Raw genomic sequence first — 41,029 nt, forward strand, 5'->3', positions numbered from 1 at the left:
TCCGTCATCAACCCGCGAACCAAGACCGCCTCCCAAAAGCCAGTCTTGAATCACGCTTCGACCGCCTTGGGAATCCACTTCGTCAACAGGACCTATTGACGATCAACCCAGCCGCTCGACCGGCTACCGCGGGCGACACCGGCGCCATGTCTCGCTCGACCTGCAAAGGGCCGATGATCCGGACCGATCGGAGAAGGCTCGGGCGGGGATTGCTGGCGGGCCTCTGGACCTGAGCCGGGTCTGCACGGGACTTGGGGTCGAACCCGGGCTGGACAGGGGCTGGACGGGGCTGAACTGGGGCTCGGGGCTGGACCTGACCGGGACGCGACACGCCAAGCGCGCGGGTCGGGCAACGCACCGGCCGCCCGGGCGGCGGCTCTGTCGGGTCGATGGGGCTGGGGGGCGCGGGTTGTGCACGCCCAGCGGGCGCGAAGCAGAACCGGACGCGAACGGCCTGAAAAGGACGACGTCGACAGCCGGGGTGCTGCCCGGCCAAAGGTGGCGGCCCGCGATCGCAGCGGGGCGGCGAAAGCGATGGAGTTCGGGATGGCGGCGCCGGCCAGGATCGTCTGGGGCTGGACCCTCGCGAACCAGGCGGCCGGCGGCCCATCGGGGCCGGGGCGGGCCGGCGAGCGGCCCACCCGGCAGGCGGGGCCGCCTTAGCCGAACAGGCTGAGGATGATCTGCGGCGTCTGGTTGGCGATCGACAGCGCCTGGGTGCCCAACTGCTGCTGCACCTGCAAGGCCTGCAACCGGGCGCTTTCCCGCGCCATATTGGCGTCCACCAGGTTACCGATGCCGACTTCGATGGTGTCCTGGATTTCCTGGGTGAGCTGGTTCTGCCGCTCGATGGTCGACGCGGTGGAGCCGAACTCGGTCAGCACTTCCGACAGATTCTCGATCGACGCGTCGACCGCGCTGATCAGCCCCTGGGCTTCGGTGGCGGTGGCGAAACTGGCGCCGGCGGTGAAGCGGATCTGGTCGCTGGTCGACAGCGTCGCGCTCGGGTTCAACGCCAGGGTCTGGTGCGACACCTGGATCGTGTCCTGGGCGTCGGTCGAGACGATGGCGGAGATGAAATCCGTGCCATTGTCGATCAGGTTGGTGCCGTTGAACTCGGCATTGCGGACGATGGTGGTGATCTGATCGCGCAGCTTCTCGAAGTCGAGCGCGATCGACGTCCGGCTTTGGCTGTCGAGCCCCTGGTCCGAGGCCGCAACGACCTTTTCCTTCATGTCGATCAGGATGTCCTGGATCGATTCGGCGGAGGTGATCGCCACATCGAGCGCCGACGTGGCCCGGTCGAGGCTCTGCCCCACCGCATTGAAGCTCTGGAAATCCGCCTTCAGGTTTCGCGAGATCGCGAACGTGGCTGCATTATCTTCGGCGCTGCGAACGATCTTCCCCGAGCTGATCCGCTCCTGGGTTTCCTGCAGGTTCTGGTTGGTCCCCGAGAGTTGGCGCAACGCTTCCAATGCCGGCACATTCGTATTCAACGACAACGGCAAAGCCATGATGTTTCTCCTCTGGCTCTCATGTGCTGAGCGCAATTCAAACGCTCGCCGACCTTTATGCAGATGCCGTGCCAGTTTTTATTGTGCCGTAACCTACTGAAAATTATGATGTTTTCTTTGTCCGCGAATGAAATGCGGCGCGCACGGGCCGGAATCCGCCGGCTTCGGTGCAACCGATTCCGAGTCCGCAGCGGCAGTTTTTGCACGCTGCGGCGCGGGGCGGATGGGGAGAAGACGGCTTAGGGGGGAAGCGACGGACCGAGCGGCCGACACCGGCCTCGGTCCGATGACAGCCGACGCAACCATTGTTGGGACCGGAGCGGCCGGTACCTAAAGCAGCGACAGGATCGAGCGCTGGGCGGTATTGGCAAGCCCCTGGGCGGACTCGCTGAGATCCTGTTGCAAGCGCAGGGCGCGCAGATTGGCCCGCTCGCGCTCCAGGTCGGGCCCGGCGGCGCCGCTCAGCCCGGTGGACAGCGACCGCAACAATCCGGCGATGAAATCGACTTGTCCCGAAACCTGGTCTTCGAGCCGGCCAAGATCGGCCACGACCGTATCGACGCGCGCGCGTGCTGCGGCCACCTGGGCCAGCGCGCGCTCGGCGGCATCCCGGTCGGCGAACGCGGTCGGCGCGAGCGCCAGGTCGTTGTCGGGCAAACCGGCGCGCAGGTCGACGCTGGTGAATGCCGGCAGCGCGTGGGTCGACCCGGTCAGGCCGACGCGCTGGTTGAGCGTCAGCCCGGCGATCTCGATGAGACCCGGTCCATCAAGAGCGGCGAGTTTGATGGCGCCGTTGATGCGGTCGGCCAGATCGCCGAAGATGTGCGAGAGCGTTGCCCGCCGCGGCGCCTCGACCGCGGGGTCGGCAGCCTCGGCCGCGCACGCCGCTGCGTCTTCCAACAACAGTGCCACGGTCTCGGCCGCCGTCAACGCCGCGCTGACCAACCGATCGGCCCGGGTCAGCTTGTCCAGCAGGTCGGCCGGCAGACCCGATGCCGAGGGGCCGGCGGCCGTCAGGCTCGCCGCAGCAGCGCCGCGGGCGCCGGATACGGCGGGCTCGGTCTCCCCCGGGGGCGGCACAGCGCCGGCGCCGGCCGGGTCGGCGGCGTCCTGGTCCTCAACTGTGCTGCGCGGCGCGGTCATGATCTGTCTCTTCGCCTTTATGGCCTGGATCTGGTTTGTGGCCTGTATCTGGGATCGATCGTCCCGGCTCGATGTCCTGGGCGATCGTCCGGCGGCACCCAACCCGACCATTTAGCCGCGACGGCGAGCCGCTGGCAAGCCGGGCGCCGTCCGGTGACGGCAAAACCCGGACAGCCCTGTTGCGCCCCAGACGACAGCAATGGGCTCCGGGCGCCGCGCTCCTTACCCGATCCCGTACCGGCTTGTCCGGCCCAAGGGTGCGGGCGGGTCGGCCTGGCGCTCAGGCGTCCTGATCGACCAGCAAGCCCTCGAATTCGCGGATCGCGCGCACCGCTTTCAGGATCGCTTCGGGCGGGAACTGGCGGATCACTTCGCCGGTCTGCTCGTCCACCGCGCGGTAGATGAACCGCTTACTCTCCTCGTCGACCACCACCTCGAAGCGGCCCTCGCCGCGCAGGCCGACGGTCATTTCGGCAATCATCGCCTCGGCTTCGGCAAGGCGGTCGTCCAGATTGGGGTTGTCCTGTCCCGGTGACGGCTCCCCACCCTGGGCGGTGGCTCGCGCATCCCGGCCGGCGGCGTTTGGAGCGGTATCGCTCGGTCTGGTGTCACCCTGCCCCTGGGGGCGGCCGGGCTGCGGTTGACCCGCGGGACGGCCGAAATCCGGAGACGGGGCGTTCGACACCGCTGCTGTTGGAATTGTGTCAACCATTGCCCTCATCACGCCCGGAAGGTGCCTCGATTGTCAGGGGTGCCCGTCCTTGCCGCCCACGCACCTCATCCGTGGCTGTGCCTCTTTTGTTCCGTTAGGCCAAGGGAAGGGTGGGCCCGGAGCCCACCCCTCGAAGGATCCAATCTTAGAAGAGCGACAGGATCGACTGCGGCTGCTGGTTGGCGATCGCCAGGGCGCTCAGGCCAAGCTGCTGCTGGGTCTGCAGCGCGGTCAGGCGGGCGCTTTCTTCAGCCAGGTTGGCGTCGACCAGGTTGCCGATACCGACTTCAAGCGAGTCTTGCAGACCGCTGACGAAGGTGGATTGCAGTTCCACCTGGTTGGCGGCCGCGCCCAGATCGGCGAGCACCGTATTGACCGTGCTGAGCGCATTGGTGATCTCGGTGATCGCCGCTTGCGCCGCCGACGCGGTCGTCTCGGAGCCTTCGAGCTGGGAGATGTTCAGACCCGACGAGCCACCGGTGGTCAGGTTGGTGCCCGTGAAGTCGATGGTGGTGCCGGCCCCGCCGCTGAGCGAGGTCAGGGCGTTCAGGTTGTCGCCGTTGCCGGTCGAGCCGTCGGACAGCACGTTCACGCCGTTGAACTCGGCCGAGTTCGCGGTGTTGGTGATCTGCGTCAGGATCGAGTCGAAGTCCTTGGACAGCGCGGCGCGGTCAGCCGTGGTCAGACCGCCGTCGGAGGCCGCCGTGGCCAGTTCGCGCGCCTCGACCAACAGGTCGGAGATCGTCTCACTGGCGTTAAGCGCGACGTCGAGCGTCGACGAGGCCCGGCTCAGGCTGTCGGAAACGGCGTTCAGGCCGCCCACCTGCGAGCGAATGCGCTGCGCGATGGTGAAGCTGGCGGAATCGTCTTCGGCGCCGGCGACTTCCAGACCGGTGGCAATCCGGTTCTGCGTGGTCGCCAAGCTCCGCGAAGTTTCGGCGTTGTTCTGAAGGGCGACGAAAGCTTGCGGGTTCGTATTGATCGAAAAGGCCATTTTGGCGCTCCTAGTCTCTGGTTCTCAGATATGTCCGAACATTTTGTTCGGGCGGGCATTTTGCCCGACGCCACATAAGCAGGTCGCGTGCCAAACTTGCCGGGCGACCCGGCAAATTTTTCTAACCCGCTATGAAATCAGCGAAAAAGCAAGCACCGGGCGCGCGACGCTCGGCCCCGGTCGCCGGGAAAAATCTGCCGATCCGGCAGCTTTTGCCGTGCAATCGCCTTTCTGGATAGGCATTTTTTGCCGACCCGGCAAGAAATGCCGACCCGCAAAACTCACCCCTGAAAACGAAAAAACCGGCCGCTGGCAAACGGCCGGTCGACGAGCAAGAGCGCAACGGCGCAGAACAGCCAAGGCGCCGATCACCGGGCCTCAGCCCGAGAGTTGGCAAGCCCCCGGCCTTTGGCCTGGGGGCGGGGCTGCGTTCAGGCCTGGAACGACCCGCCGCCATAGCCGCCGCCATACCCACCGGGACGCGGCGGGGTCTGACCAGCGCCGGCGGGCGCGGCCGCCGGGGCGCCGGCCTGGCTCTTCTTGCGGTTGATCTGGGCTTCGAGCCCGGCCATGACCCGGCGGTTGACCTCGATCAGGTCGTCGATGGAGGCTTCGCCGCGGAACACCTTGCGCGAATGCTTGCGCACGAAGATCGACAGCGAAATGACGCCGGCGCGGGTCTCATTGGGCAGGCCATTGCCGTCGGACGCGCAGTCCATGGCCAGCGCGCTCCACATCCGGCGGTTCCAGTCGAGCGTCTTCATCAACGCCGGACCGGAGATTTCCTGGTCCCGGGCGTCCTTGAGCGCACCGGTCACGCGGGCGAAGAGACGGTATTCCGTCTCGGTGGGAGACTCCCCATGCAACTGAGCCTTGGCATAGGCATTAAGGGACATACTCCAACCGCTCCTTCTCATAAGGGAAGAGCTTCTTACAGACCATCAGGGCCTTGTAATAATTGCCCTTCATGACCTCATTGCTGATCTGCACGCACTTCTGCTTGGCGTCGGGATCTTCGACCACCTGCATCAGCTCCGACAGGCGCAGCATGAACTCTTTCAAATAGGGGTCCTTGTTCTGCGGGTCGAGATAACACAGCATGATCGGGAAGTAGATGCGCTTGACCGGCGTATCCACCTCCTCTTCCTTCAGGATATCGCGTTCCCGCAGGATCGACACCTTGTTCTGGATCACCAGACTGGTCCGTCGATCCCCATTGGCGATCACCGCGCCGTTGACGACGAACTTTTCACCCGGTTTCAGCGACAGCTTCAGCGCCATGCACCCTCCTTCGGGCGATCACCGCCCTATCTTTATGCCCTAAAGTCTTACTCTCTTGTTAAATTCCGTGGGCGGCGCGTCAAGCGGGCGTGTCGACCCCCGGTCCGAAAGCACAGCCCATGCCAACCCTCGACGGCGCACTGGGTGGGGCGCTCTGGGAGACACTGGGGGACACTATGACGACCTGGGGCGCACTGAGGCGTCCTCGGCACCGCTGGCCTTGCCAGCGACCGGGCCGCCCCTTACCGTCCTGTGCCAGAACCTGTTGAGGGACCAAGCGGGAGAGGCCGGTGAAACGCTTCGAAAGCACGCAAAGCTATGTGGCGACCGAGGATCTGGAGGTGGCGGTCAACGCCGCCGTGACGCTGCGCCGACCCTTGTTGATCAAGGGCGAGCCCGGCACCGGCAAGACCGTGCTGGCCGAGGAGATCGCCCAAAGCCTGGGCGCGCCGCTGATCGAATGGCATGTCAAGTCGACCACCAAGGCACAGCAGGGCCTCTATGAATATGACGCGGTCAGCCGCCTGCGCGACAGCCAGTTGGGCGACCCCAAGGTCCAGGACATCGCCAACTATATCCGCAAGGGCAAGCTGTGGGAGGCGTTCGAGAGCGAGCAGGTGCCGGTGCTGCTGATCGACGAGATCGACAAGGCGGATATCGAGTTTCCCAACGACCTGCTGCTCGAACTCGATCGCATGCGGTTCCACGTCTATGAGACCGGCGAGACGGTGGCCGCGACACAACGACCGATCGTGGTCATCACCTCGAACAACGAGAAGGAATTGCCCGACGCGTTCCTGCGCCGCTGTTTCTTCCACTACATCAAGTTCCCCGACGCCGAGACCATGGAACGGATCGTCACCGTGCACTTCCCCGACATCAAGGGCCGGCTGGTGCGCGAGGCGTTGCAGGTGTTCTACGACCTGCGCGAGGTGCCGGGACTGAAGAAAAAGCCGTCCACGTCCGAGTTGCTCGACTGGCTCAAGCTGGTGATGGCCGAGGATCTGCCGCCCGAGGCGCTGAAGGCCAAAGACAAGAAGTCGCTGATCCCGCCGCTGCACGGCGCGCTGCTCAAGAACGAACAGGACGTGGCGCTGTTCGAGCGCCTGGCGTTCATGCACCGGCGCGACCAGCCTTAAAAAAGACAGCCCCTCCCCCCGGGCACCTGACCGCCGCAGCGCCCCCTCAGCGCCCGACCGACAGGTCGGCCAGCGACAGGGTGCGCCGCACCGGCTCGGCCCCATCGCCGTCGAGCGGGTCGAGCGTCAGCGTGACCTGACCGGCCGGCCAGTCCACCGTCACCAGCCCCAATTGGGCGCCGGTCAGCGCCGGCGAGCGGCGCAGCGGCCCGGCCGGCGGGGCACCGGGGGCGGTGTTTTCGGCCCGCGCCCGAGGGTCGGTCGCCCGGTGGTCGGAAGCTTGGCGCATCGGCCCGATCATCATCTCGACCAGGGGATAGCCCAGCGCGCCGTCATGGCCGTAGAACGCGCCGAACCCGGGCCCGGCGGAGACCAGCACCACGCCCTGGGCCCCGCTGGCGCGCAAGCTGTGGGCCAGGCGCAGGCGCGCGGCCGGCATGGCGGCCCAGCGCGCCCCGGCCAGGTCGCGCGGCAGCACCGGCAGCGTCGAGACCAGCAAGCGCACTTGCGCCGGCTCGGCCAGCCGCCGGTCGAGCCACGCCCATTGCAGATCGCCCAGCAAGCGCCGCTCGGCGCCCGGGTCGGCCGCCACCCGGCCATCGGCGGCGACCGCCCAGGGGTCGCGAAACCATTGGGTGTCGAGCATCAGGATCTGCACCCGCCGGCCCGGGGCGCCCAAGGTGGCCGCGTAGAACAGCCCCGGGCGCGCGCGCAGGGTGTCGTCCGGCAGATGGGCGTGGAAGTCCAGGAACAGGCGCTTGGCCTCGGCGCGGAACGGCAGCGCCCGGCCCAGATCGGCGGCGCCATACTCGCGCCCGCCCCACATGGCCAGCATGGGCACCTGTGCCACCAGGCGGCGAAAGTCGCGCGTTCGGCCCAGTCGGTCATAGGCTTGCGCCACCGCCGCCACCGGGTCGTCGCGCCCGCCCGCAGACGGCGGGGAGATCAGGTCGCCGAGGGTCAACACCAGGTCGGGCGCACGGTCGGCCAGGGCGCGCCAATCGATCCGGCCCTGCCCCGGCCCGCCCGCCGCGACCGCCACGGTCACCCGGTCGGCGCCCGCCCCGGCCCCCGCCCCGGTAGCGGCCTCCGTCGCGGCCGGCTGCGCCCCGGCGGCGGCGGCACCAACCACCACGCCCCCCATCGCCAGCAGGGTCGCCCGAGCCCAGGCACCGGCCCAGGCCCAAGCTCCGGCAGAGGCCCGGGCCCTTGCCCGAGCCCGCGCACGGGCGCCGGCCCGGGCCTGTGGGATGTGGTTGGCGGTGGTCATGGCCCTCCCCTAGGGATCGCCCCGAACGCGCAGCACCGGCGTCGAGCCTAGCGCCCGGCGGTCAGATCGGCCAGCGGTACGGTCAGGCCGCGCACCCGGCGGCCATGGCCGGCGTCGTGCAGGTCGAGCGACACGACGCCCGCCGCCCAATCGACGGTGATCAGGCCGAAATTCTCCGGCCCATAAAGCCGGGTCATCTGGTGCGGCCCGAACTCGTCGTCGGGGTCGGCGGCGCGGCCGCGGTTGAGCGACGAACTGGTCAACTCATAGAGCGGGTAGGCCGCCGCCCCATCGAGCCGATAGAGCCCGCCGGCGTGGCGGTCGCCCGAGACCAGCACCACATTCTCGGCCCCGCTTCGATCGATCAGGTCGTAGAGCCGCTGGCGCGCGGCGGGCAGATTGCCCCAGCGCTCGAAATGGTGACCCTCGGCGATCACCTGGATCGACGAGGCGATCACCCGCAGGTCGGCCGGGCGCGCCAGTTGCTCGGCCAGCCACGCCTCCTGCTGGGCGCCGAGCACGGTCTTGGCCGGGTCGGGGTCGGCCACATAGGCGCCGAGCCGGCCTTCGATCCAGCCCTCGGTGCGGGCGAGCGCGCTGCGATTCCAGCGGGTGTCGAGCATCAGGATCTGCACGCGGTGGGCGCCGTGTTGGCGCTCGATGGCGTAATAGACGCCGTCGCGGTCGGCCAGCTGCGCGGCCTCGGCGAAGTCGAAGAAGTCGAGGAAGATCTGCTTCGCCTGATCCTTGAACGGATGGTCGGCGCCGGCGTCGTTGACGCCATAGTCGTGGTCGTCCCAGACCGGATAGACCGGCACCGACCGGCTGAACCGGGCATAGGGCTCGGACTGGGCGAAGCGGTCATAGGCCGAGCGCAGCAGGTCGGGCGACGACTGGCGCTCGCCGTCGACCACCCGGTCGCCATAGACATTGTCGCCCAGGAACAAGAACAGGTCCGGCGCCGTCTCGGCGATCACGTCCCAATAGCCCTGGTCCTGCTCCTGGCCGTTACACGACCCGAGCGCGATCACCAGCGGCGGCTGAGCGGCGGCGTCGGACAGCGCCTCGGACGCCGGTTGGGCCACGGCCGGCGTGGCGGGAAGGACGAACAGGGCGGACGCCAGGAACGCCCGGATACGAACACGGACACGCGACATCATCGTCGAAAAGCCTTTCAAAGCCAAAGCGGGATAGCGGCGAAGACGAGCGCGTTCAGGCCACCCCGCCCGAGCGGTCCGGGCCGGCGAGCCCAAGACGGGCGCAGTCGGCCTCGAACGCGTCGAGGATGCGGGCCACGAACGGTCGGCGGCTGCCATACGCCTCGGCCGCCTCGGCGCCGAGACGGCGATAGGTTTCGCGCACCTCGGCGTCGTCGACGAGGCTTCGGCCGGCCGCCGCCATGGCATCATAGTCGGCCAATGGTGGAAGATTTTTGACAGCCACGCCGGCATCGCCGCGGGCCAGGCTCAAGGCCGGCAGGCCGGCGGCCATGGCGTAGACGATGGCGCTGCCGCCGCCGGCGCGGTCGGGGTTGATATAGCCGTCGCAGACGCTGAAAAAGCGCATGATATCGCGCTGAAAGCCGACGAAATGGCTGCGCGCGGCAAACTCTGGGTGGGCCGCACACAGCGCCTCATAGGTATTGAAATGGCCGGCGAAGGCGATCCGGGCACGCGGGTGCTCGAACAGGCGCCGGGCCATGGCGACGAAGGCGTCGTCGATCTCGAAATGCAGGCGCATGCCGACCACCGCGAACACGAACGCCTCCTCGGGCAGGCCATAGTCGGCGCGCAAAGCGCCCTCGGCGCGCGGCAACAGGTCGAAGCCCGGATGCTGGGCGAACAAGAAGCGCGTATCGATGCCCTCGCGGACCATGCGCGCGCGCTGGTCGTCGCCGGGCTCGTCCCACAGGCTGAAATCGTGCACGTCGGTCAACGGCAGGCCGCCGGTGGTGGGATACATCATCAGATAGGTGTGCTCGGCCAACACCTCGGCCACCAGGTTGCGGCCGCCGAGCGACAGGATCATCTCGGGCTGGTAGTCGAACAATTGACCAAGACAGGCGCGCACCGCCCCGGCGTCGAAGCGGTTGCCGGGCGGCTGGAAGAAATCATACGCCCGGCCCTCGAAGCTGACGGTGGTGCGGCCGCTGATCTGGCCCAACACATTGGCGCGGAACAGCGGCACGATGCAGCCGGCCGGGGCGTCGAAATATTCCTTGGTGCACAGGATCAACACCTGCTTGCCGAAATCGTCGGCCAGCGTGCGCGCGAAGCTGAGCGCGCTGCGGGTCGGCGCGTGGCTGGGGTCGATGAACTGCTGGGTCATCACCACCACCCGGCCGGTCCGGGCGCGCGGCCACGCGCGCGGCGCGAACTCGGCGTCATAGAGGCCGGCGATGCGGCGCACCACGCGCGCGAACAGGGCGCGCAGATGGTCGCGGTCGACCGCCTGGGTGACCAGATCGCGCGGCAGATTGGTGCTGCCGAAGAACAGCCGGGCAAGCGCATTGAGCGTGCCCACCTCCTCGGCCAGGGTCAGGTCGGCGAGCAACGCCGCCTCGACCGCGCGGCGCAGGTCGGCCGGGTCGCGCCCGCGCAGACACAACAGAGAATTGGCCAGCGCGCGCAGGAACGGCACGCGCACCCGGCGCCCCTGGGCCAGGATCGCGCTCAACTGCTCCACCTGCTCCGAGGTCTGGTCGCCAAGGGCGGTGAACGCCCCGGCCAGGGTATCGGCGCCGTCGGTCAGCGCATACCGGTTTTCCGGGCTCGCCGGCGTCTGGCCCGCGATCAGTTGCTGAAGAAACGGGGTCACGGACGACACAGGGGCCAAGCCTTTCTCTGGATCGGGCGTCGGGGTACCCGGTGACGCTGACAAGTCAAGGTTAACGCAACCCTAAGGCGATCCAAAGCCGTTTGACACGGTGGCCAAGGCGCCTAGGCTGGGGCGGCCAGAAACACGGGAGGATGGCGGTGCTGATCGGGTTCGTCGACACGCTGCGCCGGCACGGATTGCCGGTGTCGCTGAAGGAATATCTGACGCTGTTGGAGGCGCTGAACGCCGGCTGCGCCGAATTGTCGGTGGATCGCTTCTATTATCTGGCGCGCACCATCCTGGTGACCGACGAATCCCAACTGGACAAGTTCGACCGCCTGTTCGGCCATCACTTCTCGGGGCTGGAGCTGGGCGCGGACGCCGATGGCGCCGAGATCCCCGAGGATTGGCTGAAGAAACTGGCCGAATTGCACCTGAGCCAAGAGGAGATGGACAAGATCGCCGCGCTCGGCTCGTGGGAAGAGATCATGGAGACGCTGAAGCAGCGGCTCGAAGAGCAGCGCGAGCGCCACCAGGGCGGCAACAAGTGGATCGGCACCGCCGGCACCTCGCCCTATGGCGCCTATGGCTACAACCCCGAGGGCGTGCGCATCGGCCAGAAGGAAAGCCGGCACCGCCGCGCGATCAAGGTGTGGGACCAGCGCGAGTTCCGAAATCTCGACGGCGACGTGGCGCTCGGCACTCGCAACATCAAGGTGGCACTGCGCCGGTTGCGCCAGTTCGCGCGCGACGGCGAGGCCAACGAATTGGACCTGGACGGCACCATCCGCTCGACCGCGCACCAGGGCTTTCTGGATATCAAGATGCGCCCCGAACGGCACAACGCCGTCAAGGTGCTATTGTTCTTCGACGTCGGCGGGTCGATGGACGACCATATCCAGGTCTGCGAGGAATTGTTTTCGGCCGCGCGCGCCGAGTTCAAGCATATGGAGTTCTTTTACTTCCATAACTGCTTGTACGAAAGCGTCTGGCAAGACAATAGCCGGCGCCATAGCGAGCGGATCCCGACGCTCGACGTGCTGCACACCTACCCCGCCGACTATAAGGTGATCATCGTCGGCGACGCGTCCATGAGCCCCTATGAGATCGTCTATCCCGGCGGCTCGGTGGAGCATTGGAACGAGGAGCCGGGCGAGGCGTGGCTGCGCCGCCTGCTCGGCGTCTATCACAAGGCGGTGTGGCTGAACCCGGTGCCCGAACGGCACTGGCCCTATGGCCAGTCGATCCAGATGATCCGCCAGATCATGGACGACCGCATGTACCCCATGACCCTCGACGGGCTCGACGCCGCCATGCGCGCGGTCGGCCGGTAACGCCAGCCGACCGCGGCGCCGTCAGGTCTCAGCGCCTCTAGCGCTCGTCGCCCGGCGCGGTGTCGGTGTCGTCGCCGGCGCCGTCGGGCGTCGCCCCGTCGGACGTCGCCCCGTCGGACAGCGTGGCGTCGTCGGCCGGCTGGTCGGGCGTTTCGGCCTCGTCCTCGTCGCCATTGCCGTCCACATCGTCGATCTTGGCGGCGCTGACCACGCGTTCGTCGTCGCCGACGCGGAACACCCGCACGCCCAGGGTGGCGCGTCCGGCGATGCGGATCTCGTCGACGCCGGTGCGGATCACCTGGCCCTGGTCGGTCATCAGCATGATCTGGCTGCCGTCATGGACCGGACCCACGGCCACCACCGGGCCGATGCGCTGGCGCTTGGTCTCGTCGCTGTCCACGTTCCACAGCCCCTGACCGCCGCGCCCGGTGCGGCGATATTCGAACGCGCTGGTGCGCTTGCCGAAGCCCTGGCCGGTGAGCGTCAGGATGAATTGTTCGCGCGCCGCCAGTTCGGCCATGCGCTCGGGCGACAGCTCGGGCTCGGCGTCGCTCTGCTTCCACGGCGCGGCGCGCAGATACTGGTCGCGTTCCTCGCGCGGCAGGTCGCCATGGCTGTCCAGGATCGACAGGGTGATCACCTCGTCGCCCTCGGCAAGGCGCATGCCGCGCACGCCGGTGGACGTGCGGCCCTTGAACACGCGCACCTCTTCCACGGGGAAGCGGATGCACTTGCCCTGCGCGGTGGCCAACAACACGTCCTGGTCGGGGGTGGTCATCATCACGCCCACCAGCCGGTCGTCGGTGCCGTCCTCGAAGCGGATGGCGATCTTGCCGTTGGACGGCACATTGGCGAAGTCGCTCATCAGGTTGCGCCGCACATTGCCGCGTGCGGTGGCGAACATGACGTTGAGCGTCTCCCACTCGGCCTCGTCCTGGGGCAGCGCCAGCACGGTGGTGACGATCTCGCCCTTGTCGAGCGGCAGCAGATTGACCAGCGCCTTGCCGCGCGCCTGCGGCGTGCTGAGCGGCAGACGCCACACCTTGAGCCGATAGACGCGCCCCAGATCGGTGAAGAACAGCAAGGGCTGGTGGGTGTTGGCGACGAACAGGGTGGTGACGAAATCCTCGTCCTTGGTCGCCATGCCCGACCGGCCGCGCCCGCCGCGCTTCTGGGCGCGGTAGGTGGACAGCGGCACGCGCTTGATATAGCCCGCATGGGTGACGGTGACGACCATATCCTCTTGCTGGATCAGGTCTTCTTCGTCGAAGTCGCCGCCGGCGACCAGGTCGATCTCGGTCCGGCGCGGGGTCGCGAATTCGTCGCGCACCGCCACCATCTCGGCGCGCAGAACCTCGTAGAGCTTGGCGCGGCTGCGCAGGATTTCCAGATACTCGCGGATGCGCCCGGCGAGTTCTTCCAATTCCTTGCCGATCTCGTCGCGGCCCAGGGCGGTCAGCCGGTGCAGGCGCAGCTCCAGGATCGCGCGCACCTGGGTCTCGCTCAGCCGGTAGGTGGCCGGCGCCGGCGCATCCTCGGCGATCTCGCCGGTCAGGCGCAGATAGGGCACGATCTCGGCGGCGTCCCAGTCGCGCGCCATCAAGGTCGCGCGCGCCTCGGCCGGGCTCGACGAGCCGCGGATGGTCGCCACCACCTCGTCGATATTGGCCACTGCGGTGACCAGGCCGACCATCACATGCGCCCGGTCGCGCGCCTTGCCGAGTTCGAACTTGGTGCGCCGGGTGATTACCTCCTCGCGGAAGCTCACGAACGCCTTCAAGACGTCGCGCAACGACATCTGCTCGGGCCGGCCGCCATTGAGCGCCAGCATGTTGATGCCGAAGCTGGTCTGCACCGGCGTGAACCGATAGAGCTGGTTCAACACCACGTCGACCATGGCCTCGCGCTTGAGCTCGATCACCACGCGCACGCCGTCGCGGTCGGATTCGTCGCGCAGGTCGGCGATGCCCTCGATCTTCTTGAGCTTCACCTGTTCGGCGATCTTCTCGACCATCGCCGCCTTGTTGACCTGATAGGGCACCTCGGTGATGACGATGGCCTCGCGGCCCGACCGCACGGTCTCGGTGTGCGACTTGGAGCGCAGGGTGATCGAGCCGCGGCCGGTCTCATAGGCCTGGGCGATGCCCGACGCGCCCAGGATCACCGCGCCGGTGGGGAAGTCCGGCCCCTTGACATACTCCATCAGGTCGCGATTGGTCAGCGCCGGGTCGTCGATCAGCGCCAGGGTGGCGTCGACCACCTCGCCCAGATTGTGCGGCGGGATATTGGTCGCCATGCCGACCGCGATGCCGCCGGCGCCATTGACCAGCAGATTGGGGAAGCGCGCCGGCAACACCGTGGGCTCGCGCTCGGCGCCGTCGTAATTGTCCTGATAATCGACCGTGTTCTTGTCGATGTCGGTCAGGATGGCGGTGGACACCTTGGCCAGCCGGGCTTCGGTGTAGCGCATGGCCGCCGGGCTGTCGCCGTCCATGCTGCCGAAATTGCCCTGGCCGTCGATCACCGGCAGGCGCATGGAGAAATCCTGCGCCATGCGCACCAGCGCGTCGTAGATCGAACTGTCGCCGTGCGGGTGATATTTACCCATCACGTCACCGACGATCCGCGCCGACTTGCGGTACGGCTTGTCGTGGGTATAGCCGTTTTCGTTCATCGAATAGAGGATGCGCCGGTGCACCGGCTTCAGGCCGTCGCGCACGTCGGGCAGCGCCCGGCTGACGATCACGCTCATGGCGTAATCGAGGTAGGACGCCTGCATCTCGTCTTCGATGTCGATCGGGCGAATGTCTTGATCGTCGGGCGGTGTCATGAAGAATCTTTATTTTGTGGCTATGGACGACCGGCGGTGGCGCTCGACGCGCGGCGAAGGCTCAGGGCCGAGCGCTTGGCGGGTGAGCGGTGGGCGCGCCGCCCGGCGTTCCGGGACGGACCACCGGCTCCGCGCCGGCGAAAAAGCGGTCGAAATCGGTCACTTGAGAATCCCAAGACAGGGGCCGATGAGGCGTCCGCCGGCCGTCCGCAGGGTCGCGCGGCATCGGCCTGGCGCGCCGGGCGCCGGTTCAACCCCTGAATAGCAACCCACCCCCGGCTCGGCAAGCACGCTGTCCCCGGGCGCTGCGCCCCTGGCCCGAACCCAGGGCGGGCCTTATGTCACGCGGCCCGGTGCCCCCCCGGTGACAGCCCGGCCGCCCGTGACGGATCGGCCCCTGTGACAGACCGGCCCGGATCGTGTACCCTGGCGTCCCTACCGCAGAGAAACCAAGGAGCCGCCGCCATGAGCACGACGGGCGACAGCACCGTCTTGAACGGGTCCGACACCGGGTCGCTGGCCGGCACGCGCGCCGCCAAACCCCTCAGCCCACGGCGGACCCGCACCGCCGACGGCCACGAATACACCATTCTCGAAGAGGTACTGCACGCCCTGACCCACGGAGTGGGCGCGGCACTGGGCATCGCCGGCCTGGTGTTCCTGGTGCTCAAGGCCATGGGCGGCGGCGCCACGGCGGTGGCCGCGGTGACCATCTATTCCGCCGGCCTGATCCTGGCGTTCCTGGCCTCGACGCTCTACCACTCGCTGTCGCGGACCCGCGCCGGCCATGTGCTGGAGATGATCGACCATGCGATGATCTTCGTGTTCATCGCCGGGTCCTACACCCCCTTCGCCCTGCTGACCCTGCCGCCGAGCCCGGGCATCTGGCTGTTGGTGGGCATCTGGACCATCGCGATCGCCGGCATCGGCTTCAAGCTGGTCACTTACCTGACCCATTCGCACGAAAAGCTGCACTGGGTGTCGCTGGGGTTGTATCTGGCCATGGGCTGGACCGTGCTGCTGGTGGCTCAGACGCTTTACGAACTGTTGCCGGCGGGCGGCTTCGCGTGGCTGCTGGCCGGCGGGCTGTGCTACACGGTGGGCGCCGGGGTCTATGCCATCAAGGGGGTGCCGTTCGCACACACGGTCTGGCACCTGTTCGTGCTGGCCGGCGCCGCCTGCCACTTCGTCACCGTCTATGACTATGTGCTCGGCTGACCCCGCTTTGTCCTCGGCCAAGCCCGCTAGGGGCTCAACCGGCCCCGGCGGTCTCGGCTAAGCCCGCCGCACCAACCGACCCAGCCGACCGGCACGGAGCGCGCACATTTCCGGCGCCAGTCTGGCCCCGGGCCGGCCGGCCCGGGCGGCGGGTCAGCGGCGCATCTTGATCTTCATGGCCCGGCGCAGCTTGGCTCCATAGGGCGGCGCGGCACCCAGCAGCCCCAGCACGTCCACCTTGGGCTGGTGATAGACCGCGCGGGCGTGGGCGAAGGTGCGGAACCCGTCGATACCGTGATAGACGCCCATGCCCGACGGCCCGATGCCGCCGGACGGCAGGCTTTCCTGCGCCACGTGGAAGATCACGTCATTGACCGTCACGCCGCCCGAGCGGGTATGGTCGAGCACCCGGCGCGTCTCGGCCGGATCGGTGCCGAAATGATAGAGCGCCAGCGGCCGCGGCCGGGCGTTGATATAGGCGATGGCGTCGTCGAGCCGGTCATAGGGCACCAGCGGCAGCACCGGGCCGAAGATCTCCTCGCGCATCACCGCCATCGGGTCTTGCCCGCCCTGAACCAGGGTCAACGGCAGCGCCGTGGCGTTCTGTCCGCCGCCACGCGCCGAGCCGCCGCCGGCCACCCGCAGCCGCGCGCCCGCCGCCTCGGCGTCGTCGAGATAGCCGACGATGCGGTCGCGGTGCCGGGCGTTGACGATCGACGTATAGTCGGGGTTGGCCGCGGCGTCGCCATAGAGCGCCTCGGCCGCGTCGATGAGCGCGTCGGCCAGCGCCGCTTCGCGCGCGCGCGGCACCAGCACATAGTCGGGCGCCAGGCAGATCTGGCCGGCATTGAGCATCTTGCCCGCCACCACCCGGCGCGCCGTCAGCGCCAGATCGGCGCTGTCGGTGACCAGCACCGGCGACTTGCCGCCCAGTTCCAGCGTCACCGGCACCAGATTGTCGGCCGCCGCGCGCATCACGTGGCGGCCCACCTCGGTGGCGCCGGTGAACAACAGATGGTCGAAGGCAAGGTGCGAGAACGCCTTGCCCACCTCCGGCCCGCCGGTGAACAGGTCGATCTCGTCGGCGTCGAAAAACTCGGCCACGGCGGCGGCCATGGCCTCGGACGTGGCCGGGGTGATCTCGCTCGGCTTGATCATCACCCGGTTACCGGCGGCGAGGATGCCGGCCAATGGCCCGAAGGTCAGATTGACCGGAAAATTCCACGGGCTGATCACGCCGACCACCCCCTTGGGCTGGTATTCGACCCGGGCGCGGGCGCCCAACAGGCCCAAGGGAAACTCCACCGGCCGGCGCTCGGGCCGCATCCAGGCCCTCAGGTGCGCCTTGGCAAACCGCAGTGCCGACATGGGTGTGGCCAGGTCGGTGAACAGCGACATCAGCTTAGGCCGGCCCTGAAAATCCTCAGCCATGGCGTCGACGAAGCGGTCCTGGTGCCGGTCGAGCAGCGCCATGGCGCGGTCGAGCCGGTCACGCCGCACCGCTTCGGGCACCGCCCCGTCGGTGAGGAACGCCGCGCGCTGGCTGTCCAGCCGGGCGACCATGGCGGCCGCGCTGGCCTCGCCCGCACTCACATTGCCGGTGTCCATTGCACGCCTCCCATCGGTTGCATTTTCAAACAAGTGTAACCGATCCGGCAGCCATTGCCCATGGTCAAGCCGGTCACGCCTCGGCGGCGGCGGGCCTGGCCAACAACCAGTCTTCCATCAAGGCGCGAAAGTCGTCGGGCAGCGCGACGCCGGTGCGCGCCTGCGGGTCGGCATAGACATAGACCATCCGACCGGTGGTCAGCAGGTCGTCACCGCGCCAGATGCCCAACCCCATGGTGACGCTCGACCGGCCGAGACGTTCGGCGCCGACGCCGATGTCCAGCGGATCGTCGAACCGGGCCGGGGCGTGGAAGCTCGCCGTGCTGGCGGCGGTGAACATCTCGCCGCGCCCACCCTGCCCGCTCATGTCCGGGGGCAGGCCCAGATGGCGAAAAAACTCGGTCATGGCCACGTCGAACAGGAAATAGTACTGAGCGTTGAACACGATGCCCTGGGCGTCCACCTCCGCCCAGCGCACCCTCAAGCGGTGGAAGAAGCGAAACGCACGCCGTTCGGCGGGCACCAGCCGGGTCGGCCCATCCGGGCCCGTCGCTCGATCGGTCATCCAAACCTCCCTTGGTCGTGATTGTTATTGTTTCGCGCAGGATGGCAGCCCGCAGCCCGGCCTGCCAAGTTGAAACCGTGTTAAGGCTTTTGCGCCTAGACGAGAGGATACCCCCAGGACGCGCCCCGGGACGCACCCCCGGGACACCACAACGCCCGCCGCCCCAGGAGACCGACGCCGATGACCGATACCCCGGCCGCCCCCGAGCCATCCGCCCCCGCGCCATCCGTCACTGCGCCGATCGCCGCCGTGACCATCGCCGGGCGCCCGGTGGGGCCGGGCCATCCGCCGTTCCTGATCGCCGAGATGTCGGCCAATCACGGCCGCGACCTGGGCCGCGCGCTGGCGATGATCGACGCCTTTGCCGAGGCCGGCGCCGACGCGGTCAAGCTGCAGACCTTCACCCCCGACACCATGACCCTGGACCATCGCGGACCGGGGTTCGTGGTCGAGGGCGGGCTGTGGCACGGCCGCACGCTCTACGACCTTTATGGCGAGGGCAGCCTGCCCTGGGACTGGCACGCAGCGCTGTTCGAGCGCGCCGCCGCGCGCGGGGTGATCCTGTTCTCCGCGCCCTTCGACGCCTCGGCGGTGGCGCTGCTGGCCGACCTCGACGCCCCGGCCTACAAGATCGCCTCGTTCGAACTGGTCGACACGCCGCTGATCGAAGCGGCGGCGGCCCAGGGCAAGCCGCTGATCCTGTCGACCGGCCACGCCTCGGCCGACGATATCGACCGCGCGCTGGCCGCAGCAAGGCGCACCGGCAGCGGCGAGATCGTGCTGCTGCACTGCGTCAGCGGCTACCCGACCCCGGTCGACCAGGCCAATGTGTCGACGATCCCCCATCTGGCGCGCACCTATGGGGTGCCGGCGGGCCTGTCCGACCACACGCTGGGCCTGGGCGCTGCGGTGGCGGCGGTGGCCTTGGGCGCGGTGGCGGTCGAAAAGCACGTCACCCTGTCGCGCGACCTCGACACGCTCGACGCCGCCTTCTCGCTGGAGCCGGCGGAATTTGCCCAGTTGGCGCAAGCCTGCCGGGACGCCCATGCCGCGCTCGGCCAGCCAACGCTGAGCCCGCAGGCGAGCGAGGCGGCAAGCGCGGCCCACCGCCGCTCGCTCTATGTCACCACCGAGGTGGCCAAGGGCACGGTGCTCGGCCCGGACCATGTGCGCTCGATCCGGCCGGGCCACGGGCTCGCCCCCCGCCATCTGGCCCGGGTGCTCGGCCAGAAAGCGGCGCGAAACTTGCATAAGGGAGAGCCCATGCGCTGGGACATGCTGGCCCCGGACGCGGACTAAGACCCTCCAACGCGTGCAGAAGGACAAGACCCATGGCCGACCGTTTGGTGTGCATCATCCAGGCCCGGCTCAATTCCAGCCGGCTGCCGGGCAAGGTGCTCAAGCCGCTCGGCGGCCAGCCGGTGCTCGCCCATGTGATCAACCGGTGCCGGGCGATCGGCGGCGTCCAGTCGGTGGTGGTCGCCGCGGTCGACGCCGCCGACGAGCAACCGGTGGCCGACCTGGCGCAGACCCTGGGCGTGCCGGTGGTGCGCGGGCCCGAGCACGATGTGCTGAGCCGCTATCACATGGCCGCCGAGGCGCAGAGCGCCGACCATGTGATGCGGGTGACCGCCGACTGTCCGGTGCTCGACCCCGCACTGGTCACCGAACTGGTCGCCCACTATCACGACCGCCGGCCGGACCATGCCTGCCTGGCCCACTGGCCGCACGGCATGAACGCCGAGATCTTCTCGCGCGCGCTGCTCGACACCATGCACGCCACCGCCACCGCGCCCGGCGACCGGGAGCATGTGACCTTGTGGGTGACCCGCCAGGGCGACCGCCGGCGCCTGGTCCTGTGCCCGGCGACCGAGGCGCGGCTCGACCACCGCTACCGGCTGACGCTGGATTATGAGGACGATTATCGGGTGCTGACCCGGCTCGCCAGCCTCATGGGGCCGTCCTTCACCACCGCCACCTGCGCCGAGTTCATGGCCATGCTGGACGCCGACCCGGCACTCACGGCGATCAACCAGGCCGCCGGCGACGATTGGCGCGCGCGCGACCGGGTGATCCGCCGCGCCCCCGAGGGCGACCCCGCGTCGCCGCCCCCGGCCAGCGTCGAGGTGGTGCGCACGTCCAGCGGCCTGCCGCGCGCGACCCCGGAAAGCCCGCTGTCGGCGGTACGTTAGCCCGAGCCCGCCGGGCGCGTCCCGCCAGCCCCGCCGGTCCCGGTGTCGTGCGTCGGCGCCTGGGGCCCGGGATGCGCCGGCGCCACCTCGCCCGCCAACTGGTCGACGAAGACGCGCAGGAACGCCGCCCGCGTCTCGGCCTCGGCGCGGGCGGTGGCGGTGTTCATCTGGTCGGGCAGGCGCAGCAATTTCGTAAAGACATGGTCGATGGTCTGGCGGCGCTGGTCGAGCGGGCGGTCGTGGGCGAACGGGTCGGCGGGGTCGTAAAACCGCCGCGCCATGCGCGCGCCCGTGGACACCGCGCGCATCAGCCCGACCGCGCCGAGTGCGTCGAGCCGGTCGGCGTCCTGCAGGATCGCCGCTTCCAGGCTCGACGGCGGGCGGCCGAGCGAATAGCTGTGCTCGACGATCGCCGCCTGGATCGCCGGGATCAGCGCCGGGTCATAGCCCGCCTGGCGCAGCAGCGGGGCGGCGGCGGCGGCGCACATCTGGCTGGCTTGCAGGCGCTGCGGGTGATCCTTCGGCAGATTGACCAGATCGTGCAACACCACGGCCGCGCGCAGGACCGCCACCTGCGCGCCCTCGGCCCGACCGATCCGCTCGGCCCAGGCCAGAACCCGCTCGATATGCGGCCAATCGTGCGCGGGGTCGTCATGGGTGTAGTGCGGCCGGGCCAGTCGGCAGAGGTGTGCGAAATCGCCCTCGGCCCGCGCCGAACGCGGGAAAACATCATGTGCCATGACGATCAAGGTAAGCCATCGCCGGCAAAAAGAAAGCCCCGGGCGGCGATGCGCCCGGGGCCCTGTTGTCGCTGCGCAGCGGCTTAGTAGCGCGCGGTCAGATTGACCCCGAAGGTGCGCGGCTCGTTGAGATAGCCGGTCAGCGCGGTGAAGTCGATCGCCCCCTGGATGTTCACCTTGTCGGTGATGTTGCGGGCGAACAACGACACCTCGTAGCGGCCGCCGTCATACGAATAGCCGGCGCGCGCACCGCCCTCGAAATTGCCGTTGGTGCGGAATTCCGGCGCGTTGTAGAGGAAGAAGTTGGTTTCGCCCTGGACGTACCAGTCGGTCGAGACGAACACCAACCCGGCCTCGCCCACCGGCCGCTCATAGCGCGCGGTCAGGTAAAGCGTGTACTCGGGCGCCTGCGGGAACGGGTTGCCGTCCACCAGCGCATTGCCATTGGGGTCGAGCGGGTCGACCACCTGGCACAGCCCCGACCCGCACGGCGGCACCGCCAGGGTCTCGTCCTGCAACTCGGTCTTGGTCCAGGCGAAGGCGGCGGTCGCCGACAGCCCTTCCAGGATCTGCACCCGGGCATCGGCCTCGAAGCCATAGCCCACGCCGCGGTCGGCATTGACCAGCCGGATCAGATTGTCGCCGCCGCCGACCGCGGTCAGCTGCTGGCCGTTGATCTCGTACCAATAGCCGGCGGCATTGACCGACAAGCGGTTGTCGAACAGCACCGACTTGAAGCCGCCCTCGAACGACTTGATGGTCTCGGACTGGGCGATCGACGGCGCACCGTCGAAGGCCACGTCGCGGCCCTGGATGGTCGGCGCGCGGAAGCCGCGGGCGTGGCGGGCATAAAGCGTGATCTGGTCGGTCAGCGCATAGTTGACCGCGAAGTCCCAGCTTAGCTTGTCGTCCTGCACATTGCGCGGCGTCGGCCCGAAGAACGGCGACGACAGCACTTCGAAATCCTTGTCGTCGTCGGTGTAGCGCAGACCCGCGGTCACGGTCAGCCGCGGCGTGATCTTATAGTCGGCATGACCGAACAGCGCCCAGGCGGTGTTCTCGTGCAGCACCGTGCTCGGGTCGACGAAGAACCGATCGGTGGTGATCTTCAGGTCGGAATTGAAGAAGAAGGCGCCGAACTGCCAGTTGAAGCGGTCGTCGCCGGGGCTCGCGAAGCGGATTTCCTGGGTGTACTGGTCCAGATCGTCGATGCCGTCCTGGGTTTCCGACGGAAACGCGATGGTGTCGGGGGTGAACGGCGGCTGCGGCGGGTTGGCCGGGTTGAAGAAGCTGTTGGGCCCGGTGAAGCCGCCGTCGATATCGCCACGGCTGAAGCCGTCGGTGGTCTCGAAGGCGGAGATGGTGGTGACGGTGAAGGCGTCGAAATCGTAACCGAGCCGCAGGCTGGCGCCCCAGCTATTGTATTTCTGCGGGTTGTTCACTTCCGAGTCGTGGAAGATGGTCTCGCGGTCGAAGCGGTCGACCACGCCGCCGCCGGGCGCGATCACATTGGCGCGGAACAGGGCTGCGGTGGAATCCAGGTCGCGCACATGGAACTTGGCCAGCGCCGAAAACCGGTCGGTGGGCGTGAAGTCCAGTTGGATGCGCCCGGCCATGTCGCGAAAGCCGCCGACGGCGTTCTTCTCGTCGACCACCACCTTGTCGATATAGTCGTCGCGGCGCTGGATCAGCCCCGACACCCGCGCCTTGAGCACGCCCGGGATCAGCGCCCCGCCGACCGCCCCCTCGGCGTTGACGGTGTTGCGGTTGCCATAGGTCAGGCTGGCATAGGCGTCGAGCTCTTCGGTGGGCTTGCGGGTCTCGAACTTGACGATACCGGCCGGCGTGTTGCGCCCGAACAGCGTGCCTTGCGGGCCTTTCAGCACCTCGACCCCCTGCATGTCGAAGATCGGGCTGCTTTTGAGGATGACGTTTTCCATCACCACTTCGTCGATGACCACCAAGACCGGCTGCGAGGCCGCCAGGTCGAAGTCGGTGTTGCCGAGGCCGCGGATGTAGAAGCGCGGCGCCACCCGGCCGTTGGACGATTCCGCGTTCAGCGCCGGCACCCGTGCCGACAGCGCGCGAATGTCCTCGCCGGCCAGGAAGATGGTCTCGAACTCCTCGCCGCTCAGCGTCGAGATCGCCATGGGCACGTCCTGGATGCGCTGTTCGCGCCGCTGGGCGGTGACGACGATCTCCTCAATCGCCAGCGCCGCCTCGTCGCCCATGCCCTGCGCCGCAACCGGCGTCGTCAAGGCCCCGGCGACGGCCATCGCCGCCGCACTGGCCGCGCCCAGCGCCCCGGTGCGCATCTGAACCCGCTTCATTTCGGCTGTATCCTCCTGGTCATGCCCGGTGGGCGCAGGGCCCGCGCCGGGTCATCGCTGCACATACTCGCGCGCGTCGACTAGCTCGCCGCCAGCGCCCCGACAACCTCCCCTGACGCTTTCCCAGACGGAGTGTTCGCCTGTGTGCTTTTTTTGTGACAGCCGAGTGTCAAAAGACGCCCGCACCCCTGTCAATGCCCTTGATGGCTGTATGGTCAGGATGGTGACAAATTACCGGACATTGATGCAAGGCCGCCACAGCCGCCGCGCCGGTTTTGTGGCCGCCCTGCCCGGCCAAACCCTGGCCGGTCCTGGGCCGGTCCCCGGGCCGATCCGGTTCCGTCAGGATCGAAGAGCGCCGGTCAGGGCCGGTTGTCCGGCGGCACGGACGGCTTGGCCAGCGCCGGCAAGGGCTGGTTTTCGGGCGCTGTGGGGTCGGTGCGGGCGAGTGCGCGGGCCAGCGCCGGCATCAGCGTGAACACCAGCAAGCCGAACGGCAGCCCGGCGGTGATCGTCGCCGACTGCAAGGCCGACAGCCCGCCGGCGCGCAACAGCACCGCGGCCACCACGCCCACCGCCAGGGTCCAGAAGGCGCGCTGACGCCAACTGGGCTCGGCGCCGTTCGAGGTCAGCGTTGCCACCACCAGACCGCCCGAATCCGCCGAGGTGACGAAGAAGATCATGATCACCACGATCGCCAGCCCCATGGCGAGCCCGGTCAGCGGCAGATAGTCGAGGAAGATGTAGAGGCTTTCGTCGGGCGCGGCGGTCACCGCCTCGGCCAGCGCCACGCCCTCGAACAGATCCAGATAGAGCGCGTTGCTGCCGAACACGGTCATCCACAGGAAGTTGAACAGGCTCGGCACCAGCAGCACGCCGAGGATGAACTCGCGCACCGTGCGCCCGCGCGACACCCGGGCGATGAACATGCCGACGAACGGCGACCAGGCGATCCACCAGCTCCAATAGAAGATCGTCCACCGGCTTTGCCAATCGGTGCCGGTATAGGTCTCGTTCCAGGTCGCCAGGCTGAGCAGATTGTCCAGATAGCTGCCCAGATGCTCGCCGAACGCCTTGAGCACGAACAGCGTCTCGCCGGAGAACAGCACGAACAGCATCAAGCCCACGGCCAGCACCAGATTGGCGGCGCTGAACCGGCGGATGCCCGCGCCGACGCCGGCCAACACCGACACCAGCGCGGCCCCGCACACCAGCACGATGACGCCCAGCTGCAACTCATAGCTGGTCTGCCAGCCGGCCAGCCGGGCGATGCCGGCGCTCGCCTGGCGAGCCCCCAAGCCCAGCGAGGTGGCGATGCCGACCACCGTGCCCAGCACCGCGAACAGATTGACCAGCCAGCCCCAGCGGCGCACCCGCGGCGCCGACATCACCTCGCGCAGCGGCGCGTCGAACGCCAGGGGCGCGCCGAAATTGAAGTGAAAGAAGCCCAAACACAGGCCGACCAGCGCATAGATGCCCCAGGGGTGCAGGCCCCAGTGCAAAAAGGTCATCTCCATGGCCAGCCGGGCGCTGGTCGGCCGGTCGCCGCCGAGGAACTCGTCGACCGAGGCATAGTGCTGGACCGGCTCGGCGACGCTGTAGAACAGCAGGCCGATGCCCATGCCGGCGGCGAACAACATGCCGAACCAATCGACCAGGCTGAACTCGGGCCGCGCCTCGGCACCACCGAGCCGCCGGCCGGCGTGGCGGCTGAGCGCCAGCCAGACCAGAAAGCCCAGCACCGCGTTGACGATCAGGATCTGCAACCAGCCGGTGGCGTGGGCAAGCCGGCGCTGCGCGTCGCTGAAGAACGCCTCGGCCGCCGAGCCTTGGGCGATGGCGAACACCACCAGCGCCGCGATCGCCGCCACCGCGGCCAGGAACAGGCCGCGCCGTTCAAGCCATGCCCGCATTGCTGTCCCCTTGCGCACCCGATGCCCTCGCCAACCGGCCGCCGTTCAGGCCTGACCGGCGGCCGAGGGCTCGGCGCGGCCGGCCCCGGTGACTGCCTCGGATGCCGCGTCTGGTCCTGCGTCTGGCCGCATCCGGGGCGCCGGTTCGTCCTCGCGCACCCGGTAGAGCAGCGCATAGAGCACCGGCACGGCGACCAGGGTCAACACGGTGGCGAACGCCAGCCCGCCCATGATGGTCACCGCCATACTGGCGAAGAAGGCGTCGAACAGCAACGGCACCATGCCCAGAATGGTGGTCACCGCGGCCAGCGCCACCGGGCGCAGACGGCTGATGCCGGCGTCCAGGATCGCCTCGAAGCGCTGGCGACCGGCGCCGATCTGCAGGTCGACCTCCTCGACCAGCACGATGGCGTTCTTGATCAACATGCCCGACAGGCTGAGCATGCCCAAAAGCGCCATGAAGCCGAACGGCATGCCCGTGCCCAGCAAGGCCAGGGTCACTCCGCACACCGCCATGGGCACGGTCAGCCAGATGATCAGCGGCTCGCGCACGGTGCCGAACAACAACACGGTGATCAGCAGCATGATCAGAAAGCCGAGCGGCAATTGCGCACCGAGCGAGGCTTGGGCTTCGTTGGTATCCTCATAGATGCCGCCCCATTCCAGGCTGTAGCCGCGCGGCAGGTCGATCGCCTCGACATCGGCGCGCACCTGGCGGAACACGCTGTCGACGGTGGGGCCCTCGCCCACCTTGGCCATCACGGTCAGCGTGCGCACCCGGTCGCGACGGTGGATTTCGGTGTCGCGCGCTTCCGTGCGGAAGGTCTCGACGATCTGCGAGGCGGGCACATAGCTGCGCTCCTGCTCGCTCCACACCAGCCGGTCGCCCAGATCGCCCAGATCGCCGCGCTCGGCCAGGGGCGCGCGCAACAGGATCTCAAGCGATTCGTCACCGTCGCGGTAGAAGCCGGCGGCCAGACCGTCGGTAGCGAACTTGATGGTATCGGACAGCGCGGCGCGGTCGACGGCGGCCAACTCGGTGCGCCGGTCGGACATCACCGGCACCACGGTCAGCTCGCGCTGGCGCCAGTCGTGGCGCACATTGACGATATCGGCGTGCGGGCCGAGCACTGCGGCCGCCTGTTCGGCCAGATCGCGCAGAACCTCAGGGTCGGGCCCGGAAAACCGGGCGGCGATGTCGGAATCGGCGCTCGGCCCGAACACCAGCCGCTCGGTATAGACCAGGGCTTCGGGGTTGCGGGCCAACAGCCGGTCGCGCAGCGTCTCGGCCACCGCCGGGATCTGCTCGCGGGTCTGGGTGCGCACGATCATATGGCCATAGGCGCCGTTGGCGTTCTGGGGGCTGTAGGTCAACATGAACCGCTGCGCGCCCCGGCCGGCGAAACTGGTGATCTCGACCACCTCGTCCATGGCCAGGAATTCGGGCTCGGCCTGGGCCAGATCCCGCGACACGGCGCGCACGTCGGTGCCCTGGGGCATCCAATAGTGGACATAGAACAAGGGCGTGTTCGACGCCGGGAAGAACGCCTGTGCCACCTGGCCGAAGCCCCAGAAGCAGCCGCCGGTGGTGGCCACCAACAGCGATACGGCGATCAACCGGTGGCGCAGCGCCAGCCGCAACACCCGGCCATAGCCGCGATAGACCCGGTTGCCATAGGGGTCGGCATCGTCCGCCCCGCCCTGCTTCAGCAGATAGCTGCCGAAGAGCGGGATCACCGTCACCGCCAGCCCCCAACTGAGCAGCAGCGACATGGCGATCACCGCGAACAGCGAGAACAGGAACTCGCCGGTGGCGTCCGGCGACAGGCCGATGCCCGAGAACGCCATGATGCCGATGATCGTGGCACCCAGCAGCGGCCATTGGGTCTGGCGCACCACCTGCACGGCGGCGGCGCGCGCCTTGAGCCCGCGCTGCATGGACACCATCATGCCCTCGGCGATGACGATGGCGTTGTCGACCAGCATGCCCATGGCGATGATCAAGGCGCCGAGCGAGATGCGCTGCATGTCGATGGCGGCAAGCTTCATCAACAACAAGGTGCCCGCCACGGTCAGGAACAACACCGACCCGACCACCAGCCCGGCCCGCCAGCCCATGAACAACATCAACACGCCGATGACGATGGCCACCGACAGGCCCAAGCTGGCGACGAACCCGTCGACGGACTGTTCGACCACCCGCGCCTGGTCGTAGATCGGCGCCAGGTCGACGCCCAGCGGCCAGTCGGCGCGGATCGCGTCGAGCTTGGCGGCAACGCCCGCGCCCACGTCGACGATGTTGGTGCCAGGCACCGCCGACACGCCCAGGGTCACCGCCGGCTGGCCGTTGAAGCGGATCAATTGCGCCGGCGTCTCGTCGGGCTGGACCGACACGTCGGCGATATCGTCAAGGGCGAGCATGGCGGTCGAGCCCGGCACACCGATCTTGACCCGGCGGATCGCCTCGACCCGGTCGAAGGCGTCGTCCACCGGCACCGCCAGGCGCCGGTCGCCGACGCGCACCGAACCGGTCGGCTGGATGGCGTGTTCCACGTCCAGCAACTGCGCCAGATCGCGCAGCGACAGGCCGAGGCTGGCCAGCCGGTCCTGCGGGATCTCGATCACCACGGTCTCGTCCTTGTCGCCATCGATGGCGACCTTGGCGACGCCGTCGACGGTCAGCAGGTCGCGGCGAATATCCTTGGCGATGTCGCGGATTTCGCCGTCGCTGTAGCCCGGCGCGGTGAGCGCGTAGAACAGGCCGAACACGTCGCCATAGTCGTCATTGACCTGGGGCGCACGCGTACCCGGCGGCAGGTCGGGCACGGTGTCGCGCACCTTGCGGCGCAACTCGTCCCAGACCTGGGGCAACTCCTCGCTGTCATAGGTGTCCTGGATCTCGACGGTGATCTGCGACCGGCCGGGGTGCGAGGCAGAGGTCAGCGTCTTGAGCTGGGCCATCTGCTGGATCGCCGATTCCAGCCGCTCGGTGACCTCGCGCTCCACCTCTTCGGCCGTGGCACCGGGATAGGACGTATAGACCTGAGCCATCTTGATGGTGAACGACGGGTCTTCCAGCCGCCCGACGGTCAAAAAACCCCACAAGCCGCCGAACAGGCAGATCAACACCACAAGCCAGGTGTTCACCGGCGTGTCGATGGACAGGCCGGCGATGTTGGTGGGCCGGGCGCCCTTGATGTGGTCGCTCATTGGCCGATCCCGTCGCGCGGGCGGATCTCCATGCCGTCGCGCAGCGCCTGGACGCCGGCGGTGACGATCCGTTCGCCGCCGCTCAACCCGCCGGTCACCGCCGCTTGCGCGCCGATCACCGGGCCGACGGTCACGGCGCGCGGGCGGACGCGGTTTTCGTCGTCCACCAGCCAGACCCGGAAGCTGCCCTCGGCGGTGGAGCCGAGCGCCGACACCGGTACCATGACCCGGGCGCCGGGCTCGCTGTCGGCGGGCAGCAGGTGGACGATCACCGTGCCGGTCATGCCGGGCAGGATGGTCAGGCCATTGTCCGGCCGCGCCATGGCGAACTCGACCCGGTAGGTTTGGGTGGCGTCATTGGGCTCGGTGGCGTTCTCGCGGTAAACCAGCGGAAAGCGCTGGCCCGGCGCGAACGCGAATTCGGCCTCGACGCCGGCAACCCGGCCCTTGGTCACCGTGGCCACCAGCGCCTCGGGCACGTCGAACACCAGGCGCAGTTCCGACACGTCCTGAACCCGCGCCACCGGCTCGCCCAACTGGACGTTGGTGTAATTGTCCACCAGCCGCTGCGAAATCAGCGCGTCGAACGGCGCGGCGATGGTGGTGTAGTCGAGCCGCTGGCGGGCGTTGTCGAGCGCCACCTCGGCCAGGTCGCGCGCCGCCTCGGCCTCGTCGAGCGCCTGGTCGGAGACCACGTTGCGCGCGTTCAACTCCTCCTTGCGGGCATACTCCTTGCGCCGCAGCGACAAGGTCACCTCGGCCTCCCGCACCGCGCGCTCGAAATCCGCCTGGTCAAGCCGGGCGATCAGGCCGCCGGCCTCGACCACCCGGCCTTCGAGGATCGGCAGCTCGACCAGCCGGCCGCCGACCTGGAACGACAGATCGACGGTCTGCACCGCCTCGACGCGCGCGGTGAACCGGCGCGCCCGGGCGACCCCGGCATCGCTGACGGTCATCACCTTGGCCGGCCGGGGCGGTGCGCTCGCCGACGCCTCGGCGCCCGGCTCACCCTGGTCGCCGCACGCACCGAGCGTCGCAGCGGCCAGAGCCACCAGGCCCAAACGGATCGAGATGGTGCGGTTCATGCCTCGGCCTCCTCATCGTCCGCGTTTCCCGCCGCCAGGGCGGCCAGACGGTCGAACAGCGCCCGGCGCTCATCGGCCGGCAATTCATACAAACCCATAAGCTCGAATAGCCCCGGCGCTTCGGCGGCGAACAAAAGCAGCGTCGCCCAGACCGGATCGTCGGCCTGCTCGCGCACGGCGCGGAACCGCTCGGCGATATAGGCGCGCGGCCGGGCCAGCAGATCCGGCTGCTCAGCCGCCGCCACCAGCAGGCCACGGCGCAGGTCAGCGTCGGCCTCGGGCATGCGGCGTTCGCGCTCGATCACCGCGAGCAGATCGGCATTGGCCCGACCATCGGTCTCTGCGCGCAAGGCCCGATGCTCGCTGTCCACCTCGTCGATCACGCGGTCGATCATCGCCTCAATGAGGGCGACCTTGTTCGGAAAGCGGTGGATCAGCCCGCCCTTCGAGTAGCCGACCCGCGCTGCCACGGCGTCGAGCGTCAAGTGGCCCGCACCGCGCTCACGCACCAGCGCCTCGGCCGCGTCAAGAATTTCCATCCGACGGTCGTTCATGCTGTCTCTGACCCCATTGATCGCCTGATAGTCGGTCAAACCGACCAGTCGGTCGGAATTACGGGCAAGACCGATCCGCCGTCAAGGGACAATCCCGGGCGCGCGGTGCCGGGCGCGTATAATCGGTCCGTTTCACCCCTCAGGTCATCGATCCAGAATCGCCAAGGCATCGGAGAGCATTCTTCACTCCGTCATTGATCATCATCGGCGACCGGATTGGTGCCGGCGATGGGCATATGGTCGCGTGACGCCCCGAGGGCAGGAGGGGCGGCGGTCCGTCCTGCGGGGCGCAGTGATCCAGTTGACCCGACCGGACGAACAACCAGGCAGTGAGGAGCCCGTCGACAACTCTACCCGACTCCTTTTCGAAAAAATTTCACCTTCGTAATATTTTTCGTCGAAACAAGGATCGGACTAAAAAAATACCATGTCTAAATATAGTCTATTTGACACGGTAACTCGAATATGAAACGGTCTGCCGAGACCATAGGGTCCCTCAAAGTATCTTTTGTCTTCCTTTCCGCTGGTTCAGTCCATGAAATCCTTGAGTAACGTCAAAGCATTCGACACCGATATCGACCGCCGGCGCGGGTTCCTTGGCGTCGACGCCGAAACCGAACAGCGGCTGCGCGACGCCAAGCCGATCATCGAAGGCGTCATGGACCGGATGCTTGACGCGTTCTACGCTCATGTGCGCCAGGAGCCCGAGCTCGACGCCATGTTCGCCGAAGACGGCATCGGCCGCCGGGCGCGCAACGCGCAACAGCGCCACTGGATGGAATTCGTCTTCAACGGCCAGTTGGACGCGGTTTATGCCGAGCGCTGCGTCAAGGTCGGCCGGGCGCACCAGCGCATCGGACTGGAACCGCGCTGGTACGTGGCCAGCTACACCCACATGCTCAATTGGACCACCGAAACCCTGGTCGACGCACTGGCACACGATCCGGCGCGGCTCACGGCGATCCTGTCGGCGATCCAGAAGGCGTTCATGCTGGACATGGAACTGGCCATGACGGTCTATCTGGAAACCGAGAAGGAGGCCGCGGGCCAGGCCCAAATTCTCGCGCTGTCCAACAGTTTCGAGGCCGATGTTCACCGCTCGGTCGGCGGCTTGGGCGAGACCATCGGGGGCGTCAACGATGCCAGCCGGACGCTTGCCAAAGCCGCCGACCACAGCGCCGGACTGGCGCAGAGCAGCGCGGCGGCGGCGGCGCAGGCGGCGGCCAACGTTCAGGCGGTCTCGGCGGCGACCGAGGAACTGTCGTCGTCGATCAGCGAGGTGGCGGCGCAGACGGCCAGTTCCCAATCGCGCGCCGACACCGCCAACGAGGCGGCCGAAAAGGCACGCGCCCAAGTGGACAATCTGACCCGCGCGGCCGACGCCATGACCACGGCCCTGGACCTGATCCGCAAGATCGCCGATCAGACCAACCTGCTCGCCCTCAATGCGACGATCGAGGCAGCGCGCGCCGGCGAGGCGGGCCGCGGCTTCGCCGTGGTCGCCGGCGAGGTCAAGACGCTGGCCAAGCGCAGCGCCGAATCGGCCGAGGAGATCCGCGGTCGCCTGTCGGACATGGCGGTAGCCACCGATGCCACGGCCAGCGGGATCGACGCGGTCACCGCGGCAATCGGCGAGTTGAGCCAGATGGCGGTGTCGGTGGCGGAAGCGGTCGATCAGCAGACCGTCGCCAGCCGCGAGATCGCCCGCAACGTGGCCGAGGCCGCGCGCGGCACCGAGCAGATCTCCGCCGACGTGAAGGAACTGGCCAACGAGGCCGGGATCACCCGTCAGTCGGCCGAATCCATGCGCGCCGCCGCCGAGGCGCTGGACCAGCAATCGCAAGTGCTCAACGGTCAGGTGAGTGATTTCCTGGACAACCTGCGCACGGTCGACCGAAGCGGTCCCGCCAGCGGCGTCGCCGCCTGACCCGCCCCCCCGGTCATCGCCAGCGCAGCGAGGCAATCAAGCCGCCGCCAGCGCAGCACCCGGCCCCGGCCACGTCGCCGCGCGGCACCCCCACGCGGGGGTTGCGGCGCCGCCCACGGACGGCGCGCGATGACCGGGTGGCACTGGGGTGCGGTGCGGTTGCCCGGCTCGCATATTGGTCGGGAGATGAGGCAGGGACACCGACCCGCCGCCAAAGCCGGCGCCCTTGCGCCAGACCGGCGGAAGAGAGCGTATCGCCGCCCGTGAGGGGCGCTCAGAGGTTGCGCAGGTTGAAGCCCATGGGCGCACCGGCGCCGCCGGTGTTGCGCGCGGCCATGGCGCTGCGGGCCAAGCGCGCCGTGCGCCGGGTGCCCGGACGGCGGAACAGCAGCGTCGGCCACTGGCCGATCGGTCGGCGCGCCTCCAGCACCAGGCCGCGGTCGCGATAGGCGCGCTCGACACCGGCGCGCTGCTCGGCCAGCAGCCCGGCCAGGATCAGCCGGCCGCCGGGCGCCACCAAAGGCGCCAGGGCCGGCGCCAGGCGGATCAGCGGCCCGGCCAGGATGTTCGCCGCCACCAGATCGAACGGGCCCGACCGGCGGAACACCGGATGATCGAGCCCGCTGGCGGTCACCGCTTCGACGCCCCAGGTGCCGCCCGCCACCGGGCGAACCGGCACCGCGTTGACCTGGGCGTTCTCCACCGCCGTGGCGACGGCGATCGGGTCGATGTCGCTGGCCAGCACCGGCATCGCACAGGTGCGCGCCATGGCGAACGCCAGCAGCCCCGAGCCACAGCCCAGATCGAGACCGTTTCGGGGCCGGAATGTCTGGCGCTTGGCCAGCGCGTCGAGGCTGAGCAGGCAGCCCGCCGTGGTCTCGTGGCGACCGGTGCCGAACGCCTGGCCGGCCTCGATCTCCAGATTGACCCGGCCCGGCCGGCGGCGCGCGCGGTCATAGGCGCCGTGGACCAGATAGCGCCCGGCGTGGATCGGCTTCAGCAGCTTCTGGCTTTCGCTGACCCAGTCCACATCGGGCAGCGCTTCGGGCGTGAACGCCGGCAGCGCCACCCCCGCCGCTTCGGTGGCCAGGCGCTCGGCATGGCCGACCCGCACCGGATCGGGGTCGGCGGCGAAGAACGCCTCGACGGTCCACAGGTCAGGCGTTTCGGTGTCCGCCCAGGAGGAAATCCCCGGCGCCCAGCCCTCGCCGTCGTCGAACGCGGCTTCGAGGCCGCCTTCGACCGCCGGCACCAGGGCCTCGGGCACGGTGACTTGGATCTTGTAACCGGTTGTCATGGCCAGCGGGATAGCCGAGCGGCGCGACGGCCGCAAGCCACCTGGGCCCGACCACCCGGCTTAGACCGCAAATTCGCGCTGGTCGTCGGGCTCGATCACGTCGAGCCGCCAGGGCAGCCCGCGCTCTTCCAGCAACTCCACCGTCCGGTCGGCAGCATCCTGGAACGGCATCAACACCAGGTCGGCGCCCTTTTGCTTGATACGCTGCCAATCGGCGTCACCGCCGTGGCAGGTGACCGCGATCTTGCCCTTGAAACCCGCCGATTTGAGACTGTCGATCAGGCTCGAATTGAAGTCGTGTTTGATCACCGTGGTCTCATGGTCGGGCACCGCCGAGACGATCCAGTGGATGTTCTCCAGCGGCAGATGGGCGACGAAATCGGCGTCGGTGGCGTCGCCATAGACCGCGCGCAGCCCCTCGCGCCGCCAGCGCCGGACCGCGGCCGGGTTGAAGTCGACGCCGAGGATGCGGTGGCCCTTGGCGGCGAGGCGCTGGGCCACGGTGCCGCCGAACCGGCCCAGGCCGATGACCACCATGTCGAACTGTTCCTCGGCCTCGATCGCCTGCACCTCGGCCAGCGCCTTGTCCCGCTCGAACCGACGCAACAGCGGCTCGATGCGCAGATAGACCCATTGCAGATAGGTGATCGCATAGGTGGACAGCGCGATGGTGATCAGACCGACCAGGGTGATCAGGCCCAGAAGCGCGTCGCTGACCAGACCGAGCCCCGCGCCCATGGCCATGAAGATCAGCGAAAACTCGCTGATCTGGCCCAGGATGATCGCCGACAACACGCCGGTGCGCAGCCGGTAGCCCATGGCCGCGGTGATCAGCGTCACCAGCACCGGCTTGCCGATCAGCACGAACACCGACAACACCGCCGCCGCGCCCAGATTGGCGCCCAACTGGCCCAGTTCGAGCTGGGTACCGAGCCCGATGAAGAAGAACAGCAGCAAAAAGTCGCGCAACGGCGCCAGCCGGGCGGCCACCGCCTCGCGATACTGGGTCGAGGCCAGCGACACGCCGGCGAGCAGACCGCCCATCTCCTTGCTGAGCCCGAGGAAGTCGGCGCCGGCGGCGAGCAACGCCGCCCAGGCGACCGAAAAGCACAACAGCAACTCGGGCGAGCGGGCGATCTGGCGCATCAACGGCTCGGCGGCGTAGCGCATGAACAGGCCGATGACCACCAAAAGCCCGACGCCGTTGAGCGCCACCTGCATGAGCCCGCCGCCGCCGTGGCCGCCGCCATGGCCGGCGTCGAGCGCCGCGCCCTGGCCGGCGGCATGCGCCGACAGCACGATCATCGCCAGGACCACAACCAGGTCCTGGATGATCAGCACGCCGAGCGCCAGCCGACCGTAAAGCGAATCGATGGCGCGCTTGTCCGACAACAGCTTGACGATGATGATGGTGCTGGAAAAGGTCAGCGCGACCGCCAGGAACAGGCTGTCCGACACGTCGAAGCCGAGCCCGTAGGCGATCGCGAAACCGATCCCGCCGGTCAGCGCCACCTGCGCCAAGCCTGCCACCGCCGCCACCGGGCCAAGCGAGCGGATCAGGTTGAGGTCGAGCTTGAGACCGACCAGGAACAACAGCACCGCGATGCCCAACTCGGCCAGCAACTCGATATGGTCGGCCTCGTGCACCAGCCCCAGCGCCGACGGCCCGGCCAGAATGCCCACCGCGATGAAGCTGACGATCAGCGGCTGGCGCAACCAGACCCCCAGCAGACCCATCAGACCGGCCAGCACCAACAGGGCGGCCACTTGGTAGAAGATCGACGCGGACAACAGGTCGAGCATGAAACGGAGCCCCTAAGGCGCTGGGTGAACAGATGCATCGCCGATATAGACAGGATTGCATGAACGGACCGACGCCGGGGCGCACACCATGCCGCACCCGGTCCCGACCGTCCCGCAGGATCGCCGCGGGCGCATGTGCCCGTTACGCTTCTTGTGGCGAAGTAAAGATAATCCGAGGTTAATGCCGCGCGGGTCATAAGGCCAGCCCTTGCCGCATGAATCGCCCTGCGCATGGGCGTTTAGATCGACATCTGCATTGCCGCCCGACCAACCGCCAGGAGAGACCATGCACCGACGCCCCGTGCCCCCGTTCAGCGACCGTGTGGGCCTGACCCTTCTCGGGCTGTTCCAGGGCGCCAGCCTGGCCGCTCTGGCCTCGGCGCTCGATGCGTGGCCGGAGGGAGCGCTATGGCTGCTCGGCCTCGGCGTGATCCTGAGCGTCGCACCGCTGGTCGCCATGGCCGGGCATCGACCGGGACAAGCGCGCCGCACGACAGCGGCCGCCCTGGGCCTGGGGCTGTTGGCGGCCGGTCTCCACATGGCCACCGAGGCCGCCGCCGGCCCGCCCCGGCCGGACCTGGCGACCGATCCGGTGCTCGGGCTCTACCTGCCGGGGCCGGCCGTGCTGCTGATCCTGGCCACCCTGCCGTTCCTGATCGCCCGCCAGCGCTCGTCCGCCGAGCCGCCGTCGGCACAGGCGTCGGCGGGGAACGGGTTGGCGCGACCGGCGCCGCGCGACCCCGAGGCGTTTTTGGACGCGGTATGGACCGTACCGGTGCTGGCGCTGCTGGTCGGCGTCACGCTCGCGCTCGTCTATGGCGTGCTGGCGCTGTGGTCGTTCCTGTTCTCGCTGATCGACATCGAGGTCTTCAACAAGCTGTTCTTCGACTGGCGCGCCACCCGGTTGCCACTGGTGTTCGCGCTCACAGGGCTGGCGTTCGCGGTGCTGCGCCAGGCTCCGGCGCTGCTCGACCCGGCGCGGCGCTTCTTCCAGGGGCTCGCGCGGCTGCTCGCCCCGGTGCTGGCGGCGGCACTGGCGTTGTTCCTGGTCATGTTGCCCGCCGCCGGCGTCCAGACGCTGGGCGCGGTGACATCGGCCAGCGGCACCTTCATGACCGCCGCGCTGTTGATCCTGATCATGCTCAACACCGTGGCCGCCCTGGCAGACGCCGACCAGCGCCCGGCCCTGCCCGCCCCGGTGCGCTGGAGCGGTTGGGTGCTGGCGCTGCTGATGCCGGCCTATGTGGGACTGGCGCTGTGGGGGATCGCCACCCGGATCGACCAGTACGGCCTGACGCCCGAGCGGGTAACGGCGGCGCTGGCGGCGTTGCTGCTGGCGGCGCCGGCGCTGGTTTATGGCGCTGCGCTGATCCGCCGCCGGCGCCTGAGCCGGATCGCCGATCTGGCGCCAGCGCTAATGGCGCTGGTGGTCCTGTGGGCCACCGCGCTGCAGAGCCCGTTGCTCGACCCGCGCCGACTGACAGCCGCCGACCAGGTACACCGGCTGCGCTCGGGCGCGGTGCCGGCGGACGCTTTCGACTTCCGGGTGTTCAACGGACTGGGCCGCTATGGCGACCGAGCGCTGGCGACGATCCGCGCCGACGAGACGCTGATCGCTCAAGCCGCCGTGCGCCAGGGCCTGAAAGGCGTTACCACCGGCGCCCGGCCGGCGGCGCGGGCCGACACCCTGCTCGCCCAGGTGCCGCGCTGGCCCGCCGATCGCCCCGTGCCCGACGGGCTCAAGGCGCAGATCGCCGAGCCGGTGGCGCAGGCGCCGAGCCGGACCGCCTTGCTGTTCGTCGACATGGATGGCGACGGGCGCAGTGAGGCGGTGTTGCTGTCGCCGGGCGCGGTGCAGGTGTTCACCCAAGGCGGCGGTGACCGGTCGGGCTGGCATTGGGCGCCGCAACTGTATCCCGATATCGACCCGGCCCAGGCGGCCGATCTGGCCCGGGCGGTGCGGGCCGGGGATGTGGCGCTGCTGCCGCCGGTGCGCCCGCGCCTGCGGGTCGGCGAGATGGAAATCGCGCCCTGACCTACAGCAGCACCCAGCGCAGCGCATAGCCGACCGTGGCCACCACAGCCACGCCGGCGGCCCACAGGCCCACAAACCACGCCAGCCGCACCCAGGCCGGCCGGTCGACCCGACCCCCGGCGTCGTCGCCGTCATCGCCCTCGTCGGCGGCGACGGCGCTATGGACAGGCGGTTGCGCGGCGTCGTCGGCGCGGTGCGGGGCCATCAATGATAGCCCTCGCCGGGGCGCACCTTGCCGCGGAACACCCAATAGGCATAGGCCGTGTAGGCCAGGATGATCGGCAACAGGACCGACGCCCCGACCAGCAGAAAGGCCAGGCTGCTGTTGGGCGCCGCCGCCTCGGCATAGGTGATGGTGCGCGGCACCGCATAGGGGAAGAAGCTGATGCCTAAGCCCACATAACTGAGCACGAACAGGCACAGGCTGGCGGCGAACGGCACCGGGTCCTTGGCCCGGGCGAGACCGTGGAACAACCACCAGGCCGCCGCCAGCACCAGCAAGGGCACCGGCGCGGTCAGCACGATGTGCGGCCAGCCGAACCAGCGATCCATGATCGCCTCATGGGTGAACGGCGTCCACAGGCTGACCAGGGCGATAAACGCCAGCAGCACCAACGCCAACCGGCGAGCATAGCCGTAGCAGCGTGCGTGCAGGTCGCCCTCGGTCTTCCAGATCAGCCAGGTGGCGCCCAACAGCGCATAGCCGGCCGCCAGCCCCAGCCCCGACATGATCGTGAACGGCGTCAGCCAGTCGAACCAGCCGCCGCCATAGCCGCGCCCGGTGGCGTCCACCTCGACGCCCTGGATCATGGCGCCGAGCATGATGCCCTGCATCACCGCAGCGACCAGCGAGCCCAGGAAAAAGCCGCGATCCCACAGGCCCTTCCAGCGCTCGGTTCGCCACCGATACTCGAACGCCACGCCGCGAAACACCAACGCCAGCAACATCAGAATCAACGGCATGTAAAGCGCTGGCATGATGATCGCATAGGCGCGCGGAAACGCCGCCATCAGCCCGCCGCCGCCCAGGATCAGCCAGGTCTCGTTGCCATCCCAGACCGGCGCGATGGTGTTCATCATGGTGGCGCGGTCGTCCTCGCCGCGCGCGGTGCGGAACAGGATACCAACGCCCAGATCGAAGCCGTCGAGGATCACATAGGCCAGCACGGCAACCGCCAGCAGCACGGCCCAGATGGTCGGCAGATCGAACATGGGGTCCCTCCTATTCGGCCGGCGTGACGCGGGTGACGCCGGTGGTAGCCGGCGCGATCCCCGCGGTACGCAAGGGCTTGCCCGCGTCGGTGTCCGGGCCGCCGGCCTCCGACGACCGGTTCATCAGCCGCAGCAGATAGAAGGTGCCGGCCCCGAAGACCAAAAAGTACACCACCGCGAACGCCACCAGCGACGTCCCCACCGCCGGCGCGTCGACCGGCGAAATGGATTCCGCCGTTTTCAACAGCCCATAGACGGTGAACGGCTGTCGGCCGACCTCGGTGGTCACCCAACCGGCCAGCACGGCGATAAACCCGGACGGCCCCATGATAAGCGCAAACCGGTGGAACCAGGCGGCGTCATAAAGCCGCCCGCCACGGCGCAGAAACAGGCTGATCAGGCCCGCCGCCATCATCAGCAGACCGATGCCGACCATGATCCGGAACGACCAGAAGACGGTCGCCACCGGCGGCTGTTCGGCAACCGGCCATTCTTCCAGCCCCTGGACCTCGCCATTCCAGTCGTGGGTCAGGATGAAGCTGCCGAGCTTGGGGATCTCGACCGCGTGATGGGTGGTCTGCTGGTCGCGGTCGGGCCAGCCGAACAGGATGAACGGCGCCCCCTCCTGGGTCTCGAAATGACCCTCCATGGCGGCCACCTTGCGCGGCTGGTGCTCAAGCGTGTTGAGGCCATGCAGGTCGCCGGCGAGCACCTGCAAGGGCGCCACAAGAAGCGCCATCCACATGGCCATGGACAGCATGGTCCGCGCGCCCCGGTCGGCGCGGTCGCGCAACAGGTGCAAGGCGCCCACCGCACCGACCACGAAGGCGGTGGTCAGATAGGCGGCCAGCACCATATGCACCAGGCGATAGGGGAAGGACGGGTTGAACACCACCGCCCACCAATCCTCGGGCACGAACTGGCCGGCCTCGTTGATGGCAAAGCCCGCCGGCGTCTGCATCCAGCTGTTGACCGACAGAATCCAGAACGCCGAAAACAGCGTGCCGAACGCTACCGCCAGCGTCGCCACATAGTGCAAGCGGCGGCCGACCCGGTTCATGCCGAACAACATGACACCCAAAAACCCCGCTTCCAGGAAAAACGCGGTCAGCACCTCATAGCCGAGCAACGGCCCCAGCACCGGCCCGGTCTTGTCGGAAAACACCGACCAGTTGGTGCCGAACTGGTAGCTCATCACCAGCCCCGACACGACGCCCATACCGAAAGCGACGGCGAAGATCTTCATCCAATACTTGAACAGCCGCAGATAGACCGGGTTGTCGGTCTTCAGCCACAGCCCTTCGAGCACCGCCAGATAGCTGGCGAGCCCGATGGAGAAGGCCGGGAAAATGATGTGAAAGGCGACGGTGAAGGCGAACTGGGCCCGAGCCAGGATCGCCGCGTCGAATCCGAAATCCATGTCGACACCCTCTTTGTGCTGCAGCGCAGCGGCAGGTTTGGACAGGACATATTAAGTCGGCGTGACAGCGTAAAGACCAGGCAAATGTGGAAAAACGACACAGCACAGACTTGGCGAATGCGCCAACAATGCGCTCACTCTGCCTGTTGCGGGGCTTGTTGCGGGGTTGGTGGCCCCGAATGCTGGCCCGCGCGATCGCCCGCACGCTGACCACAGCGTCGGCCGCGCTGCGCGCGGGTCCGCGACAAAGGCACGCGCAGCGACCGGGGCAAGCGCGGCTCGGCATCCGCCAGGCGCGCGTCGACCTGGGGAAAGCGGCGCCGCACCCGGTGCACCAAGCCGGCGATGGTCCGGCTGGTGGCCAGCAGGATGGCCAGCGCCACCGCCACCATGATCAAGCCGATGGGGATCGGCGTCGGCAGGACGATCAACCCCGGGATCAGCAGGGAATAGCCGACGATTTGCCACGCGATCTTTTTCATTACACAGGGCCCTGAAAAACCGGCGCCCGGAAACGGCGCCAGTGCGCCCAAAGAGATGGCAAGTCAGGGGCTTTGATGCAACACTGACCGGCCCTTCGCCGAGGCAATGCACCCGAAGGCCGGCGGACGCCCCGAGACGACCGAACCGGTCTGTCCCGGAAAGCGATGGGATGCGTTAAAGGGCCGAAACCCTACCATGATCCTCGACGCGGCGGCGCGCTCGATATTTGCTTAAGCCAACCTAGCAAAGACCGCCCATCCTCGCCAAAATGCCGATCCAAAAAACAACATCAGAGACACAAAAACAGTCTAGGGGCTGTTGACGAAGTGGCGGAACCAGAGGCGGATCGAGGTGAGATGGATGAAGCCGAGATAGCTGTCGGCGGTTTTGTCGTAGCGGGTCG

31 protein-coding genes and 1 pseudogene are annotated in these 41,029 nt (G+C 68.3%); 7 read left to right on the forward strand and 25 right to left on the reverse strand.

Going from position 1 to position 41,029, the window contains the following annotated elements; genetic code table 11:
* Nucleotides 1-659: 659 nt before the first annotated feature.
* The 6 genes from EV659_RS13985 to flbT all read right to left on the reverse strand — a co-directional run bounded on the left by EV659_RS13985 (nt 660) and on the right by flbT (nt 5,644).
* Entirely contained in the window at nt 660-1,514 is an 855-nt protein-coding gene (locus EV659_RS13985; RefSeq protein WP_200288100.1) for a flagellin, read from the reverse strand.
* A 330-nt stretch (nt 1,515-1,844) separates the two neighbouring features.
* Nucleotides 1,845-2,657: a flagellin gene (locus tag EV659_RS13990; protein ID WP_165878918.1), complete on the reverse strand. Its 813-nt coding sequence runs from the start codon at nt 2,655-2,657 to the stop codon at nt 1,845-1,847.
* A gap of 280 nt (nt 2,658-2,937) precedes the next feature.
* Nucleotides 2,938-3,378 (reverse strand): flagellar protein FlaG, encoded by a 441-nt coding sequence (locus EV659_RS15165; RefSeq protein ID WP_341539391.1) that lies wholly within the window; start codon nt 3,376-3,378, stop codon nt 2,938-2,940.
* A gap of 136 nt (nt 3,379-3,514) precedes the next feature.
* Entirely contained in the window at nt 3,515-4,363 is an 849-nt protein-coding gene (locus EV659_RS14000) for a flagellin (protein ID WP_132709519.1), read from the reverse strand.
* Nucleotides 4,364-4,794: 431 nt separating this feature from the next.
* Complete coding sequence (gene flaF / locus EV659_RS14005) at nt 4,795-5,259, reverse strand: flagellar biosynthesis regulator FlaF (protein WP_132709520.1); 465 nt, start codon at nt 5,257-5,259, stop codon at nt 4,795-4,797.
* Nucleotides 5,249-5,644 carry a flagellar biosynthesis repressor FlbT gene (gene flbT, locus EV659_RS14010; protein WP_132709521.1) on the reverse strand — a complete coding sequence of 132 codons (396 nt, stop codon included), beginning with the start codon at nt 5,642-5,644 and terminating at the stop codon, nt 5,249-5,251. The genes flaF and flbT overlap by 11 nt, the downstream gene beginning before the upstream one ends.
* A gap of 290 nt (nt 5,645-5,934) precedes the next feature.
* Between flbT and EV659_RS14015 the strand changes: the two genes are divergently transcribed.
* Nucleotides 5,935-6,783, forward strand: a complete 849-nt coding sequence (locus EV659_RS14015) for an AAA family ATPase (protein ID WP_132709522.1) — start codon at nt 5,935-5,937, stop codon at nt 6,781-6,783.
* Between the two features lie 46 nt (nt 6,784-6,829).
* On the opposite strand, the gene EV659_RS14020 is transcribed toward EV659_RS14015, so the two are convergent.
* From EV659_RS14020 to EV659_RS14765, 3 genes are all read right to left on the reverse strand, one after another.
* Nucleotides 6,830-7,915, reverse strand: coding sequence for a metallophosphoesterase family protein (locus tag EV659_RS14020; RefSeq protein WP_132709523.1), 1,086 nt, complete (start codon nt 7,913-7,915; stop codon nt 6,830-6,832).
* A gap of 185 nt (nt 7,916-8,100) precedes the next feature.
* Nucleotides 8,101-9,213, reverse strand: coding sequence for an alkaline phosphatase D family protein (locus EV659_RS14025; RefSeq protein ID WP_165878920.1), 1,113 nt, complete (start codon nt 9,211-9,213; stop codon nt 8,101-8,103).
* Between the two features lie 52 nt (nt 9,214-9,265).
* The gene (locus EV659_RS14765; RefSeq protein ID WP_165878921.1) at nt 9,266-10,879 is read right to left on the reverse strand and encodes a glycosyltransferase family protein; all 1,614 of its coding nucleotides are present in this window, start codon (nt 10,877-10,879) and stop codon (nt 9,266-9,268) included.
* Between the two features lie 143 nt (nt 10,880-11,022).
* On the opposite strand from EV659_RS14765, the gene EV659_RS14030 reads away from it, so the two are divergent.
* Nucleotides 11,023-12,204 (forward strand): vWA domain-containing protein, encoded by a 1,182-nt coding sequence (locus tag EV659_RS14030; RefSeq protein WP_132709525.1) that lies wholly within the window; start codon nt 11,023-11,025, stop codon nt 12,202-12,204.
* 37 nt (nt 12,205-12,241) lie between these two features.
* On the opposite strand, the gene gyrA is transcribed toward EV659_RS14030, so the two are convergent.
* Nucleotides 12,242-15,034, reverse strand: a complete 2,793-nt coding sequence (gene gyrA, locus EV659_RS14035) for a DNA gyrase subunit A (protein ID WP_132709526.1) — start codon at nt 15,032-15,034, stop codon at nt 12,242-12,244.
* Between the two features lie 465 nt (nt 15,035-15,499).
* Here gyrA and trhA point away from each other — a divergent pair, with 465 nt between their 5' ends.
* A complete protein-coding gene (trhA, locus tag EV659_RS14040) occupies nt 15,500-16,252 on the forward strand; it encodes a PAQR family membrane homeostasis protein TrhA (RefSeq protein ID WP_132709527.1) in 753 nt (250 codons plus the stop codon).
* Between the two features lie 153 nt (nt 16,253-16,405).
* Here trhA and EV659_RS14045 read toward each other — a convergent pair whose 3' ends face one another.
* Together EV659_RS14045 and EV659_RS14050 are read right to left on the reverse strand one after the other, a co-directional pair.
* The gene (locus EV659_RS14045; RefSeq protein WP_132709528.1) at nt 16,406-17,860 is read right to left on the reverse strand and encodes a coniferyl aldehyde dehydrogenase; all 1,455 of its coding nucleotides are present in this window, start codon (nt 17,858-17,860) and stop codon (nt 16,406-16,408) included.
* A gap of 73 nt (nt 17,861-17,933) precedes the next feature.
* Nucleotides 17,934-18,425, reverse strand: coding sequence for an acyl-CoA thioesterase (locus tag EV659_RS14050; RefSeq protein WP_132709529.1), 492 nt, complete (start codon nt 18,423-18,425; stop codon nt 17,934-17,936).
* Between the two features lie 180 nt (nt 18,426-18,605).
* Here EV659_RS14050 and pseI point away from each other — a divergent pair, with 180 nt between their 5' ends.
* Complete coding sequence (gene pseI, locus EV659_RS14055; protein WP_132709530.1) at nt 18,606-19,724, forward strand: pseudaminic acid synthase; 1,119 nt, start codon at nt 18,606-18,608, stop codon at nt 19,722-19,724.
* A 32-nt stretch (nt 19,725-19,756) separates the two neighbouring features.
* Nucleotides 19,757-20,617 (forward strand): cytidylyltransferase domain-containing protein, encoded by an 861-nt coding sequence (locus EV659_RS14060; protein WP_132709531.1) that lies wholly within the window; start codon nt 19,757-19,759, stop codon nt 20,615-20,617.
* On the opposite strand, the gene EV659_RS14065 is transcribed toward EV659_RS14060, so the two are convergent.
* The 6 genes from EV659_RS14065 to EV659_RS14090 all read right to left on the reverse strand — a co-directional run bounded on the left by EV659_RS14065 (nt 20,614) and on the right by EV659_RS14090 (nt 30,434).
* Entirely contained in the window at nt 20,614-21,357 is a 744-nt protein-coding gene (locus EV659_RS14065; protein ID WP_132709532.1) for an HD domain-containing protein, read from the reverse strand. The genes EV659_RS14060 and EV659_RS14065 overlap by 4 nt on opposite strands.
* Before the next feature lie 83 nt (nt 21,358-21,440).
* On the reverse strand, nt 21,441-23,687 hold the full coding sequence (locus EV659_RS14070; RefSeq protein ID WP_200287812.1) for a TonB-dependent receptor: 2,247 nt from the start codon (nt 23,685-23,687) through the stop codon (nt 21,441-21,443).
* A gap of 362 nt (nt 23,688-24,049) precedes the next feature.
* Entirely contained in the window at nt 24,050-25,600 is a 1,551-nt protein-coding gene (locus EV659_RS14075) for a BCCT family transporter (protein WP_132709533.1), read from the reverse strand.
* Between the two features lie 45 nt (nt 25,601-25,645).
* A complete protein-coding gene (locus tag EV659_RS14080; RefSeq protein WP_132709534.1) occupies nt 25,646-28,810 on the reverse strand; it encodes an efflux RND transporter permease subunit in 3,165 nt (1,054 codons plus the stop codon).
* Nucleotides 28,807-29,895, reverse strand: a complete 1,089-nt coding sequence (locus EV659_RS14085) for an efflux RND transporter periplasmic adaptor subunit (protein ID WP_132709535.1) — start codon at nt 29,893-29,895, stop codon at nt 28,807-28,809. The genes EV659_RS14080 and EV659_RS14085 overlap by 4 nt, the downstream gene beginning before the upstream one ends.
* Nucleotides 29,892-30,434 (reverse strand): TetR/AcrR family transcriptional regulator, encoded by a 543-nt coding sequence (locus tag EV659_RS14090; protein WP_165878922.1) that lies wholly within the window; start codon nt 30,432-30,434, stop codon nt 29,892-29,894. Before EV659_RS14090 ends, EV659_RS14085 begins: the two co-directional genes overlap by 4 nt.
* A gap of 550 nt (nt 30,435-30,984) precedes the next feature.
* Between EV659_RS14090 and EV659_RS14095 the strand changes: the two genes are divergently transcribed.
* Nucleotides 30,985-32,376 (forward strand): globin-coupled sensor protein, encoded by a 1,392-nt coding sequence (locus EV659_RS14095; RefSeq protein ID WP_132709537.1) that lies wholly within the window; start codon nt 30,985-30,987, stop codon nt 32,374-32,376.
* A gap of 274 nt (nt 32,377-32,650) precedes the next feature.
* Here EV659_RS14095 and EV659_RS14100 read toward each other — a convergent pair whose 3' ends face one another.
* Both EV659_RS14100 and EV659_RS14105 read right to left on the reverse strand, forming a co-directional pair.
* Nucleotides 32,651-33,673, reverse strand: a complete 1,023-nt coding sequence (locus EV659_RS14100; RefSeq protein ID WP_132709538.1) for a 50S ribosomal protein L11 methyltransferase — start codon at nt 33,671-33,673, stop codon at nt 32,651-32,653.
* A 60-nt stretch (nt 33,674-33,733) separates the two neighbouring features.
* On the reverse strand, nt 33,734-35,476 hold the full coding sequence (locus EV659_RS14105) for a cation:proton antiporter (protein ID WP_132709539.1): 1,743 nt from the start codon (nt 35,474-35,476) through the stop codon (nt 33,734-33,736).
* Between the two features lie 286 nt (nt 35,477-35,762).
* Between EV659_RS14105 and EV659_RS14110 the strand changes: the two genes are divergently transcribed.
* The gene (locus EV659_RS14110; protein ID WP_132709540.1) at nt 35,763-37,511 is read left to right on the forward strand and encodes a DUF4153 domain-containing protein; all 1,749 of its coding nucleotides are present in this window, start codon (nt 35,763-35,765) and stop codon (nt 37,509-37,511) included.
* Between the two features lies 1 nt (nt 37,512).
* On the opposite strand, the gene EV659_RS14925 is transcribed toward EV659_RS14110, so the two are convergent.
* The 5 genes and pseudogenes from EV659_RS14925 to EV659_RS15275 all read right to left on the reverse strand — a co-directional run.
* Nucleotides 37,513-37,716, reverse strand: coding sequence for a hypothetical protein (locus tag EV659_RS14925; RefSeq protein ID WP_200287810.1), 204 nt, complete (start codon nt 37,714-37,716; stop codon nt 37,513-37,515).
* Nucleotides 37,716-38,723 (reverse strand): cytochrome d ubiquinol oxidase subunit II, encoded by a 1,008-nt coding sequence (cydB, locus tag EV659_RS14120; RefSeq protein WP_132709541.1) that lies wholly within the window; start codon nt 38,721-38,723, stop codon nt 37,716-37,718. Before cydB ends, EV659_RS14925 begins: the two co-directional genes overlap by 1 nt.
* Before the next feature lie 10 nt (nt 38,724-38,733).
* Nucleotides 38,734-40,143, reverse strand: a complete 1,410-nt coding sequence (locus EV659_RS14125) for a cytochrome ubiquinol oxidase subunit I (RefSeq protein ID WP_132709542.1) — start codon at nt 40,141-40,143, stop codon at nt 38,734-38,736.
* A gap of 134 nt (nt 40,144-40,277) precedes the next feature.
* Entirely contained in the window at nt 40,278-40,625 is a 348-nt protein-coding gene (locus EV659_RS14130; protein ID WP_132709543.1) for a hypothetical protein, read from the reverse strand.
* 309 nt (nt 40,626-40,934) lie between these two features.
* Nucleotides 40,935-41,029: pseudogene (locus EV659_RS15275) on the reverse strand (IS5 family transposase); the annotation flags it as partial.

The sequence above is a fragment of the Rhodothalassium salexigens DSM 2132 genome (assembly GCF_004341375.1).
Taxonomy (GTDB): Bacteria; Pseudomonadota; Alphaproteobacteria; order Sphingomonadales; family Rhodothalassiaceae; genus Rhodothalassium; species Rhodothalassium salexigens.

Bases quoted from the DNA above. Each gene is read 5' to 3' on its own strand.
- EV659_RS13985 (WP_200288100.1), bottom strand. From the start codon at position 1,514: ATGGCTTTGCCGTTGTCGTTGAATACGAATGTGCCGGCATTGGAAGCG.
- EV659_RS13990 (WP_165878918.1), bottom strand. From the start codon at position 2,657: ATGACCGCGCCGCGCAGCACAGTTGAGGACCAGGACGCCGCCGACCCG.
- EV659_RS15165 (WP_341539391.1), bottom strand. From the start codon at position 3,378: ATGAGGGCAATGGTTGACACAATTCCAACAGCAGCGGTGTCGAACGCC.
- EV659_RS14000 (WP_132709519.1), bottom strand. From the start codon at position 4,363: ATGGCCTTTTCGATCAATACGAACCCGCAAGCTTTCGTCGCCCTTCAG.
- flaF (WP_132709520.1), bottom strand. From the start codon at position 5,259: ATGTCCCTTAATGCCTATGCCAAGGCTCAGTTGCATGGGGAGTCTCCC.
- flbT (WP_132709521.1), bottom strand. From the start codon at position 5,644: ATGGCGCTGAAGCTGTCGCTGAAACCGGGTGAAAAGTTCGTCGTCAAC.
- EV659_RS14025 (WP_165878920.1), bottom strand. From the start codon at position 9,213: ATGATGTCGCGTGTCCGTGTTCGTATCCGGGCGTTCCTGGCGTCCGCC.
- EV659_RS14030 (WP_132709525.1), top strand. From the start codon at position 11,023: ATGGCGGTGCTGATCGGGTTCGTCGACACGCTGCGCCGGCACGGATTG.
- gyrA (WP_132709526.1), bottom strand. From the start codon at position 15,034: ATGACACCGCCCGACGATCAAGACATTCGCCCGATCGACATCGAAGAC.
- trhA (WP_132709527.1), top strand. From the start codon at position 15,500: ATGAGCACGACGGGCGACAGCACCGTCTTGAACGGGTCCGACACCGGG.
- EV659_RS14045 (WP_132709528.1), bottom strand. From the start codon at position 17,860: ATGGACACCGGCAATGTGAGTGCGGGCGAGGCCAGCGCGGCCGCCATG.
- EV659_RS14050 (WP_132709529.1), bottom strand. From the start codon at position 18,425: ATGACCGATCGAGCGACGGGCCCGGATGGGCCGACCCGGCTGGTGCCC.
- pseI (WP_132709530.1), top strand. From the start codon at position 18,606: ATGACCGATACCCCGGCCGCCCCCGAGCCATCCGCCCCCGCGCCATCC.
- EV659_RS14060 (WP_132709531.1), top strand. From the start codon at position 19,757: ATGGCCGACCGTTTGGTGTGCATCATCCAGGCCCGGCTCAATTCCAGC.
- EV659_RS14065 (WP_132709532.1), bottom strand. From the start codon at position 21,357: ATGGCACATGATGTTTTCCCGCGTTCGGCGCGGGCCGAGGGCGATTTC.
- EV659_RS14070 (WP_200287812.1), bottom strand. From the start codon at position 23,687: ATGAAGCGGGTTCAGATGCGCACCGGGGCGCTGGGCGCGGCCAGTGCG.
- EV659_RS14075 (WP_132709533.1), bottom strand. From the start codon at position 25,600: ATGCGGGCATGGCTTGAACGGCGCGGCCTGTTCCTGGCCGCGGTGGCG.
- EV659_RS14080 (WP_132709534.1), bottom strand. From the start codon at position 28,810: ATGAGCGACCACATCAAGGGCGCCCGGCCCACCAACATCGCCGGCCTG.
- EV659_RS14085 (WP_132709535.1), bottom strand. From the start codon at position 29,895: ATGAACCGCACCATCTCGATCCGTTTGGGCCTGGTGGCTCTGGCCGCT.
- EV659_RS14090 (WP_165878922.1), bottom strand. From the start codon at position 30,434: ATGGAAATTCTTGACGCGGCCGAGGCGCTGGTGCGTGAGCGCGGTGCG.
- EV659_RS14095 (WP_132709537.1), top strand. From the start codon at position 30,985: ATGAAATCCTTGAGTAACGTCAAAGCATTCGACACCGATATCGACCGC.
- EV659_RS14100 (WP_132709538.1), bottom strand. From the start codon at position 33,673: ATGACAACCGGTTACAAGATCCAAGTCACCGTGCCCGAGGCCCTGGTG.
- EV659_RS14105 (WP_132709539.1), bottom strand. From the start codon at position 35,476: ATGCTCGACCTGTTGTCCGCGTCGATCTTCTACCAAGTGGCCGCCCTG.
- EV659_RS14110 (WP_132709540.1), top strand. From the start codon at position 35,763: ATGCACCGACGCCCCGTGCCCCCGTTCAGCGACCGTGTGGGCCTGACC.
- EV659_RS14925 (WP_200287810.1), bottom strand. From the start codon at position 37,716: ATGGCCCCGCACCGCGCCGACGACGCCGCGCAACCGCCTGTCCATAGC.
- cydB (WP_132709541.1), bottom strand. From the start codon at position 38,723: ATGTTCGATCTGCCGACCATCTGGGCCGTGCTGCTGGCGGTTGCCGTG.
- EV659_RS14125 (WP_132709542.1), bottom strand. From the start codon at position 40,143: ATGGATTTCGGATTCGACGCGGCGATCCTGGCTCGGGCCCAGTTCGCC.
- EV659_RS14130 (WP_132709543.1), bottom strand. From the start codon at position 40,625: ATGAAAAAGATCGCGTGGCAAATCGTCGGCTATTCCCTGCTGATCCCG.